The sequence below is a fragment of the Nitrosopumilus sp. genome, from assembly GCA_029862745.1.
Taxonomy (GTDB): domain Archaea; phylum Thermoproteota; class Nitrososphaeria; order Nitrososphaerales; family Nitrosopumilaceae; genus Nitrosopumilus.
In genome coordinates this window covers 1-57,671 of record JAOTWS010000006.1, presented here as the reverse complement: position 1 = coordinate 57,671, position 57,671 = coordinate 1, and the positions used below count along the sequence as shown (strand labels likewise).

66 protein-coding genes, 1 tRNA gene and 1 pseudogene are annotated in these 57,671 nt (G+C 32.8%); 41 read left to right on the top strand and 27 right to left on the bottom strand.

What is annotated here, in order from left to right:
• Positions 1 to 52 precede the first annotated feature (52 nt).
• Entirely contained in the window at positions 53 to 301 is a 249-nt protein-coding gene (locus OEM44_07675) for a DUF5654 family protein (GenBank protein MDH3516678.1), read from the bottom strand.
• A gap of 243 nt (positions 302 to 544) precedes the next feature.
• Here OEM44_07675 and OEM44_07670 point away from each other — a divergent pair, with 243 nt between their 5' ends.
• Complete coding sequence (locus OEM44_07670; GenBank protein ID MDH3516677.1) at positions 545 to 709, top strand: hypothetical protein; 165 nt, start codon at positions 545 to 547, stop codon at positions 707 to 709.
• A 662-nt stretch (positions 710 to 1,371) separates the two neighbouring features.
• On the opposite strand, the gene OEM44_07665 is transcribed toward OEM44_07670, so the two are convergent.
• Positions 1,372 to 1,563: a hypothetical protein gene (locus OEM44_07665; GenBank protein ID MDH3516676.1), complete on the bottom strand. Its 192-nt coding sequence runs from the start codon at positions 1,561 to 1,563 to the stop codon at positions 1,372 to 1,374.
• An 84-nt stretch (positions 1,564 to 1,647) separates the two neighbouring features.
• Between OEM44_07665 and OEM44_07660 the strand changes: the two genes are divergently transcribed.
• From OEM44_07660 to OEM44_07645, 4 genes are all read left to right on the top strand, one after another.
• Positions 1,648 to 1,809 carry a hypothetical protein gene (locus OEM44_07660; GenBank protein MDH3516675.1) on the top strand — a complete coding sequence of 54 codons (162 nt, stop codon included), beginning with the start codon at positions 1,648 to 1,650 and terminating at the stop codon, positions 1,807 to 1,809.
• Between the two features lie 33 nt (positions 1,810 to 1,842).
• Complete coding sequence (locus OEM44_07655; GenBank protein ID MDH3516674.1) at positions 1,843 to 2,265, top strand: hypothetical protein; 423 nt, start codon at positions 1,843 to 1,845, stop codon at positions 2,263 to 2,265.
• 537 nt (positions 2,266 to 2,802) lie between these two features.
• Positions 2,803 to 3,099: a hypothetical protein gene (locus OEM44_07650; protein MDH3516673.1), complete on the top strand. Its 297-nt coding sequence runs from the start codon at positions 2,803 to 2,805 to the stop codon at positions 3,097 to 3,099.
• Between the two features lie 443 nt (positions 3,100 to 3,542).
• Entirely contained in the window at positions 3,543 to 3,737 is a 195-nt protein-coding gene (locus OEM44_07645; protein ID MDH3516672.1) for a C2H2-type zinc finger protein, read from the top strand.
• Between the two features lie 387 nt (positions 3,738 to 4,124).
• Here OEM44_07645 and OEM44_07640 read toward each other — a convergent pair whose 3' ends face one another.
• From OEM44_07640 to OEM44_07625, 4 genes are all read right to left on the bottom strand, one after another.
• On the bottom strand, positions 4,125 to 5,654 hold the full coding sequence (locus OEM44_07640) for a hypothetical protein (GenBank protein ID MDH3516671.1): 1,530 nt from the start codon (positions 5,652 to 5,654) through the stop codon (positions 4,125 to 4,127).
• A gap of 174 nt (positions 5,655 to 5,828) precedes the next feature.
• Positions 5,829 to 6,167 (bottom strand): hypothetical protein, encoded by a 339-nt coding sequence (locus OEM44_07635; GenBank protein ID MDH3516670.1) that lies wholly within the window; start codon positions 6,165 to 6,167, stop codon positions 5,829 to 5,831.
• Positions 6,168 to 6,461: 294 nt separating this feature from the next.
• Positions 6,462 to 6,605: a hypothetical protein gene (locus tag OEM44_07630; protein MDH3516669.1), complete on the bottom strand. Its 144-nt coding sequence runs from the start codon at positions 6,603 to 6,605 to the stop codon at positions 6,462 to 6,464.
• Between the two features lie 150 nt (positions 6,606 to 6,755).
• The gene (locus OEM44_07625; GenBank protein MDH3516668.1) at positions 6,756 to 8,024 is read right to left on the bottom strand and encodes a hypothetical protein; all 1,269 of its coding nucleotides are present in this window, start codon (positions 8,022 to 8,024) and stop codon (positions 6,756 to 6,758) included.
• 835 nt (positions 8,025 to 8,859) lie between these two features.
• On the opposite strand from OEM44_07625, the gene OEM44_07620 reads away from it, so the two are divergent.
• The 4 genes from OEM44_07620 (at position 8,860) to OEM44_07605 (ending at position 11,122) form a co-directional block, all read left to right on the top strand.
• Positions 8,860 to 9,066, top strand: coding sequence for a hypothetical protein (locus OEM44_07620; GenBank protein ID MDH3516667.1), 207 nt, complete (start codon positions 8,860 to 8,862; stop codon positions 9,064 to 9,066).
• A gap of 146 nt (positions 9,067 to 9,212) precedes the next feature.
• Entirely contained in the window at positions 9,213 to 9,641 is a 429-nt protein-coding gene (locus OEM44_07615; protein MDH3516666.1) for a universal stress protein, read from the top strand.
• 72 nt (positions 9,642 to 9,713) lie between these two features.
• Positions 9,714 to 10,661, top strand: coding sequence for a flippase-like domain-containing protein (locus OEM44_07610; protein ID MDH3516665.1), 948 nt, complete (start codon positions 9,714 to 9,716; stop codon positions 10,659 to 10,661).
• A 197-nt stretch (positions 10,662 to 10,858) separates the two neighbouring features.
• Positions 10,859 to 11,122, top strand: coding sequence for a hypothetical protein (locus tag OEM44_07605; protein ID MDH3516664.1), 264 nt, complete (start codon positions 10,859 to 10,861; stop codon positions 11,120 to 11,122).
• Here the strand turns inward: OEM44_07605 and OEM44_07600 are convergent.
• Complete coding sequence (locus OEM44_07600) at positions 11,114 to 11,623, bottom strand: 50S ribosomal protein L16 (GenBank protein ID MDH3516663.1); 510 nt, start codon at positions 11,621 to 11,623, stop codon at positions 11,114 to 11,116. The two genes, OEM44_07605 and OEM44_07600, sit on opposite strands and share 9 nt — an antisense overlap.
• A 99-nt stretch (positions 11,624 to 11,722) precedes the next feature.
• Between OEM44_07600 and endA the strand changes: the two genes are divergently transcribed.
• The gene (endA, locus tag OEM44_07595; protein MDH3516662.1) at positions 11,723 to 12,286 is read left to right on the top strand and encodes a tRNA-intron lyase; all 564 of its coding nucleotides are present in this window, start codon (positions 11,723 to 11,725) and stop codon (positions 12,284 to 12,286) included.
• On the opposite strand, the gene OEM44_07590 is transcribed toward endA, so the two are convergent.
• Complete coding sequence (locus tag OEM44_07590; protein MDH3516661.1) at positions 12,283 to 12,939, bottom strand: DNA repair helicase; 657 nt, start codon at positions 12,937 to 12,939, stop codon at positions 12,283 to 12,285. The two genes, endA and OEM44_07590, sit on opposite strands and share 4 nt — an antisense overlap.
• A 401-nt stretch (positions 12,940 to 13,340) precedes the next feature.
• Here OEM44_07590 and OEM44_07585 point away from each other — a divergent pair, with 401 nt between their 5' ends.
• Both OEM44_07585 and OEM44_07580 read left to right on the top strand, forming a co-directional pair.
• Positions 13,341 to 14,180, top strand: coding sequence for an arginase family protein (locus OEM44_07585; GenBank protein MDH3516660.1), 840 nt, complete (start codon positions 13,341 to 13,343; stop codon positions 14,178 to 14,180).
• Between the two features lie 38 nt (positions 14,181 to 14,218).
• Positions 14,219 to 15,784, top strand: coding sequence for an aldehyde dehydrogenase family protein (locus tag OEM44_07580; GenBank protein MDH3516659.1), 1,566 nt, complete (start codon positions 14,219 to 14,221; stop codon positions 15,782 to 15,784).
• Here the strand turns inward: OEM44_07580 and OEM44_07575 are convergent.
• The 5 genes from OEM44_07575 to OEM44_07555 form a co-directional block, all read right to left on the bottom strand.
• Positions 15,766 to 16,638, bottom strand: coding sequence for a proline dehydrogenase family protein (locus OEM44_07575; GenBank protein MDH3516658.1), 873 nt, complete (start codon positions 16,636 to 16,638; stop codon positions 15,766 to 15,768). The two genes, OEM44_07580 and OEM44_07575, sit on opposite strands and share 19 nt — an antisense overlap.
• Positions 16,639 to 16,866: 228 nt before the next feature.
• Positions 16,867 to 17,193: a YnfA family protein gene (locus tag OEM44_07570; protein ID MDH3516657.1), complete on the bottom strand. Its 327-nt coding sequence runs from the start codon at positions 17,191 to 17,193 to the stop codon at positions 16,867 to 16,869.
• Positions 17,181 to 17,546, bottom strand: coding sequence for a YnfA family protein (locus OEM44_07565; protein MDH3516656.1), 366 nt, complete (start codon positions 17,544 to 17,546; stop codon positions 17,181 to 17,183). The genes OEM44_07570 and OEM44_07565 overlap by 13 nt, the downstream gene beginning before the upstream one ends.
• Positions 17,547 to 17,748: 202 nt before the next feature.
• Positions 17,749 to 18,690 (bottom strand): deoxyhypusine synthase, encoded by a 942-nt coding sequence (locus tag OEM44_07560; protein MDH3516655.1) that lies wholly within the window; start codon positions 18,688 to 18,690, stop codon positions 17,749 to 17,751.
• A 1,201-nt stretch (positions 18,691 to 19,891) separates the two neighbouring features.
• Positions 19,892 to 21,238, bottom strand: coding sequence for an SMP-30/gluconolactonase/LRE family protein (locus OEM44_07555; GenBank protein ID MDH3516654.1), 1,347 nt, complete (start codon positions 21,236 to 21,238; stop codon positions 19,892 to 19,894).
• Positions 21,239 to 21,391: 153 nt separating this feature from the next.
• Here OEM44_07555 and OEM44_07550 point away from each other — a divergent pair, with 153 nt between their 5' ends.
• Positions 21,392 to 21,568, top strand: coding sequence for a (4Fe-4S)-binding protein (locus tag OEM44_07550; protein ID MDH3516653.1), 177 nt, complete (start codon positions 21,392 to 21,394; stop codon positions 21,566 to 21,568).
• 428 nt (positions 21,569 to 21,996) lie between these two features.
• Here OEM44_07550 and OEM44_07545 read toward each other — a convergent pair whose 3' ends face one another.
• The 4 genes from OEM44_07545 to OEM44_07530 all read right to left on the bottom strand — a co-directional run bounded on the left by OEM44_07545 (position 21,997) and on the right by OEM44_07530 (position 25,927).
• Complete coding sequence (locus OEM44_07545; protein ID MDH3516652.1) at positions 21,997 to 23,328, bottom strand: hypothetical protein; 1,332 nt, start codon at positions 23,326 to 23,328, stop codon at positions 21,997 to 21,999.
• Positions 23,325 to 24,989, bottom strand: a complete 1,665-nt coding sequence (locus tag OEM44_07540; protein ID MDH3516651.1) for a fibronectin type III domain-containing protein — start codon at positions 24,987 to 24,989, stop codon at positions 23,325 to 23,327. The genes OEM44_07545 and OEM44_07540 overlap by 4 nt, the downstream gene beginning before the upstream one ends.
• Before the next feature lie 182 nt (positions 24,990 to 25,171).
• Positions 25,172 to 25,342, bottom strand: coding sequence for a hypothetical protein (locus tag OEM44_07535; protein MDH3516650.1), 171 nt, complete (start codon positions 25,340 to 25,342; stop codon positions 25,172 to 25,174).
• Positions 25,343 to 25,852: 510 nt separating this feature from the next.
• Positions 25,853 to 25,927, bottom strand: a tRNA-Glu gene (locus OEM44_07530).
• A 110-nt stretch (positions 25,928 to 26,037) separates the two neighbouring features.
• Between OEM44_07530 and OEM44_07525 the strand changes: the two genes are divergently transcribed.
• Both OEM44_07525 and OEM44_07520 read left to right on the top strand, forming a co-directional pair.
• Positions 26,038 to 26,922: a hypothetical protein gene (locus OEM44_07525; protein ID MDH3516649.1), complete on the top strand. Its 885-nt coding sequence runs from the start codon at positions 26,038 to 26,040 to the stop codon at positions 26,920 to 26,922.
• 53 nt (positions 26,923 to 26,975) lie between these two features.
• The gene (locus OEM44_07520) at positions 26,976 to 27,119 is read left to right on the top strand and encodes a hypothetical protein (protein ID MDH3516648.1); all 144 of its coding nucleotides are present in this window, start codon (positions 26,976 to 26,978) and stop codon (positions 27,117 to 27,119) included.
• A 42-nt stretch (positions 27,120 to 27,161) separates the two neighbouring features.
• On the opposite strand, the gene OEM44_07515 is transcribed toward OEM44_07520, so the two are convergent.
• On the bottom strand, positions 27,162 to 27,296 hold the full coding sequence (locus OEM44_07515) for a hypothetical protein (GenBank protein ID MDH3516647.1): 135 nt from the start codon (positions 27,294 to 27,296) through the stop codon (positions 27,162 to 27,164).
• Between the two features lie 209 nt (positions 27,297 to 27,505).
• On the opposite strand from OEM44_07515, the gene OEM44_07510 reads away from it, so the two are divergent.
• Positions 27,506 to 28,912 (top strand): peptidase, encoded by a 1,407-nt coding sequence (locus tag OEM44_07510; GenBank protein MDH3516646.1) that lies wholly within the window; start codon positions 27,506 to 27,508, stop codon positions 28,910 to 28,912.
• Positions 28,913 to 29,012: 100 nt separating this feature from the next.
• Positions 29,013 to 29,372: a tetratricopeptide repeat protein gene (locus tag OEM44_07505; GenBank protein MDH3516645.1), complete on the top strand. Its 360-nt coding sequence runs from the start codon at positions 29,013 to 29,015 to the stop codon at positions 29,370 to 29,372.
• A gap of 9 nt (positions 29,373 to 29,381) precedes the next feature.
• On the opposite strand, the gene OEM44_07500 is transcribed toward OEM44_07505, so the two are convergent.
• Entirely contained in the window at positions 29,382 to 29,861 is a 480-nt protein-coding gene (locus OEM44_07500) for a hypothetical protein (GenBank protein ID MDH3516644.1), read from the bottom strand.
• Between the two features lie 82 nt (positions 29,862 to 29,943).
• Here OEM44_07500 and OEM44_07495 point away from each other — a divergent pair, with 82 nt between their 5' ends.
• Positions 29,944 to 30,588: a hypothetical protein gene (locus tag OEM44_07495; protein MDH3516643.1), complete on the top strand. Its 645-nt coding sequence runs from the start codon at positions 29,944 to 29,946 to the stop codon at positions 30,586 to 30,588.
• Between the two features lies 1 nt (position 30,589).
• Here OEM44_07495 and OEM44_07490 read toward each other — a convergent pair whose 3' ends face one another.
• Together OEM44_07490 and OEM44_07485 are read right to left on the bottom strand one after the other, a co-directional pair.
• Positions 30,590 to 32,812: a beta-propeller domain-containing protein gene (locus OEM44_07490; GenBank protein MDH3516642.1), complete on the bottom strand. Its 2,223-nt coding sequence runs from the start codon at positions 32,810 to 32,812 to the stop codon at positions 30,590 to 30,592.
• A gap of 183 nt (positions 32,813 to 32,995) precedes the next feature.
• Complete coding sequence (locus OEM44_07485) at positions 32,996 to 33,319, bottom strand: nitroreductase/quinone reductase family protein (protein MDH3516641.1); 324 nt, start codon at positions 33,317 to 33,319, stop codon at positions 32,996 to 32,998.
• 88 nt (positions 33,320 to 33,407) lie between these two features.
• Here OEM44_07485 and OEM44_07480 point away from each other — a divergent pair, with 88 nt between their 5' ends.
• The 8 genes from OEM44_07480 (at position 33,408) to OEM44_07445 (ending at position 41,054) form a co-directional block, all read left to right on the top strand.
• Complete coding sequence (locus tag OEM44_07480) at positions 33,408 to 33,860, top strand: hypothetical protein (GenBank protein ID MDH3516640.1); 453 nt, start codon at positions 33,408 to 33,410, stop codon at positions 33,858 to 33,860.
• Positions 33,861 to 34,063: 203 nt separating this feature from the next.
• Positions 34,064 to 35,059 carry an ATP-binding cassette domain-containing protein gene (locus tag OEM44_07475; GenBank protein ID MDH3516639.1) on the top strand — a complete coding sequence of 332 codons (996 nt, stop codon included), beginning with the start codon at positions 34,064 to 34,066 and terminating at the stop codon, positions 35,057 to 35,059.
• Positions 35,056 to 35,841, top strand: a complete 786-nt coding sequence (locus tag OEM44_07470) for an ABC transporter permease (GenBank protein MDH3516638.1) — start codon at positions 35,056 to 35,058, stop codon at positions 35,839 to 35,841. The genes OEM44_07475 and OEM44_07470 overlap by 4 nt, the downstream gene beginning before the upstream one ends.
• A gap of 418 nt (positions 35,842 to 36,259) precedes the next feature.
• Positions 36,260 to 37,864 (top strand): hypothetical protein, encoded by a 1,605-nt coding sequence (locus OEM44_07465; GenBank protein MDH3516637.1) that lies wholly within the window; start codon positions 36,260 to 36,262, stop codon positions 37,862 to 37,864.
• Between the two features lie 126 nt (positions 37,865 to 37,990).
• Positions 37,991 to 38,620, top strand: coding sequence for a DUF47 family protein (locus OEM44_07460; protein MDH3516636.1), 630 nt, complete (start codon positions 37,991 to 37,993; stop codon positions 38,618 to 38,620).
• 9 nt (positions 38,621 to 38,629) lie between these two features.
• On the top strand, positions 38,630 to 39,616 hold the full coding sequence (locus OEM44_07455; GenBank protein MDH3516635.1) for an inorganic phosphate transporter: 987 nt from the start codon (positions 38,630 to 38,632) through the stop codon (positions 39,614 to 39,616).
• A 53-nt stretch (positions 39,617 to 39,669) separates the two neighbouring features.
• Positions 39,670 to 40,755 carry a sodium-dependent bicarbonate transport family permease gene (locus OEM44_07450; GenBank protein ID MDH3516634.1) on the top strand — a complete coding sequence of 362 codons (1,086 nt, stop codon included), beginning with the start codon at positions 39,670 to 39,672 and terminating at the stop codon, positions 40,753 to 40,755.
• A complete protein-coding gene (locus tag OEM44_07445) occupies positions 40,752 to 41,054 on the top strand; it encodes a hypothetical protein (GenBank protein MDH3516633.1) in 303 nt (100 codons plus the stop codon). The genes OEM44_07450 and OEM44_07445 overlap by 4 nt, the downstream gene beginning before the upstream one ends.
• Here the strand turns inward: OEM44_07445 and OEM44_07440 are convergent.
• Entirely contained in the window at positions 41,051 to 41,350 is a 300-nt protein-coding gene (locus tag OEM44_07440; protein ID MDH3516632.1) for a metalloregulator ArsR/SmtB family transcription factor, read from the bottom strand. The two genes, OEM44_07445 and OEM44_07440, sit on opposite strands and share 4 nt — an antisense overlap.
• Positions 41,351 to 41,447: 97 nt before the next feature.
• Between OEM44_07440 and OEM44_07435 the strand changes: the two genes are divergently transcribed.
• The 7 genes from OEM44_07435 to OEM44_07405 are packed head-to-tail and all read left to right on the top strand — an operon-like array spanning position 41,448 to position 46,266.
• Positions 41,448 to 41,645: a hypothetical protein gene (locus OEM44_07435; GenBank protein MDH3516631.1), complete on the top strand. Its 198-nt coding sequence runs from the start codon at positions 41,448 to 41,450 to the stop codon at positions 41,643 to 41,645.
• On the top strand, positions 41,645 to 41,797 hold the full coding sequence (locus tag OEM44_07430; protein MDH3516630.1) for a hypothetical protein: 153 nt from the start codon (positions 41,645 to 41,647) through the stop codon (positions 41,795 to 41,797). Before OEM44_07435 ends, OEM44_07430 begins: the two co-directional genes overlap by 1 nt.
• 4 nt (positions 41,798 to 41,801) lie before the next feature.
• Complete coding sequence (locus OEM44_07425; protein ID MDH3516629.1) at positions 41,802 to 42,485, top strand: aquaporin; 684 nt, start codon at positions 41,802 to 41,804, stop codon at positions 42,483 to 42,485.
• Between the two features lie 22 nt (positions 42,486 to 42,507).
• Positions 42,508 to 43,788: a glutamate-1-semialdehyde 2,1-aminomutase gene (gene hemL / locus OEM44_07420; GenBank protein ID MDH3516628.1), complete on the top strand. Its 1,281-nt coding sequence runs from the start codon at positions 42,508 to 42,510 to the stop codon at positions 43,786 to 43,788.
• Entirely contained in the window at positions 43,785 to 44,720 is a 936-nt protein-coding gene (gene hemC / locus OEM44_07415) for a hydroxymethylbilane synthase (GenBank protein ID MDH3516627.1), read from the top strand. Before hemL ends, hemC begins: the two co-directional genes overlap by 4 nt.
• Positions 44,717 to 45,457, top strand: a complete 741-nt coding sequence (gene cobA, locus OEM44_07410) for a uroporphyrinogen-III C-methyltransferase (protein MDH3516626.1) — start codon at positions 44,717 to 44,719, stop codon at positions 45,455 to 45,457. The genes hemC and cobA overlap by 4 nt, the downstream gene beginning before the upstream one ends.
• The gene (locus tag OEM44_07405) at positions 45,457 to 46,266 is read left to right on the top strand and encodes a uroporphyrinogen-III synthase (GenBank protein ID MDH3516625.1); all 810 of its coding nucleotides are present in this window, start codon (positions 45,457 to 45,459) and stop codon (positions 46,264 to 46,266) included. Before cobA ends, OEM44_07405 begins: the two co-directional genes overlap by 1 nt.
• Before the next feature lie 239 nt (positions 46,267 to 46,505).
• Here the strand turns inward: OEM44_07405 and OEM44_07400 are convergent, their stop codons facing one another.
• The 3 genes and pseudogenes from OEM44_07400 to OEM44_07390 form a co-directional block, all read right to left on the bottom strand.
• Positions 46,506 to 46,946 (bottom strand): universal stress protein, encoded by a 441-nt coding sequence (locus OEM44_07400; protein ID MDH3516624.1) that lies wholly within the window; start codon positions 46,944 to 46,946, stop codon positions 46,506 to 46,508.
• Positions 46,947 to 47,250: 304 nt separating this feature from the next.
• A pseudogene (locus tag OEM44_07395) lies at positions 47,251 to 47,355 on the bottom strand (universal stress protein).
• Positions 47,356 to 47,358: 3 nt separating this feature from the next.
• Positions 47,359 to 48,306 (bottom strand): zinc metalloprotease HtpX, encoded by a 948-nt coding sequence (locus OEM44_07390; protein MDH3516623.1) that lies wholly within the window; start codon positions 48,304 to 48,306, stop codon positions 47,359 to 47,361.
• 960 nt (positions 48,307 to 49,266) lie between these two features.
• Between OEM44_07390 and sufB the strand changes: the two genes are divergently transcribed.
• From sufB to OEM44_07360, 6 genes are read left to right on the top strand one after another with little or no spacing between them, the layout of a single operon-like run.
• Entirely contained in the window at positions 49,267 to 50,646 is a 1,380-nt protein-coding gene (gene sufB, locus OEM44_07385) for a Fe-S cluster assembly protein SufB (protein MDH3516622.1), read from the top strand.
• A gap of 26 nt (positions 50,647 to 50,672) precedes the next feature.
• Positions 50,673 to 52,073: a Fe-S cluster assembly protein SufD gene (gene sufD, locus OEM44_07380; GenBank protein MDH3516621.1), complete on the top strand. Its 1,401-nt coding sequence runs from the start codon at positions 50,673 to 50,675 to the stop codon at positions 52,071 to 52,073.
• Positions 52,070 to 52,387 (top strand): non-heme iron oxygenase ferredoxin subunit, encoded by a 318-nt coding sequence (locus OEM44_07375; GenBank protein MDH3516620.1) that lies wholly within the window; start codon positions 52,070 to 52,072, stop codon positions 52,385 to 52,387. The genes sufD and OEM44_07375 overlap by 4 nt, the downstream gene beginning before the upstream one ends.
• A 3-nt stretch (positions 52,388 to 52,390) precedes the next feature.
• Entirely contained in the window at positions 52,391 to 53,635 is a 1,245-nt protein-coding gene (locus OEM44_07370; protein MDH3516619.1) for a cysteine desulfurase, read from the top strand.
• Positions 53,632 to 54,075: an iron-sulfur cluster assembly scaffold protein gene (locus OEM44_07365; GenBank protein ID MDH3516618.1), complete on the top strand. Its 444-nt coding sequence runs from the start codon at positions 53,632 to 53,634 to the stop codon at positions 54,073 to 54,075. Before OEM44_07370 ends, OEM44_07365 begins: the two co-directional genes overlap by 4 nt.
• 1 nt (position 54,076) lies before the next feature.
• On the top strand, positions 54,077 to 54,424 hold the full coding sequence (locus OEM44_07360; protein MDH3516617.1) for a hypothetical protein: 348 nt from the start codon (positions 54,077 to 54,079) through the stop codon (positions 54,422 to 54,424).
• Here OEM44_07360 and pgk read toward each other — a convergent pair.
• Complete coding sequence (pgk, locus tag OEM44_07355; protein MDH3516616.1) at positions 54,417 to 55,625, bottom strand: phosphoglycerate kinase; 1,209 nt, start codon at positions 55,623 to 55,625, stop codon at positions 54,417 to 54,419. The two genes, OEM44_07360 and pgk, sit on opposite strands and share 8 nt — an antisense overlap.
• Positions 55,626 to 55,805: 180 nt before the next feature.
• On the opposite strand from pgk, the gene OEM44_07350 reads away from it, so the two are divergent.
• Positions 55,806 to 56,429 (top strand): phosphatase PAP2 family protein, encoded by a 624-nt coding sequence (locus tag OEM44_07350; GenBank protein MDH3516615.1) that lies wholly within the window; start codon positions 55,806 to 55,808, stop codon positions 56,427 to 56,429.
• Here OEM44_07350 and OEM44_07345 read toward each other — a convergent pair.
• Positions 56,418 to 56,729 carry a hypothetical protein gene (locus tag OEM44_07345; protein MDH3516614.1) on the bottom strand — a complete coding sequence of 104 codons (312 nt, stop codon included), beginning with the start codon at positions 56,727 to 56,729 and terminating at the stop codon, positions 56,418 to 56,420. The two genes, OEM44_07350 and OEM44_07345, sit on opposite strands and share 12 nt — an antisense overlap.
• A 137-nt stretch (positions 56,730 to 56,866) precedes the next feature.
• Here OEM44_07345 and OEM44_07340 point away from each other — a divergent pair.
• Positions 56,867 to 57,671, top strand: an 805-nt coding sequence (locus tag OEM44_07340) for an ATPase V (protein MDH3516613.1), incomplete at its 3' end; no start/stop codon positions are given.

Genomic DNA, 57,671 nt, shown 5'->3' with positions numbered 1-57,671 from the left:
ACATACAGAATTATTAATATTTCAAAGTATCTTTTTTTAGAAAAAAAAAGAGTTAAGATCCCTTTGCATTAGATACTGCACGAGCGACAATTATTGTAAGAATTACAGCTATAATCGTAACCACAATTGCATATAATAACATTGGACCAATAGTTGATTGTTCTCCAAAAACTTCTTTGAAGATTGTCTTTATTGCATCATTCCATGCCAAAGCTGCTACCAGACCAAAGGCTGCAGTAACAAGTGCTGCAATCTTGTCTAGGATTTCAGTCTTCATAGTTGGTTTTGCGTCGTCAGCCATTTTGTTATATAAGGTCCTTTTTTATGAATATAATAACGTTATTTGAAAACTAGGGTTCATCTGATTTTTGGATTATAATCAAAATAACTTTAGATGAAACTGCAAAAATAAACAGAGAGAATTGGATTCAAGAATAAAATACGTTACAAGTAAAAACTATAAAACAATCATCATCTAACAAGGCAATTTGCCCTACTCTGTAATTATCTGGTTGTATTTTGAACATCATTTGGGATGTAAATTTTGACTAGATTTCTTAACTGTATTTTGTGGACTAGAAAATCAGTGTCATTCAAATGTCCTGTATGTCCTACAGATGAGCCAATGAACTATGTTACAAAACAACATCTGGAATTACACATCAATCACAATCATCCAGATGTGGCAAAAATGGTTAACAAAGGATAAGATACAAAGAGAATCAGCTTGTAATTCTTGTGTCTAGTTTAATCTCTGCACTTTCCTTCTCTATGTGGTTTTCACTTTACTAAAAAAATTTCAACCCGTCTCATCTATTGTACATACCCATTGTAACTCCATGAAATGATATTGTATCAGAATTCATTAAATCATTTGTATATGTTTTATGTTGATGTATTGTGGATATGTAATTTACATATTATGTCCATATGAGAGAACTTAGGGGGTTTGTATAGTGATTATTTTTACCATATTACTTCAAGTCGTTATGTTTCAAGACAATATTTTCTGAGATCGTTTTATAATCTTCTGTTTTTCCACCTGTTGCTTTAACAAACAAGTTTCCTTTTGTTGCACCTTTTGATGAATGTTATTGGTTCCAATTCATAGATTGTCTAGACTTTAACAATACCTATATCTAGTCCTGTTGCGTCTATTTCAGAATTAACCTCAACGATTGTACCTCTTCCAATAAGATGGCAATAAAACCACTACGATTGATAGTGATGGTTTGAATGCTAATTTGACTTCATTGGAAAGAATCTAAATGGCCGAGATGTTGAAGAGATGATTGAGATCCTATGATGCCTAAAATTAGAACTTGGGTTATGGCTGCAAGAACAATTAAAGAAATGTATTTCTCTTCATTCCTAATTCCACGGTGCTGTAGAGCCAGAATCCAAAATATCTGTAAAACAGAATGTGTATTCATCCCATTCAATATGCGTAACAACCAAAATGTCACTAGAAAAAGCTTGAAAAGCCTCCCATCTAGATCCTATCTTCTGAAGAATCATCACCTTGAATATGTATGTCAGTAGGATTTGATGTTGTTTGGCCAATGTAAAAATTTAAGATTTATGTCAAAATAAGGCATACCACAAATCAACTGCTATGATTATATCATTCTGGAACTATTTTATCTCATGTCAATTGTAATCCAACACAGATATGACCAAAAACCAAGTCAAGAAACCCTGGTTGAATGTGAGACCAAAAACTTACTCTCTACTATTACTGCCATAGACATGATTGGCTTAACATGGATCTTCAAGAAAAATGAAGATCTGCTTGAGGAATTCAAGTAATAATACTTAATCCAATAGGAGGAGGTGTGACAAATGAGTAAAATAGAAAATATAAACAATCACAAAGATATCTATTCTGTTTGGAATGATGGTGTCAAGACTTTCTATTCAAATATGGAAAAGTCAATTCCACAGTTCCATCAAGCAGCAACTAATCTGCTCCAAGAATATGTCCAAGCATGGAATGATGCTTCATCATCAATCATTGATATTCAAAGGGAATTTGCAACCAAAGTAGGAATAAACGCGAATATGCAAGAATCTTCAATGAATATGATGCATGATTCTGCAGAAAAGATTAGAGGATCATTTAATATTCATACTATGATGTCAATTGCATCAATTGATGCAACAAAACAAAATATTCATACATGGAATGAAAATTCAAAATCTTTTGCCAATATCAACAAAGACATAATGGATTCTTTGGTATTACCATTTAATTCAAAAATATAATACAGATATATGCTGGTCTTGTCCGCCATATGATTTTTTTTCAAATATTTTTAATTCCTTAATGTCTTCATTTCTTATTTGATATGGCAGATCCTATTTAGAAAGGATCAGTTGATGTTCCAGTTTGACCATCAGTTTATCCAAGTCAGAATTTACCTGAATGATATGTATGAAGAAGAATACGATACAACCGTTGACAGATTATGGCATTTAAAGATTTAAAATACCCATATATTGATTATTTAAGTAATAATTACGTTGAGTCAAAATAATAAAATAAAAAGGAACAACATGTATTGAGGAAAGTTTTATCATTAACCAATTGATTAAAAATTTGAAATGAGCAGAAAAATAGGATCTCCAAAACAACAATCCGTATTTAAATGTACATACTGTAATTTTATATCTAAAAAGAATTCAAATTTTATTTTACATGTCAAAGAAAAACATGGTATAGAACTTTAATGAAAACTAATCTAGATGACTTTAAGAAATAATTGTAAAAAGCTTATTTGAAAAAAGATCTTTGGTTAGCAAATGAATATTCACAAGCTGCATCAAATACCCGTCAAGAAGGCAATAGTCAAGTCTGCAAAGAAGGCAAGTCTATATTGTATCAAAAAGAGCATTTTTCATAATAGCAGAACCGTATGTGTTACCCATGAAACCACAATCAAACTTGTTGAGTGTGTATGGGTTTGGGTTTGGCTGCCATACATCAGAATTGACTTATTTTGGCAAGTACCAGGTTGGAAATCAGACAACATTTTTGGAAAATATTCCTCAAAAATTGATTTTGACCCAACATATGTGCTACCATTTGTTGACATCTGATCTATAATGATCCACTCTATTTTTTCATCATAGTATTGCAAACATAATAATTTGTTTTGTTTCTTAAACGCATCATAAAACTCCTTAATTATTTCTGCATTTTTCGTGAAAACATTTCTTGAATTGTGCATGTGTGTGATTTTCTAAATTTATCTCAAATCTTTGATACAAATAAGAAAATGGAGAATTTTCCATTTATGATGTTTCTAGATGTATTATGGTTTATCATTGTAAACATCTACACATATTGGTTATGATTGAGAATATGTACTTTTGAGTCTGATTTATTGGTTAAGCATTAGTTGTTTCTAGTCTATGATTCATCCTTGAGAAAATAAACAAAAAAAAAACAGCAACCCATACCTAGATAAAAACGGTACCAAATAAAGAAACAGCATGTAATGAGGAACTTAGTTTTAGTACTAGATACTACTAAACTAAGCATGGTGTCAGTAGATAGTATAAGAAAACTAAAATGTAAAGAATGTGGATCGAGGTTCAAGTATCCTGAAAGACTAGAAAAACATAAAGAAATTGCACACAATAAGAAAAAGGAAAAATGTAGAGCATGTGGTACTGAGTTTCATTCTTCTGAAAATCTAAGAAAACATAAAAAAATTTGCACGGAAAGAGTTTGATTTCGTGATAAATCCAACCTAAACTTTTTGGTAGACGTTTAATTGGATTATCTAAACTGAGTTTAAAATACTCACAAAATTTTCAAATCTGCACCATATCTTCAAACTTGGACTAAAGAGAATGTTAAACAGGATAATTGTAAAAGAGTCGTATGGATAAAATGTGACATGAATTAATCGTAAATCTTGACTTTATCATGAAATTATGTTAATATCTAACAAAACTTTGAGATGTAATTCTTAATCCAAGTTGATGATAAATAAATATTTTTTTGGAATTAATCTTTGATAGTAAAAATTATTTATGCATTGCATGTTAATGTAGATATCAAAATAAAAAACCAATTAAAGAATTAGATCATAAAAAAATATGTTTTAACTGATATGTCAAGTAACCATCTTCTCTGATTTAAAATCTATCCCACCATTACTATCAACAGTAAAAACATAAGCTTCTTTCATGTCTTCTTTACCACTATGGGTATAAACTAGAACTCTATTTCCATCTGTTCTGATATGTACTGTTCCAAACGCAGTTCTCTTAAATGCATAAAATGGTCCTTTTTGTTTAGTACTATTTTGTTTTTTCAATTTACTTGTTTTATAGATTTTATCATCAACAAAACCCATATTCTTAAAAAAAGCTGCTAATTCGGTTACAAAAATAAGTGGTTCGGCAACTCTAGAGTTTTTTCCTAATGAACCAACCAAAGATGCACGTGGATGAATGTATTCTTTTGCTGCATTTTCGTCTCCAGACGAAATAATAGAAACTACTGGTTTTACTTTTTCCAAAAATTCACTTGAAAATTCATGTGATCCATGGTGCGGTGTTTTAAAAATCTCTGCACTCAAATCGATTCTGTTTTGTTCTGCCAAATCTTTACCTGATTCATCGTTGAGGTCCCCTGTAAACAGGATATTTACATTTTTGAATTTTATTTTTAGGATTATAGAGTGACCATTAATGGTGTGCGAATGAGAATACGATCCTTTTTCTTTATCCTCATTATCTTTGATTACTGATCTTGGAATTGGTTTATCTCTTTGTTTTAAGAAAGGTAATGTGCTTAGACCTTCTTTTATTTGTGTTCTTGGGCCTAAAACTTGGATATCTATACCCTCTTTTTTTACAAAATCAAACGGCTTATCTGTGGGATCATACTCTAAACGTCGTAATTCAATAGGACCACGTTTTTTATATGCTTTAATTGCTTTAACCCATTTTTGAAATGTTGAATTCAGTTTCTTTTTTGGTACGCTAGTTATGTCATCAAAAAGATCCACAAGGTACAATCTCCCATCAAATTCTTTTGTTCTACCTAATCTTTTCTTTGTAGAAACATTTTTGCCATTGATCTTATTAGAAGATTTCACAATTCCATTATGAAAAATTCTTTTTGGATAAATGAATAATTGTTTATTTTTAACATCATTTTTTTCTGAATTGTATATTTCAATTAATCCTTGAAAATGATCAGCGTCACCATGGGTAGCTACTATTGCATCAATTACATATGGTTCATTAATGGTTGAACCAGGAAATTTTTGAGCTAAATATCTGGCAAATAATTGATTATCTCCACCATCTACTAGTATTCGCTTGTCATTAGGAGTTTCAATATACGCCGCATCTCCTTGTTGTACATCTACAAAATCAACTCTCAGAATCCCATTATTATTGATATCAATTAATTCTGTTTTTTTGTTAATGACTCCCGATTTTTCTTCAAGAATAAAACTGCCATCATCTAGTTCTTTGGAGAAATTAAATTTAATAAAGTAGTATTTTTTGTTTTCACCCATTATTGTAATCTCTTCCCCCCATGGCAATATTGTGATGAATTCTTTTTTTCCTGAATCATTTGGTATTGTATATGCTACTACCAAATCATTGCCTATCATTTTGTTATGCAATGCACTTTTGAATGTGCTTAAAACAATAAAAGATTATTCTAAAATACATGCCTGTGATCAAGAAGATATAGAACAATGGTAAGTAAAACCAAATTAGTTGGGATTTAAAAAATACAAGTGATGCAAATACAACGACAATTTCATGATTATTAAAAAATCTACTCTTCAGTTTCTTTATTTGGTAAGTTCCCAGTATGTTTCTGGAATGTCAAATAGTATAGGATAATTTAACATCAAAATTGCGATGATGAAAATTACAACATAAGATATAACAGTTATTATACTAAAGCCTAAGATTTTTGATTTGCTAGTTTTGAAGAATGATACAACAATTCCTGCTATCGATGGAGGTAAACCAAACAAAAACAATCCTGCATAAGGCAAAAATGGATGATCAAAATTAGGCTTTTCTGTATCTTCTTCTAGGTGTGCCTCAAATATTTCTGCAGAAGCAAAAAAGGTTGTAATGATAATTATAGTTAAAACAATACTGCCAATTCTTAAAAAATTCATAATTTGAGTAAACCAAACAAAAGAACTTCATAAAATGTTCGATTGTTGAATTCAACAGATTCTACATCTAACTATATCTATGTATTATAATTACAAAATTTATTTAGAATTAGGCTACTCTTATGTGGAATTGCTGCCAAAATGACCATGAAATTAAGAAAGTAGGTTTACTTTCTTTTTTCTATATTTTTATTTTACATTATTACAAGAATACAAAATAGAAAAAGATCGATATGTTTTGATTTGAACATAAGAAGAAAACCACACAAGTGATTCTCTTATTTTTTACATATATTACAAGCCATCTGTATCTATACTATTGAGATCATTCATCTTTTTGGTACATGCTCTAATCTCTTCAGATGTATGTTTACTTTTTGATCTTTTGCATATTGGACATGTATCATCGCCTGTTTTAGTATCAGTTGAGGACATCATTATGTTGTGTTTGGCAATAGTCTGATTTAATTTTTGAGGTGCTGTTTTGTATTTTACTGTAAAATTATGATTAACATATTTTTTGGTCTACAGATCAACAGGATTTACATCAGACAATATAAAAAAAATAGAAAAAAAGAGTAGAGTTCCTTATTGGAACGGATCGATGAATGGACAATTCACAATGTGATCGCTATCCATTGGTTTGGCAATGCTAATGTCGATTAGATCTGCTTCTTTGTATGCATTGATATCATCAATGGTTTCTAGCAGTTGTGCACTAGAAGGATCAGTCCATCCTATCATGAAGATTCTCCACATTGGTGAATAGTTTGCATCACCTGGTGCACCTGCAGCTATTCCTGGTTGGAATCCCATAGGTCCAGTACCTGTAAGACCATCCTTAAACTGGAATAGATCTACTGCTGCTGAATTTGCAATCAAACTAGCCGATGTTGGTGCACTTGTAACTCCCATCATACTTGCAGGACCACTTGGTGTTGCATCAGTTACAATGTAATAGATGGTTCTACCATCAGGACCCCAGCCTCTATGTGCGATGAAAGTTACTGTCTTTTCTTCAGTATTGATATCTAGAACTTGTCCTCCTCCATATGGAGTCTCGTCAGTTAATGTCTTGTTCTCTTTTACCATCATCTGACCACCAGGCCAAACAATTTGTGGCATGTTTAACACTACTTTTAGTTCAGTAAGTGTAACCTCACGTTTATCTGCAGCAGCCATGATCATCTCTTGCGAATCAAGAACTCGTGGTTGTATCCCTTCATTCCATGTAACATGTACATGAGAAGTCAGTGCACTATACACTTCTGGTTGTGCAGGAGTACTGGTAAATACTTCACCTTGAAATCCATGAACTCCATCACCTTTAATACCATTTGTAAACATGTATGTCTTTGATAGTGCCTCTGCTGGAGCATTTGCTAGCAGTGGAGCAAGTTCTACTTTCCAATCCTGATTTGCTGTAATTATATCTGCATGTGTTGGATCACTAGAGTCGGTGATGATAAAATAAACATCCTCACCATTGTAGTATCCTTGATGCAAAGGGATTGTTGCTGGAACATTTGCTCTTGATAACTTGAGCTGTGAGTCCATGCTAGATTCGGTATTTTTTTGAGATGTCGTCTTGGGCTCTACATTCTTTTGAACTTCTTTTTGTGTAGATACTTCTTTAGAAACCTGTGGAGCAGGTTGTGGTGTTACAGTTGAAGATCCGGATTTTTTATCTTCTTCCCAACCGTTTCTGCCTCCTGGATAATTCTTACACAAGACATCACCACAAACTACCTTGTTACTTGTTGCTGCATTTGCATCAGTAAGATAATTTGAAGTCATGCCTGCTGTAAACAGGGGAACTAAAGCAAGTATTGCCATATACTTTAGCGTTTTATTCATTGATAGTCAACACATGTATCGATTTAAAAGATTTTGCCCATATTGGAAAAGGAATTGAATTTTTTTTATAGAGAAATAGTTTGATCTGGCATTAGCAATGTATAATCAAAACCCAAATCTATGGTCTAATATTTTTAAGGAAAAACTTAACCCTCGTAAAAAATCCGGGAAAACCCTTGGAATTCTTATCACTTTGATTTGTTTTGATTATCTTGATTGCTCATAATGATTAGTATCTGCTAGATTTTGGATAAAAGCAAAACAAATGATTTATTCATATCACTCATCAGCGAATTTGTATTATCTTATAATTGATAAAAGATAACTTGAAAAGGATGGGCAAAAGTTGGCCCACCCCTTGGACGGTATGGTCGGTTAACGGTTAGATGGTTTCTTCCCGCAAATCTTAAACTAGTTAGTACAACATTTACTTAAAAGCGAAACGTATGATTTCTCAGCATGATCTAAATACTATTCTTGGTTGATTCTGTATGATTGGAACTCTCACCAAGCAACTAATCGTTGTTGGTCTTAAGATCCGATCATCAAAAGTTTTGTTTTCTTTTTAATCAACTAATGTATACAAGAATTTGCACCTTATAAGAAAAATCTATCAAACATATTTAGACTATCAATTGTTACTAGATCAACCAGAATCATTTTTTGTACTTGTTGATAATATCTGATACATTACTGAAAATGTGAATAAAACTAGAGGACCATGAATACTAAATAAAACATATTTTTAAAAATTTGATATTTGATATGAACATAATTAGGATATATTGCACCCTAACATCAAAAGTTATTTGCAAGAATTGCTATACCATACTTATTGGATGAATCTAGAGAAAAACAGATAGATAGTATTGTATATGAAACCAACGATAAACTTTCTGCAATTGCACAAGAGATGAAAAATGTCAACTTTTCTACATTAGATGATAAAACAAAGAAAGAAAAACTCGAGGTACTAAGAGTGGAATTTCAAAAGATGTTAGATGAACAACAAAGACGAGTACTAGAAATTACAAAAAAATAAAAAAGAGATTTATTTTTTCTGAATTTTCTTTAGCATTGTTTTTCTCACTAGGACTGGGATAGTTCTAAAATTTATCCTATATCTGGTAAAAATCAAAACTAACAATCATCTTTTGCAATAAATAGGGACTATTTCTTTTGGTTTGTATGAGTAAGAAAATTATGGTTTGCTTGGATGGGTCAAAGCATTCTTTACGTGGATTAGATACTGCAATCTTGTTTGCAAAACAGTCTGATGCCACAATCGTTGGAGTTCATAGTGACACAAGTTTTAGTGCATTTTCTGCTGTTCGTGCACCTATACTTCCAGAGGAAAAATGGACAAATGGAGTACAAAAAATAATGCATTTTGCAAAGAAAAAAGTAGAAAAAAATAAAATTAAATTTGAAGGAATTGTAATAGGAGGGCATACTTCAGGTATTGACTTGACCACATTTGCTAATAATCCTAAAAACAAGATTGATCAAATTGTCATAGGATCAAGAGGAATGGGGTTTCCAAAGGAATTGTTTTTTGGAAGCACGTCAAACTTTATCCTACATAAGGCAAAGGCTCCAGTAACTGTAGTGAAATAACTGTGATTTCAAATTTAGTCTTTTTGTAGGTGTGTCTTTTATTCTCTAAACTATTTACTTTTGGTGTTAGACATGAAAGGTTTGGATCTGTTAAAGGGAAATATTATCTGGGTTGTGCTAGGAAGTGCCATTTTTTATATTATTTTTATCTTGTATTCTGATATCAATAAAATTTCAGAACAATTTTTGCATATTAAAATTGAATTAGTTTTTTTGGTATTTCTTTTTGGGATAATCTCACACACAATAAAGAGTATACGTCAAAAAGAATTTCTTCAAATGCTTGATGAAAAAATATCCTTTAAACAAAATTTGATTATTTATCTAGCTGGAATGTCATTAATTTTTACTCCTGGTGGAGTAGGAGTGTTTATAAAATCTCATTTTTTAAAAAACCAATTAAAAATAACCAACAACAAATCATTTGCAGTAATTTTTCTAGAACGTTATCATGACCTACTTGCTGCTACCAGTATTGTCCTTTTTAGTTTTGTAATATCATTTAGTTGGATATCTTTTCTAATGGTCATAATTTCCTGCTTTTTACTAGTTGTAATTTATCTTGTTATTGTCAATCTGAATATTTTTTCTTTTGTTCATAAAAAACTATCAATAATAAAATTTCTAAAAACTAGACTGCCTGAAATAAATCTTAATGAATCATTTTTTATTTTGACCAGACCTAAAACCATGACTAAGGGATGGTTGATAAGTGTAGCCGGATGGATTTTGGATTCATTGGCAGTATATGTTGGATTCTTGGCATTAGGTATTGATCTAGGATATGTTCTGACATCTCAAATCTATCTCACTTCATTAGGATATGGAGTTTTGTCTTTAATACCTGGAGGAATTGGTGTTACTGAAGGGATTGCAGATTATTTGTTAGTTCAGCAAGGATTGACTATTTCGGTTGCATCATCACTAGTTATATTTACAAGACTTGCAACAATATGGTTTTCTACAAGCATCGGAGTAATTTTCACTCGTTTTGCATTAAAACAAAAAACCACTATCTGATGAATTAGTTTGATCAACATATTGAAAATAAGACCATCAAGAGTATTTCTGATTTCTCTCTTCAAACATGTCTCAAACAATGATTTTCTGATTTTTACTATTTACTTACATGTTAATGTGTTATTTATCCAGATTGTGTTAATTCCTAACAAATCTTGAGCTATAACAGATTTTAATTGATTCCTCTAACATTACTTATGGATGAAAATCTTTTGAGGAAAATAGAGCAAAAAATTCAAGACACCATTTCTAACAAGGATGAAATCAAACAATTAATTCAATCGCTTTCACCTATAGATAGCTCAAAATCATTTGCTTTGGGAATTGCTGTAGGAAGGATTTACAACGCCTTTTTTTACCAATCAAAAAGAATTCTTAATCGAGAACCCACAAAACAAGAATTTGATGAATTTTTAGAGTTTATCAAAAATAAGAAATCTAAATTAGATAATTTATGGTGATATTTTCTTCCACTCGATCACTTTGATCAATGGGGTTCCTGGTAATTTTACACAAGCACCTTGAAGTGCTTTTCTTGCAGCTTGTACGTGAGCATCTCCATTAACAAACATCTCCATAATACATTGTCCTTGTTTTACTCTGGCTCCCAAACTAGTAGCTTTGCCCCATGATCTTCTCATTCCTTCTGAAACTCTGTCTGCACCTGCTGTTGCAATTTGTTTATTTTCTCTAAGAAGATTATGTGGATAAATTCTAAGTCGCGAATAATAGCCTAATTCACCAGTTGTTTTTTCTAATGTTTTGTTGGCTGCTAATCTGGCTGATTCAATTGCCATATGTCGAATCTGTAATTTCTCTTTTAGTAATAATTGAACACAATGCTCGTATATTGCTCTTTTTCCGCCTTGAAATTTTGCAATTTTAATTTGTGGTTTACCTTTGATGTACTCCTTTCTAGTAAACACTTGTCCACGTCCTTCTCTATAATTAGCACCATGCATTATAACCTCAAACCAGAAAACCCATATTTTAACGGTTAGTCAGTGATTCATTCATGCATTCCAATGCTTATATGGAAATCACTTGATTTTCTCTTTACCGTGGAAGAACCTCTACTAGTAACTGGCAATTTAATTTCCGATCAAGCATGTATCTCAGATAAGACCATGATACACGAGCTAGATCTTAAGGGGTTTGGAGAAATTGAAAATGAAAAATTATTTTTACAATCATTTGAAACTCTTTATCTGTTATACACTAAAAGACTGATTTTAAAGAAAGGAAAAAAGCAGATTGATTTTGATTCTTTTATGGGTCTTTGTCATAAAATTGACTCTGAAATCCTTACTAAATTCCTGATTTATCGTGATCTCCGTAACCGAGGATATGTTGTAAAAGACGGTTTTGGCTTTGGTTTTGATTTTAGAGTTTATGAACGAGGACAGTTTGGAGAAAAAGGTGCAAAGTTTCTAGTCTTTGGTCTTAATGAAGGACAGCAAGAAAAAATGGGAATCCTTCAGAAAAAGATTGAAGAGATAACTCAAATGGGAAAAGAACCAATTATTGCAGTAATTGAGAGACGTGGTGAAGTAATCTATTATAAAATTAATAGAATTAATTTTAATGAAAACAAGTCTGGCTTAGATGAACCACTCAATATTTAATCATGCATAATCCATTCGGATGAATATTTTAGAAGATTATTTTTTTCTGCATACTTAAAATCATACACTTCAACATATTTTGTTTTGTTCTGCCAAAGATCTTCAAAATCTTTCATCTTTCTTTCAACACGTGATTGGTCATTCCATGATGTGAAAACATCTACTGATTCAAAATCTCTAGTTTGAGTAGGTACTGTTCCTCTTGAAGTTCCAGTAAATGCAACTACATCACCATGCGCGTCTTTAAAAATTCCTATTCTTTCTGAGAATGAATCTGATATCTGTTCTGAATTTGGAATTGCAATTTTTATTTCTACTTGTTCATTATCTATGATGTTTTTTACTTTTTTTATTTTAGAATCTTTAATTAATTTATTGTTGAATGTTTTTATTTCTTTTTCAGAAAAGAGTTTTGTGAGCAAAGTTAATTCTGATGCTCTGAATCTATGACCTGTTATCATCCTTAATTTTGCTTTACCTTGGGCGAAATTATCAAATGCCATAGATATTCTAACTAGTGTATGAATTGATAAAACATCAACACATCTATCATATTCTACGCAATTGCTTAGACAAGGAAGGAAAAACTCTGCAACAATATCATCTCTATCTGATCTATATTCCTCTTTAAGATCTAGTTCTCTTAGCCCCAACAAAACATCCCATTGATTTAGATATTTAAAGAAATAATTCTGTAATTTCAAATATCATGATTAGATTTTTATCAGATTAGTTAAACACTTCAATTTTTTGTATTGTGCGCTTGATTGATATATTATGGCGTAACCCTATATTCGCAGAACTTTGAGAGATTTCCTCTCTTTGTCAGTGTCCTGAACGCCATTTTTGTTCTGCAGGGCTACGCAGTCTATTCTTTGTCTTGGATGTCTGACGACATCAATTACCTTAATGTTTTCGATGTATTTAAAATGTAATATGAAATTTCTAAACATTTGTTCATTCATTTTTCTAAAACTTCTTTTGAAAGAAAACTGTATTGCCAACGTGATTGCAAACAAATCAAATTATTATCTATGTGTGCTACATTAAACTGATGGAAAAAATATGTTGGAACAATTCACAATATCTTGATAGTGATATTGTAATAATTGGAATTCCTGATGAATCCAAATCTCATTCACTACGAGAAGGAACTTCAAGGGCTCCTGATCAAATAAGAAAAACCTCCAATCTTGTAGATTCCTACATGAGAGATGAAAAAAAATCCATTGGACTTCCAACGAATGGGATTTCCAAAAATGTCTTTGATTATGGTAATATTGCTAGAGATAAAATTCCACAAACATTTGAAAAAATATTTTTTGATTCTAAAATTCCCGTATCTATAGGCGGTGACCATTCCATGAGCTCACAGATTATCAAACAACTTGCACAAAAATCAAATAAAATATCTTTGGTATATTTTGATGCTCATCCTGATTTTATTACATCAACTAAGAATTACCATGGCTCTGTTTTTGGGGATGTTTTAGATTGTATTGAACAAGAAACTAGTGTTCAAATTGGAATTAGAACTCCTGAACAAGAGGAATTGGATAACCTAAAAAAACATCAAATACATCTCATAACACCTTTTGATATTGCAGAAAAATCCATTTCTAAAATATCTCAAAAGATACTTGACATTATTGGAGATTCGGTATATGTCTCATTTGACATGGATTGTATAGACCCTTCTCATGCACCTGGCGTCTCTGTTCCTGTACCTATGGGTATATCTAGTGTAGATGCAATCTATCTTCTCAAAAAAATTGTAGGCAAAGGCATTCTGGGAATGGATCTAGTAGAGGTGTGCCCTACATATGATATCAACAATCGAACATCTCATCTTGCATCTAGGATGATTGGTGAGGTAATATCCTCAGTCAAATAATATTGTGACTTTAAATTCAACAAATTCTAATCATAGATATGTTTGAAAATGAATATACTTGGGGCAATGCAGTATCCCAAGGAAAACAAGATGAATTTGATAAAAAATTTGATGATGCTGTAACGTGTATTAAAAAAAAATTTGGGAAACAATATCCGTGCATAATTAATGGCAAAAAAGTCTTCTCAGAAAACACTTTTGATGTAAGGTCTCCGTCTGATACTAGACTTGTTCTTGGCACTTTTCCAAAAATTGATGAATCACAAACAAAAGAAGCCATAACTTCTGCAAAAAATGCTTTTGAGAAATGGAGTAATGTATCGTATCAAAAGAGATCTAATATTTTTAAACAAACTGCTAATGAATTTTCTAAATTAAAGTTTGAATTGGCAGCCTGGATGTCTTTTGAAAATGGAAAAACCAGAATTGAGGCAATAAATGATGTGGATGAGGCAATTGACTTTATGAGATTTTACTCATTCCAACTTGAGAAAAATGAGGGGTTTTGTAAACAAACTCCTCACCCAAACCCTCATGAAAAAACTAGGACTGTTCTCAAGCCTTATGGAGTGTGGGGAATAATCTCTCCTTTTAATTTTCCATCTGCAATTGCAATAGGAATGACAACTGGCGCGTTGCTTACTGGTAATACCGCTGTACTAAAACCAGCAAGTGCAACTCCGTTATCTTCATACTTTTTTATTGAATCTATTGTTGAAAAACTGCCGCAAGGTGTGATTAATTTTGTTACTGGTGATGGAACTGTTGTTGGAAAAATGCTCATTGAAAGTAACGATATTGATGGTATTGCATTTACTGGTTCTCAAGCTGTAGGGATGATGGGTTTCAAAAAATTCACAAAAAAAACGTCAAAACCATTCATTGCTGAAATGGGCGGAAAAAACCCTGTAATTGTTACAAACAATGCAGATTTGGACAAAGCATCTGAAGGTGTGATGCGTGCCGCATTTGGATTTGGGGGACAAAAATGCAGTGCATGTTCTCGCGTTTATGTGCAAAAGAATGTTTCTCAACAGTTTCTCAAAAAAATTATTGAAAAGAGTGCTTCATTAAAGATTGGCATGCCCTGGAATCGTGAAACATTTTTGGGTCCAGTAATTAACAATGATTCTATATCAAAATTTGAAAATGCCGTAAATCTTGCAAAAAAAGATGGCAAAATAATTTTTGGTGGAAACAAAATTACCAATTCGGAGTGTGAAAATGGTTATTTTGTTCAGCCAACTATTGTCACTGATCTTCCAAAAGATCATAAACTTGTGACTGAAGAATTGTTTTTGCCTTTTTTGTGCATTGATACTTATGATGATTTTGATGAAGCAATTACCTTAGCAAATAAATCTGAATATGGCCTAACTGCAGGAATTTTTTCAGAGGATAAAAATCAAATAAACAAATTCTTCGAAAAAATTCAAGCAGGAACTGTATATGCAAACAGAGAATCAAGTGCAACTACTGCTGCTCTTGTACAAAGTCAACCATTTGTTGGTTGGAAAAGCTCTGGAATTACTGGAAAAGGAGCTGGTGGGGAACATTACTTGCAACAATTTATGCGCTCACAAACTCAAACCTTGTGTGATTGAATAAACGAATTTCCTAACAATAGTATGTTTCTCTTTCTTTCACGTAGTCTCCTAATTGAATATGGAAGCCAGTTTGTTCCGTACGGAATGTAATCTGATACCATGAATCCTTGTTTTACTAGTTTTGGTTTTAGTTCATCTCTGACTCCTTTTAGTAACTGAAACTCGAATTTTTTCAGATATTTTTTTGATAATGAAATAGCATCATCAATTAATTTTAAATCATGAGTTGCAACTGCAAACTCATTTGCATCTCTGAACAACAATTTCATGATTTTTAGAAAATTTTGGTCTACTTTTTTTCTTGTTTTGTATGCAATTCTATTTTTTTCTTTATATGCCCCCTTTACAATTCTAATCTTTGCTCCGTGCCTAATGAGATCTTTTACATCATCAACACTACGCTTCAGATTGGCCTGAATTGCTATCCCTAATCTCTCGTATCTGGAAAACAGATCATAGTAAAGCTGAATTGTATCATCTGTATGTTCTGATGATTCCATATCAATCCATACAAATACATGTGAACTTGAGGCTGAATCAATTAACCTCTCAAAATTTTTAAGACATGTTTTGCAATTTATTGACATTCCAACCTGTGTAGGCTTTATTGATATAGCTCCCCTTACATTCCACTTTCTAAATGATGAAATTATCTTCTCGTACTCTATGGTTGTTTTTTCTATAGGATCATTAGTTTTATGATATTCTCCAAGTTTATTGATTATTGCATGTCTGCCATTCTTGTATGCTTCTTTTGCAGATGTCAGTGCATCATCAATATCATCTCCTGCAATCCACTGCTTTGCAAACTTGAAAAGAAGTTTCTCCATCATCCTTAGTGCATTTACCATAGTTGTATTCTTACTAAAGTATGATATTAGCTTGACACCATGTAACACATCCCTTTACAGTAATTCTGAAGTTACATAAGTAACTAAGCATATCATTTATGATGTTCTGTTTTATTCTATATCAAAACCAACATTTGCATAAAAAATATGATTCCTCAATAAACTAAAATATTATACATAATATGACGTGTCAAAAGAAATTCATGCTTGTGATTAATATCAAAACAATTATCTTGGAAAATAAAATATCACAGAAACTCCAATCAAGACAATTACTGAACCAATAATTTCAAATCTGTCCGGTTTTTTCTTGTCAATCCAGTATCCCCAGATTATTGATGATACAACAAAAATTCCACCATATGTTGCATACACTTTACCAAAGTTTTCAGGCTGTAAAGTCATGACAACTCCATAAGAAAATAGAATTAATGCTCCAACCAATCCAAAAATTTTTGTTTTATGATCTTTTAGCCATTTCCATACTAAGTACCCTCCACCGATTTCTAATAATGCTGCAAAAAAGAATATGCCAAGAGTTGTTATTTCGACCAAATTTTTTCTCCTTTTCTTGGATAGTAGAAAATTATCAAAACTCCAATCATTGCAATTATTGCTCCAATAATGTCATAATTATCAGGTATCACTCCATCAACTAACCATCCCCAGAACACAGACATTGCAATAAAAACACCGCCATATGCTGCATAGACTCTGTGAAAGCGAGCTTTCTGAAATGTTGGAACTATACCATACAAGAATAACACAAATCCTCCAACTGCACCTAAAATCCAACTAAAGTCTTCGCGTAACCAAAGCCATACTAGGTATCCTCCACCAATCTCACAAAGACCAGCTAGAACAAACAACATGATGGAATATAAAATCTGATCAAGTTTTTCTGTCAACCAATATTTTCAATCCTGCAATGGTATAATAATAAACTTAGATCCTAGATTCATGTTTTAGATAAATTATAACCGTTGCAAAAAATCCAGAAGAATGTAATATGTGTATTTTTCCAGAATGTTATTGAGACAATAATTGGAAACAACATTTTGATATAAAGAATTTGATAGATGAAAACACTAAAAATTTGTTTGATTCACACTATTTTTGTAATCTTGAAATTAATGCTGCATAAATGAATGGTAAAATTGTTGTTACTTCTGCATGTAGAGTTGCATGTTTTGCATTTTGTGTCACTTTACCCCATGATATTGCCTCTTTAACTAATGCACCACTTAGGCTTCCGTCAAATTCTTGTGCAGTTGTAATGTAAAATGCATAATCTAGTCCGTCTCTGTATTGATTCCACCATAATGTATGATGTTTAGATATTCCTCCGCCAATCATAAATGCCCCTGATTTCTCAGCTTTGAAAATCAGTCCTGAAATAAGATTCGCATCTCCGATCATATTTAGTTTGAAATCATTATGTTTTTGCGTGAACATCCAAATTTGGCTTCCTACTGCACCATCCATTATGCCTGGAACTATTACTTTGACATCATTTTTGTATGCCCAATAGAGATAAGAGTCCTCTCCTAGATGTTTTCCAATCATCTTGGTTATGTCAGCTGTGGTCATTTCCTTTGTTCCCTTTTGATATTCTTCTTCCAAAAATGATTGGATCTTTTCTTCAATGAGAGGTCCATAACTCTCCATTGGAACAAGCACATTGCCTAATCTGTGTATACCTTGGTTTGATAATTCTGCATCATCCATTGTAAATGACCCTTCTTTGTAATGTGAAAAATGTTTTGCAATGTCATGATCCAATGATCCACATGTGACCATAGCTACATCAAACCATTTGTTTTTGATCATATCCTTGATGATTCCTCTGGTACCTGTAGAAACTATGGCTGCAACAAATGAGACAAATTTCAAACATTGTTTATCTGAAATCATATCAGTCAGTATATCTAACCCGTCTGTTAAATTCACTGATTCAAATCCTCCTGATTTGGACATCTCCTTAAAAATTTCCTCTATTGAGGTGTTTGAGTCAATCTGGATATCTTTTACTGGATTCCCTGGTTCTATCATTACTTGCTATGTTAATACTGAGTATAAAATTATGCCTAGTCTAAATTCAAAAACTTAAACTTATATTTTGTCTTTAAATTAAATCCTGAATTCTAATTGTTAAAGTTTTTCAATTTCAATAATGATACCATAATACTCTGTAAATGAAATATTTACAATTCTAAGACTAAACCTTTGTAAAATTTTTTCTACAATTGCGAATTGAACTTCATTTTGATTTATTTTGATTGCTCATGATTAGTATATACAAGATTTTGAATAAAAACAAAACATATGATTCCTCAGAATGATCTAAATACTATTTCTGGATGATTATGTATGTTTGGAACTCTCACCAAACAACTAATCATTGTTGGTTTTAAGATCCAAATTTTTGATTTGTTTGTAACATTCAAACTATTCCCATTACTAATATTTGATAATTTTTGACAAAACAATAGCTACTTTTCAATAAAACCCATTATGTATTGTTAGCATGGTTTGTTAATTATTGACCGAATCAATTGTATCATGTACCCACTGTATGTAGACTATGCATTTGGAGTCAGCTACTCTTATTCGTGTCATTATTATGATTAACAATAATTTAATTGGATTTTGTAACAGATATCTATACGTTTGAGGTTATCTTGTGGTCATTTGATGATACATATGCGTATGAGAAATTGTGTAACAACTGTATTAACTAACTATAGTGCGAATAACTGATTTGGTCTATTTTGTTGTAGGCTCAATTGTCTTCCATATTTCATAGGATTCAAACAGTCCTTTGATTGCGTGCACATATTGTGGAGACTTGTAGTTCTTCATTTTCAATATCTTGCTTAACTCCCTCTTGCGCAAGGTTGTTTCAACCTCTCTTCTGTGTTTGTTACAGTATAGTCCTGATTCTCGACAATCCGGACAATGCAGATATTTGGAATAGTCCATGAATCAGCTGGAAGTTTACATGGTTATAGACATTTCTCATAAATCATTTATCTTGTGTTTTATTAGGCAGTGTTTTGTGGCTTAAGAAGTTTGGTGGCTCTACCAAGTCAATTTGTATCATAGATCAAATTTTCTGACGGAAATTTCTCTTGTGGCTGTTATTTTGATTCTCTTATAAAGAATCCATCTGATCTTCCAAAAAGAATCTCATTGATTACATATGAGATTATGGTTTGATATCAAAATTAGTAATTTAAGATGCTTGAAACATTTATTGCTTGATTGAAAAAACCTGAACCCTGTGATTAAATCCATCGGTAACAAAGATTTTTCCATCCTTATTGATAGCCATGTCATGTGGTTCATTAAACTGCATATCTCCTATACGTAATCCTCCATTTTCTCCATCTAAATCTCTGCATTCAGAATTCTCATCCATCTTACAAAAAGAACCAAATTCAAAAAGCCTAACGCCATTTTTTATATCAAAAGCAATTATGTTGTCATGTGTGCCACCATTAGTGACATACATGATATTTTCATGTATGTTCAAACCCCGTGGTTCATCAAAAATAATTTTACCCTCTAAATCATTATTGATAAATGAGTTAAGCCAATTGCCATCTGAATCAAAAACCTGAATCCGATTATTTCCATGATCAGACACATAGACAATATCATTATCATCTATTGCAATTCCGTGTGAGCTTATGAATTGGTCATTAGATATTCCTAGCCCGCCCCATTTTTTTAGAAATGTTCCATTTGAATCAAATTTTTGAACAAAAGAACTAGTCACGTCCGTAACATAGATGTTGTTTTGACTATCTAGTGCAATATCATAAGGTGCATGGAACTGACCATCACCTTTTTCCAGTGGCCCCTCTTCATCAGGATCATAGCAATATTCCCCTGATAAAGCATTACACAATGAACCAAATTCAAATTTTAGATTTCCATTATAATCTAAAACAATTATCTTTTGGTGTCCTAGATCTGCAATGTAAATATTATCATTATCATCTATTGCTATTCCGTGTGGACTTTCAAATTTTATTTGTGGATTTTTTTGGCCACCGATTTGATCAAGAAAATTCCCATCTGAATCAAATATCTGAACTCTATTGTTTACTTGATCAACAACATAGAGATTACCTTTGCTGTTTATTGCAATTCCATTTGAGATGTGAAATTCTTTGTCACCCGATCCATAATGTCCAAACTGTGAAATATAGTGAATTGGATTAATCTCCAAATCAATTTTATCGATATCAATCACTTTATCATTTTCTTTGACTACTAGTTGCACTTGTTTGTGAACTCCATTTGTATATGTGTGATAGATCTCTTGATTACCAACAATATTTTGTTTATTTCCATCACCAAAATCCCATTGATATTCATATTTATCAAAATTATATCCATTAGTATTGTTGAAACTAGAGGTAAAGATTATTGGAATGTCAACATAGTATGGACCTGCAGTTATTGGAGTAATCATTACTTTGGGTTGTATAGGTTCACTAGTAACCAGATAAGCTGAAATCCCGATAATGATTGTTGCAATTACAATGCCAATAATAACCAATTTTTTAGTATTGGATTTACCACTATTCAACAATACTTAGAAAAATATGTATGATTAAAGTATTATGAAATTAGAGATACAAAAAACTAAGACATTACCTGTCTACTCTGAGTGTTTCTCTCTAGCATAACCTCTCGTTTAGAGATTAGAATCTCTTATTACCAATCATGATCATTTCAAATCATGAAAGTAACATATGACAAAACCATTTGCACTCATTCTGCCAATTGTGTAAAGACATTGCCATCGGTATTTCAGGTAAAAGATGGAAATTTCGTCATAACACAAGATGGAGCCACCGAAGAGCAAATAAGAAAGACAGTAAGTCAGTGTCCCTCAAAGGCTTTGAAGATAGAGTAATTATCTAGTGCAAGTTATCAATAGAGTTTGATTCGTAGATGGAGTGAATCCACTTTATTTTAGATTCTCAACATCTGTACTGTATTACAAAGGAATATGGTTTGTTACGAAACTATATTGATGTCCTTTAATAGTAATAACGATACACAACAAGTGATGACAAAAATAATAAAAAAAGAACATGTAGACGGTTTTAGTAGAGATACAATTCTGTTGGGAACCAAAGAGACACGACTCAACTAGGGTCTTTTCTATATTTTATATTCAATTAGATTCAATTTTAGGATTATTTATTCACCAAATCGATATTGTAAGAATCCAATTAGTTAGAATTAGAGTGACAAGATATCATAGTAGAAAAGATTATCCAATAACATGATTAAACAGTATAATTGTGAATTTTTTAAAAATCATCCAAATGGACTTAACTATCTATATGCTTGGTATAAAACACCATTATACTCTGCCTTTATCAAATTAATCTGGTTTCTTAATTGAATGATGTTTGAGCTATGCATTTCTACTTGTTCATTAAAGTTCGAAGGTCTTTTAGAGTCATGTAGTAATGAACGTAGTAATTCCTTTGCGTTGTTTAGTTCCTTTTGTAGTTTTGATATTTGGGTTTCCAGATCAGATACTTTTTTGCTGGATTCAGAGTTGGCAGCTGGGTTTACTTTAATACTTGCAGGATCAGTTGCTGTTATCTTAACGAATGTCATTTGACAAGAATTTGGTGCAATTCTGTCACCTAGATTAATGTTGGTAGTTTCAATATCTGAAGAAATAGTTATTACTGGTAATCTGACCTGAACCTTTCCAGCACAAACCTCAAAGATTGTATCATATGTGTTGTCTCCCACAATTGCTTTTTTTACTGCTATTATGTTGGCTAACTCACCCTCAATTGGAGTACCAGTGAAGGATAGCTTTTGAATATTGTACTTTTCTTTTGGTACTGCATGGACGGTAAAGTACAATCTGTATAGGTCTTCTTTAGCATCGTTTAGCTGTTTTCTTAGTTCAGAAATCTTTGAGCCTTGGACCACATCAGGTGAGTCCTTGGTTCCAAGTAATTTTTTTGCCATGGCAAGTTCTTTTTCAAGTGAGGCTATTTTGGTCTCTATCTCTGAGAGATTCTTTGAGATATCGCCCTTGTTTAACAGTGTGACCTTAATTGAATTTGGATCTGCGGCCTTGATAAAGGTGACACTAAGAACACATTTGTTTGGTTCAATGTTTTCTGGTATCTCATAGTGTTGTGTCTCACTGTCTGATTTTATTAGAACATCTGGAACGTAGATCTTTTGAGTGGCACATACCTCAAATGCAAAATTATATCCTGCTGTAGGTGACTTTGGAGTTAACTTACCAAACTGTGTCTTTACTGGCTCTGCATATAGTTTGTTTATTGTTCCCAGAGAAATACTTTCTTTGTTTAGCTGAAGGCCTAGAGCGTTTTGATCTACTGCTTTTGACCATCCATAAGAGACAAGCTTTGATACACTATTTGGTTTGACACATGCAACAGAGTTGGTTACTTCTCTGAACACCTTGAACATTCCACTTTCACATACTATGTCCTCTGGAGATATTCCTAAACTGGTTTGTTTTTTTGGAGGTATGATATCTGCAAAAGAATCTTGCATACTGATCCCTGCTATCATAAAAGATACTACAAATAATACAAAAATAATTGGGACTTGTTTTCTCAAGGTATCAAACTCCTTTTTAATTGGATAAAAAGATTTCCCAACTATCATCTTATTTTGATTATTCCTTGATTTATCATGTATTCTATTGCTTGAACATACTCAGAGTCAGAAATCAAACCTTGAGACCACCATTCGGCATTTATCTTTATCCATTGTGGGATTACATACTTTGGTGCAGTTGGCGATTTTGGAATGGCAGAAACTGCTATTGATTCTTTGCCTGTACCTTCTGAATTTATAGCTGAGACCTTAAAGTTGTAGGATGCATCATTTGTCAATCCAGTAATTATTACCTCAGGAATAGTATCTGATTTTGGTATGGTAGTAAATGAGCTAGAACCAGTAATTGATTGAATGATTTTGTATCCTGTAATTGGAAAGCCATTATCAAATGGTTTACTCCACGATAATTTCACTTGATTCTCACCAACAGTTGCTCTAAGATCACCTATCTGTGTAGGTACCATTGATGTTGTTTTGGATTGAGGCATTGGTGTAACGTATACAATGTTGGATTCAGTACCTATACCACCTGGATTAACTCCTAATACTCTGAATCCATAAGGTATGCCATTTGTAAGGCCATTAATTGTTGCAGTTGTGGACTTGCCAATAATGGAATGAGACACAAATGAATCCGCACCAGTCCTAAATTCCCTTACTATATACCCTGTAATGTCATCTAGTGCATTAGATGATACTGACCATGATAAAGTTACCTTGCTATCTCCAGATACCGCCTTGAGACCCGTTATTATAATTGGAACCTTGTTGTTTGGGGTGACTGATATTAAATTCGATTCCTTTCCAATACCTACAGAGTTCACTGCAGATATTTTAAAATCATAAGTTACATTGTTTTTTAGACCACTGATTGTGGCTTTTTCTGAATCTCCGATGTTAGTGTATGTTGTAGTTATGGCAGATCCTTTCTCATTTACAATAATTCTATAGCTTGTAATTGGTGCCCCATTATCTGATGGTTCAATCCATGAGAGAAACACCTGACCGTTACTTGGAATACCAACCACCCCTCTTACCTGGTTTGGAACTGTTGCAATAACTGACTTTGAAGGGGTTGCAGAATCAACATTAGAGTCAGGACTTTGGCCTATTGTATTTACTGCATTTATTTTAAAGGCATATGATACATTGTTTGTCAATCCAGTAATTTGTGCAGTGATTGCTTTTCCGTCAACTGTCTTTTTCTGGAAGTTGTCAGTTCCAATTTGCCAATATGTTATTTTGTAGCTTGTAATTGGTGAGCCATTGTCATTTGGTTTACTCCATGATAGGTTCACCTTACTGTCTCCTCTTGTTGCAATAAGGTTAGTGATTTGGTTTGGAACATCAGTTGAGGGTGCAGTGGGCAGGGGTTTGGCAGATGCAATATTGGAATCTACACTTTGACCTACAGAGTTCACTGCAATCACCTTGAAACTATAAGAAATGTTATTTTTGAGTCCAGTTGCAGTTGCCTGGGTTGTCGTACTTAGGTTAGGAAAAGTGGTAAACACATCAGAGCCAGTCTCCCATTGTATTATTTTATAAGATATGATTGGAGATCCGTTATTGTAAGGGGCAGTCCAGGATAGACTAACTTCGCCATTTCCAGGAATTGCAATCAGATCAGTTATCGGTTCAGGTACTGAAGAAGTTTGAGCAAAAATTTCATTATCCTGTGAAATTATTAATGAAATAGAAGACAAGAAAACTAGAGTTAATAGAAAATTAATTTTATTTAGCATGTTACTCACAGTTAGGTATATGTATTAAGTATGATATGATGATTTGACCCATAATCATTTGAAAGCCTCTAATACCTCAGGATTAAATTCTAGATGGCTATTTTTTCGCAGACTTTTGGATATTGAAGACAACATTCTTTGAATCAAGAGTAGTCATCCTCAACAAATATCCATGACAAGCCCATCATATCCATTGCAGACGTGTTTTGTCTTGATACTGTGTTAATGTGAATTTTTTCTCTTTCTTTTACTGGTGTTTCTACCAGAGTGTTCATAGGCTCAGATTGCCTTGGTTTTAAAGTTAAACTTTGCATGATGAATCATCGATGACTGATTATTACAGTATGACTAAGGGTTTGTGGTATGCCTTTTTTTAATGAAATGACATTCAAAGTGAGAGCAAGAAAACTAAAATATTAAAGTAAATTTCTTTAATCAAAAATAATTAATTATGTATTCTCAAAACGTGAATGTCAATTAACACATATCATTTATTTTCTGATAATTCTACCCAAGTACTTGCTCTAGGATTATAATGAATATATTCTCAGGATTTTTTGCATTTATCTTAGTAGCACAATTCCTACATGTATTTTCTGGAACATCTTTGCTGGTACCATCCTTGTAGATTATAATGCAGTCATTCAGATAGTTGATGTTCTTGTAAAGCACAAAATTTGAAGATTTCAAAAAGTCAATGGAGTTGATTAATAATATCATGCAAAATAGAAATTAGTTAAATCTGGAAAAATATAATCCTGTATTTTAACTAGATTTAATTCATGTCTATCATTGATCTGTGTATATTTTAGTCACAAATGATATGCTCCCATCGGGATTTGAACCCGAGTCTTTGGCTTGAGAAGCCAAAATGCTTAACCGGACTACACTATAGGAGCTTGCTAAAAATGAATCCAATCTTAATTTAAAGGAAATGTTTTGACTTTGCATGAATTTGTGAAATTTTGTAAGTTTCTTCCTTTATAGAAAATTAATCATATTCAATTACATGGATCTTCAAAAATTTGTCAAAGAACAAGGTTTATCTGAATTCCCAATTGGATTAGCAGGTTGCCAAGTTTCTGATTTTAATTTTGATTCTTGTGATTATGATATTGTTGTATTTGATGAAAAGTCAGAATCTGAAAAAATCATTAAATTTGAAAATAATTTTGTCATGATTCATCATGCATCTTTATCTGAAATCCAATCAAAAAAACTACTTCAATACGACAACCTTCAAATCATTAATGATGAGTCGTGGGATTTACGAATGCTACTTTCTAAAATTAAAGAAAAACGTTCTTTATTATTCATGGATTTTGCAAAAAATTGTTTAATTGAATCTCTATTCTGTTGTCAAAAAACTAAAGAATCTATTCAAACATCAGATGTATTTGCGCCTTGTTGGCAAAAATGTGCTACTTATTATTTAGCTGATGCCATATCTGCAATTAACCATCAAAGATCAAGTCCTTCTCATATGCTTGATTTACTTAGAAAGTTAAAGAAAACTCTTATCAATAAAAATATCTCTATAGTAACCCAAACAGTTGGAATTGAGAGATCGATTCCTACATTACTTGAACGTATGCTAAAATCAACAATTGGTTTTTCAGATTTAATTGAAAAAAATAACCATTCTCAAATTATTCAGCAAAAACACGATTTTTTTGTAAGAAATTCGATGCTTTCTGATTGCTATTTTTATCTAGGTTATATCAATAAAGAAAACTTTCTAAAAATCAAGGATAATTTAAGTCAAAGACAAGATCTTATCTATCTTCTGAAGGTTGCTTTTGACATCGAGGTTGATGAAAATCTCTTAGAACAGCAATCAGAAACTGTACAAAAATCAGCAAATTCCATTCTTGAGATCATTTCAAGTGCCTGACATTCTATGTCCATGTACTAACCTTTTAAAAGAAGTAAGATTACTGATTTAGCATGGTAGATCAAGCATGTGGATGCGAAGCAGCCAGCGGAGATCCAGATTATTCATGCGATTGCGCAATGCAAGGTCATTGTATATGCAGTGCTGATTGCAAATGTTCAACAAGTGTTTGTAAAGAAGCTGTCGGACAACTATAATTCGATAGCAGCTTTAAAACTTATTTTTTATTTTTTATTTATTCATTCTTCATCTTGTTCAAAACCCCATGATTTTACTAACTCTTTTTGGAACTTGTCTGCCTGTTTTTCATCTAGTGCAAATCCACAGTTTTTGTGTGTAGGAACTACTGTCATCCCATCTAGTTTGAATTCCACTTCAAATAAATGGACTTTTGAACATTCACACATTTCTGGAATTTCTGTACATTTTCCTCTATATTTGCTTATTTGCGTAGTAATGATTACCTCTTTTTACCACTTTTCATAGTTGAACAACGTTTAACTATCTGTTTTACCATTTTTTTTATAGATTGAAAGTACTTTTACTATTTTCCATAATCACCGTATTTCTTTTTGGATCTTTAGTGTCTTCTTCAGCATTTGCGCAATTCTCATCTGCTGGCGGTGTTGATAAAGCAGGATCATGGTATGCAGGTGAAGGGCTCAAACAAGGCGATTTCTTTTCTTATAGCATGTGTCATGTAGATTACAAAGAATGCGCAAATTTTGAAATGGATATATGGATTAAAGGTGACAAACAGGTTGGAAGTGAAACTAAATGGTTATCTGAAGTTGTGGTTTATGATGGCTCTAAAGTAATTGTTGGTGAAATGGAGTTAGGAAAAATTGCACCTGAACCAACAGGTGGTAGTTCAGAATTAGGCGTTTACCGTGGCGCATTCAAATCTTCTGTAGTCTGGCTCTCAGCATTTGCAACATCTGACGATAGTTCTGGTGGAAAAGGTCCAAAAGAATTCAAATCTGCATCATGGGGTAAGATTGGAAACATTGGAGGTGAGCAAGTTATTCCAAGAGCAATTGAAACTATTACTGTTCCTGCAGGTACTTGGGAGGCTGTTCAAATGTATTGGAAAACTGGTGGAATTGGAAGCAAAGTTTGGATAGTTGATGGTTTCCCATTTCCAATAAAAGCTAAAACTTACACACATGTATCAGAAGGAATACCTCCCACTGAATATGAATTTCGATTATTAGAGTATAAAGAAAATGTACAAGAGAGCCCATTTAAGGGAATAGTTTCAACTACAGATGAATTTAGAGCGGCAGGATGTGAAACTAATTTTGAAAAAACAGTCAGCATAAAAAAACCCACACATAACTTTGATTACCAAGTCCACATCTTTTATGGTCCTGAAGATCCAGTTACAGGCTGTGAAATGGAGTGGCTTATTAGTTTCATTAGTAAGTATGATGATACTGAATTTTTGAATCAAGTTCAGTTTGATTTTCTAACTGTTGATGAAAATCTAACTCCTTTAAGATCAATTGCACAAGAACAAGGTAAAAAATTCCTATACTCTCCATCTGGGCAACAAATTGTTGATATACTTGTAAAAGAAAAACCAGGAACTGCCAACTATGTGATTTGGATTTATGGATTGGCACCTGAAGGAATTGCACCTTCTGGATCTTCTGATTATTTGAAAGTACAAGTTCCAATTTATGATTCTAATGGTGTGTCTCCGGCTCAAGAAATTCCCTCCTGGATCAAAAACAACGCAGGCTGGTGGGCTAATGGTGCAATTGATGATAATTCATTTGTCCAAGGAATTCAGTTCTTGATTAAAGAAAAAATAATGAAGATCCCACCAACAACTCAAGGCTCTGGTGGAACTACAAATGACATACCATCTTGGGTTAAGAACAACGCAGGCTGGTGGGCTAATGGTTCTATTGGAGATTCAGATTTCATCTTAGGAATTCAGTTCTTGATTAAAGAAGGAATAATGAAAGTTCCTCGAAACACTTAAACTAAAACTCCAAGTGGCTATCGACCACAATCTTTGTTTGATTGAAAACTATAATGTCTTACATTCAAATTACTAATCTCTGTTAAAATAACGAATCGATATGGTGGGTTTTTTCAAACAACCAAAACGTCATCTCAAAAAATTACTAAAAGATGGCGAATATGACAAGGCAGTTGCGTTTGGAAAGAGTTTGGAATCTAAATATTCTGATGATCCTGATTTCATGTTTATCATGGGTAGTGTTTTCTTTATAGTGGATGATGCCAAAAAAGCATTACCTTATTTTGAAAAAGCTTTTCAATTAGATAATAATGATGTTGAGATACTTACTCTGAAAACTAATGTTCATTTGGCTTTAGAGCAAAAAGATGAAGCCATTGAATGCTGTAGACATATCTTAAAACTTCAGCCCAAAAATTCTGAGGCTCAAAAACTTTTAGATGATCTTGAACATATCTAATTCATTAGACTATTCTTTTTTCTTCATCTCATAGGCGTTTTCCATCAACCAATCACAAAACGCTGTAACTTTATCATTGAATTCTGTCCAAATGTGTACTGAGTGAGGTAGAATATCTATTTTCCAATTCTTAGTGTAAACCCTTACTCCTTCTTTATTTTCATACATGTATGCATCTTCTGTCTGGATATCTCCTAGAATTTCTTTTGCTTTTTGTTTAATTATTTCCCTGTCGATTGGAAATCTCTTTCGATCATAATCTACAATTAAACTCAAATCTCTTTTTCCATACATATCAAATTCTTCAATTCTTCCTTCTTTTGGAAAGTTTACAATTAATTTGATGTTGTATTTTTTTCCAACCTCCTTTCCAATCTCTACAATTCTTGCATATCCAGTAGCTGGATTTTTCTTTAGAAGAAATATAATTTGTGCCAAATCTTTTTTTAGTTGATTTTGTAAATCGGTCACAATTTCTGAAAATATCATAGTATTCCTTTGAATAATTCCTATTATAATCATTAAATTTGACTCAAGATTGGTTTTTTTAGAACTTGGATTAACTCAGAATATGGCAATGCCGATGGATTATGACGGAATGAGAACAGGCGATGAATCAGAGAGAACTGATAATGTCGATGAATATAGACGAACATGTATAGATTTTATTGAAGACATCTCACATGATTATGAGGCTTGGGTTGACTATTACAAATTACCTGAAGATGAAGATAAAAGAAGACGTGCAGGTATTAGATCTACCATTAAAAGAACAAATGAATGGATAGCAAAAGTTGCACAATCCATTAAAGCAGTAGATGTTGTTATGAATGATGGAATTCAAAAAATGGCAGAATCGACTGCTGGTAAACCTCTTGAGATTGGAGTTTTTGTAAATCATAGATCTGGCTACACTGAAACCCATCCTGGAATTATTGATGTAAATGTTAAAGGGGTTGGAAGAAATGGAAGAAAAATGAAACTTGGATTTCATTTTAAAGATGATCGATTTAGAATAGAATCAACTTGTGGTGCATATTTGGATGAGACTGATCTACCTACCCAGGAATTTGATATGATGGATATTCATCTTAAACTTCATGCAGAAAATGGTAAACCTCGTGATGTCATTTCATTTACTGTAACTATTAGTGAGGTTGAAAATGATGTTGAGTTTGATAGACGAGGAATATCAACTATAGTGCATCTGGTATGATCTACCGTAAAATTGCTTCATCAATATATCCGATAAACTTTCCAGTATTTTCAAACTTTAATGAATTAATTTCTTTCAAATCCTTTATGGAATTCATCTTTAGATATCCTTCTGATGCAGTGTATAATACATTGTCAATATAGAATGTTCTTGCGTTGTGCATACCATAATAACGTGAATCATTATCTGAATGAACAACTTTACCTTTAAGATCAAATCCCTCTAGACTATCTAAATAATATACATAGAATCCACTCCAACGATTATAATCTGGAGCGATTCTTTTGGAATTTGAATCATCGTTAAGATTTTTAATATCTCCTGTAATTGGAATTGAGAGAAGACTTTTTGTTTTATCAAAAAAGAATGCTTTGTGATCTTGCAATGATTCTGAGTATGTAGAACTGTCTCCAATTATTACATCTTCTATTACTCTTGGATTGCTCACATCTGAAACATTAAACAACGCAATTTTGATTCCTAGTTGCTGAACTCTGCCACCTTCAATCTCTTTTGTGTCTCTACCTATACCAATAATATGTTCATTGTCGTATGGATGCAGATAGTTCGAAAATCCTGGAATTTTTAACTCGCCTAATATCTTTGGAGTATCTCTAGATAAATCGATTACAAAAAATGGGTCGATTTGTTGGAATGTTACTAAATATAGTCTGTCTCCCATGAATCTGGCTGAATACACGCTCTCATCAGGAGCAATCTGGTCTAATTTACCTACAATGTTAAGCTGCTCATCTAAGACATAAACTGCATTTGCACGAATGATTCCTTGGTATTGAGTATAATGTTCAGTAGTTGTAACGACTCTAAATCTATCTCCGCTTTGATCCATGGAGAATTGGTTCAGTAATCTTCCAGGAACTGAACCTTTTGCAATATAGTCTATTTTATCCTCATTAATTGATATTTTGTGAATAATCGTTTTGTTTGTATCTTCTTGGATTCTTGTATCATATTTATTTAAGGCCTCTTTGATTCTCTCAAAAAGATCTTCTTTTTCTTTTTTATCCATTTCGTTGTAAGATTTTTGCATTAATTCGGAAATTTTTATCCATTGTGTGGATGAACTAATTGATGCATCATTTTGTATTGCTTTGATCTTTTCTTGGATATCGCTTGACAGCAGTGGAACTATGACATCAAAGAATCTATCTCTAGCTGAACTCTCATAAAACCCCAAGGGCATATTTTGCTGATACGTCAGATAAAAGTTATCCTCTGATACATAGATAGATCCAGTATATCCCATTAGGAATGTCTCTGAATTAATTGTGTCTCCGAATATATCTATTGCAGTTAGCGTGTTAAAGTTTGAAAATTGTTCTACATTGTCAAAGTAGAATGCTTCTGGTGTCATGATTCTGACTGAATCCTCCATTATCACTGGAAGTTTTGGATATTGATAATCGATGTTGCTGTTTGTTACAAAATATACATAATTTCCAATCATTCTGGCATCGCTGAAATGACCATCAATTGAATAATCTTTGAGAATTTTTGGACTCTCTTTATCTGAGACATCTACTATTAATGCATGTGTGACTGAACTATATGATCTTCTTGGAACAAAGTCATATTGTGGAATAATTTCATCATCACTTTGACCATTGTAAAATATTACCAATCTGTCTTTATTTAAAAACATGTTCTGAATATATTGAGATTCTATGTCTAATGCAATTTTGAGAACAAGTTTTGCTGATTCTGCAGGATATGCATCAATAATTGAAAGTGTGTTTTGTGAAACAATGTATACATATTTTGAATCGTTTTTGAGATAGTCTGGCTCATCCACATTTTCAACTTGAACATTTGTAGTTGAATACTCTGAACCTCTAGACTCTGTTTTACCTGCTACTGCTCCTTGAGGAACTGTAGCAGGTATTGGTGCACCTACAAATCCATCTGATTCCATAACTGCATTATCTATCATCATTCTAGTTGAAAATACCCTATCATCAAAAAATTGCCCTTCAAAAAATGTTGATGCTTTAAGAATATTTTTTAATTCTTCTTGCGAATCTATTTTTTTGATATCGTGAGTTCCTTCAAAATATTTTGAATTTTCTTTTTCTACATAGATAATTTCAGGTGCAGTTTTTTGTAAAATTTGAGGTTCCTGCTCAACACTAATGGAGTATGTTATTGCTGCTGTGACTATTACCGAAATGGCTATTATTATTGGAATCGTTATTTTTGAATTCATCTTCTCTTCATATTACTCTGTTTTTTAACACTAGAATTTAGTGATTGTTATTCTTTGATAATTCTGGATAAAAGGTTTAGTTAAATTGTAATTTTACCAAACACTTTACATACGTATCATTTATGCAACCTGTTTGATGTCTTCTGATGACTCTTCTGATAGGTGACTTAAAATCAAAATAGTTTAACTATGATTTAGCGTGACTTGAATCGTCACTCTTTTTTCTTTGGCTCTTTCTTCTCCAGGGTATTTCAACTCTGAAATCTTTTCACTTAATTTTTCATCTGTGACTAATTTTGCAATTCCTACAAATGTTGTATCCTTGTATTTGATTTGTACTTCTGGATTTGCCATTGCATTTTTGAACCAATCTCCATCTGGTTTATGTCTTGAAAAGTAAATCTTTCCGTCATACTTTACTGCGCGTAACATTACTGTGTGGCTCTTGCCTGTTATTCTTCCTTTTGTAATGAGAGTTGGCCTGAATAATTCCTCCTTTATCTCCATATGTGACTTTCTTCTGTCAAGTAATTTAACCTCATTGATAGAAATTTCTGATATTTGGTATGATAAGCAAATCTTTTGATGGTGTATTATGTCTATAAAACTTGAGGGAATGCCTGCAAATACTACCACTGCCGATACATTCACTGGAAAGAAAGTGATTGATAGGGAAGGAATTGAGTATGGTAAAGTTAAACACATTCACATTAACTCTGATACACTTACAGTTTCTGGCGTTACAATCCATCAGGGTTTCAACAAAGACTATTTTCTTTCAGAGGATTATATTGATAAATTTTCTGAAGAAACACTGCTTCTTAGTAGGCCCCCTATCAGAACTGGGATTCCTGTAGTAGATCTTGATCGTCATAAAATTGGTAAAATAAAACGATTACATCGAAATCCTGATACCCATGAATTAGAATCCATTGAAGTAAGTGACGGTCTATTACATTCAAAGATTTTATCCAAATCAGAAATTTGGGGGATTGGAGAAAAAGTCATTTTAGGAATGACACGAGATGCATTCAAAAATCTTGACTAGTATTTTTTGATTTTTTTTAATTAATCTGCTTTTTAGTACAAACTGCACAAACAGGAATTCCATCCTGGATAATCACATCTACATTAGATGTGTGACATTTCTGACACAATCCTTTCATATTACTCTTCTTTAGTTGGTCTTTAAATTTTTTCTGAGAACTAATTGAACTAAGCAATTTATAATTGACAATTGCGATCAAGATATTGTATTCCATTAAAACAGAATCTCTAACAAAATCATTTGGCAATGTAATTGCAGTAAATGATGTTTCTTTCTCAGTTGAAGAAGGTGAGATTTTTGGGTTTTTGGGACCTAATGGTGCAGGCAAAAGTACCACAATGATGATTCTAACTACTTTACTAAAACCAACATCAGGACAAGCTCTAATTTCTGGATTTGATGTCATAACAAATGCAAAACAAGTTAGAGAAAATATTGGATATGTTCAACAAGAATCAACAGTAGATGAATATTTGACTGGGAGAGAAAACCTTTTACTGCAAGCAAAACTAAACCATATCCCAAAAAAAGAAATTAACAAAAGAATTGACGATGTATTGGAATTAATTGAATTGACTGACAAACAAGATCAGGCAGTTGTTACTTATTCTGGTGGGATGAGAAAGAGGTTGGATATTGCAGGTGGTCTTTTACATCGGCCTAAAGTATTATTTCTAGACGAGCCTACAGTTGGACTTGACATACAAACTCGTAGAAAGATTTGGGAATATATTAAAAAAATCCATACTGAATTTGACATGACTATTTTTCTTAGCACTCACTATATGGAAGAAGCAGATAACCTGTGTGATAGAGTTGGAATAATAGATGGTGGAAAGATACAGATTATTGATTCTCCGACAAATATGAAAAATGCTATGGGGAATGAGGTAATCTCAATTGTTGTAAATGAGGGTGAGCATACTTTTTTCTTATCTGAGATTGAAAAAATTGAATTTGTTAAAAAAATAAAAAAAGATGGATCTAAACTGACTCTTTTTGCATCTCATGGAACAGAAATAATCCCAAAAATTTTTCAAATTTCATCAAAATTTAATATCAAAATAATCTCTATCTCACTAACTCAACCCACACTTGATGATGTATTCATTTCTTATACCGGACATGAAATTCGAGATGATGAATCTGGATTTAATAGGAAACGTGAACACGCAAAGATGAAGAGGTTACGTGCATGAATACTTTGATGTATGACACATACACAATTTTTTGGAGAGAGTTAAAGAGATACAAAAAATCACGCAGTGGTGTTTTGATTAGATTGATCCAACCTGCAATATGGATAATTGTAATTGGAAATACTTTTTCAGGCACTCAACCTTTAATTCAGTCAGTTGGATTTGAGGGTGAATACATTGAGTTTATGGCACCCGGTGTTATAATACTTACTGCGATTTTTACTAGTATTTTTGGTGGCGTCAACACATTGTGGGATAGAAGATATGGTTTCATGAACAAGGCATTAACGTCTCCAATTTCCCGTTCTTCTATCGCACTTGGAAAAATGTCTGCAATATCTTTAATTGCAGCTATGCAAGCTAGTTTGATTCTGGGAATTGCACTGGCAATTGGTGTATCTTTCCCAAATCCTATAATGATTATTCCTATTATGATGATTGTTATTTTATTCTCACTGGGATTTTCTGGAATCTCTGTAATGGTTGCGGCAACTGCCAAATCTCAGGAAACATTTTGGGGTGTGATCAATTTTCTTGGAATGCCTCTGTTTATGTTGAGTCCTGCATTATTCCCATTGGAGTTACTTCCTGATTGGCTTGCAATTATTGCAAAACTAAACCCTGTAACATACACTGTTTTACTAGTTCGAGAAATGATGACAGGCATTTCTGAGGGTGGAATACCTATACTTCTTAGTCTTGGCATACTAGTTGCATTTGTACTTGTAATGATTACACTTGCAAGCTATGTCTTCACACGTGAAGTAAACAAGCCTTTTTAAGAAAAATGATAAAAAAATTATATAATTACTAACTTTGAAGATATTTGTAAAATTTTTACAATTATCTTTGTTGACATGTATTAACTATATTGTATTGATATTTTCAATAATTTTGCTATCTGGCGCATTAATTCCATATTCTTTTGCTCTGGACAACTATTATTCACTCTCCGAATGGGATCGATTTGGAATTGCAAATTAGGTCCTTTTTCATACCATGAATTTATTGCAGTGGATGATTAAGAAAATATTGTTCCTTGATTGATTGTAAATAACTATAATCATGATTTTTAGTTGGAAATAATCTAGTTTTTTTAAGCTCTTTTTCTATATAGATTTAGCTATCAATTCCTAACTATATTCTATCATTAGAAAACCATGACACAGCTTATAGGTAAATTTTTTCTATCCTAAGTTAATGACTTTGAATAATATGCACAACATTGTAATTTTTAGTATTATTGTATCGTTGGTAGCAACTTCTTTCGGATTATCAAATGTATACGCTGAAGAAAGTGAAATGTACAATATGGTTGGTCATGTTACTCCAGTTCTAACATTTACATTCAGAGATGGGATTGAAACATATGAATTTCCTGTATTTAAAATGGGTGAAAATTTTATAGATAACTCTGGGGTATCATTTTCTGTAGAAGGAACTGTTACTAATTCTCCATTATTGCACCAAGCAATGGATCAAGCATATCAATATAGACTTTCTAGTGCGGTATATGATTATCATCTAAAATACTTTGACGTTGATGTAGATTTTATAAAAGAGAATAAGTCTGTAATTACTTTACATTACCGTGATTGTACAATAGATAATTATCAAGTTGAGACCCTAGATTCAAATGATTATGAAAGCTATTTTGCAAAAACTGGTTTTGCAATTGTAGATAAAATTGACTTTGAATGTAGCGGAATAAATAAAAAAAATACCATATCTTCATCAGTAATTCCATCATTTACTGATTTTGGTAAATCTGGATTCAAATTTGCAAATAATGTAACAACCTCAGTAACTTTTACGTTTGAAAACGGAGTAGAGAAAATTGAATTTCCTGTTTTTAATCTAGTTTCAGGTTACGAAGAATCTGCTGAAAATGTAACTGCAGAATTTGAAGTAGAAGGAATTTTGGATTATTATCCATTGTTGTACAATGCAATTGATAAATCCAGACAAGTATCTGGACTTACTACTGCATCAAACATTGACTTTGACGCATTAGTAGAATTTACTAATGGCGAATCTGTATTGAGAGGTCTTGATTTTAAAGATTGTAGGGTATCTAATGCTGAAATCACCACTAGAACAGATAAAGAAGAAGGATTCACTGGAAAGAGTGGATTTGCAATTGTTAATAAATTAACATTTGCCTGTGCAGGAATTAAAGGAGTTAATACCAATTATGATGATCTTAGAGGAGATGCTACTACTTGGAAAACCACACATCTCACAAATGAATATGTGGAACTAATTCAAAATACTGACCAAGATCTGAGTGTAATTACAACATTTACTTTTACAGATGGTATTGAAATAATTGAGTTCTCTATGTTTAAGCAAAGCAAAGTTCTTGGAGAAAGTACCCCTGATTCTACCTTCATAGGAAAAGCAATCTATCCAACATTAGAATTACGAGGAGTAGTAGGAGATTATCCAATGCTTTACAACAATCTTGATGAGAATCGTAAAGTTCAAGGTGTAGGTGGAATTCAAAATAAAGATCTAGTTGACATAGATGTTGATTTAGTATCTGTTGAAGGTGTAGTTCGTGGTTTCAACTTTGAGGATTGTAGAGCAATTGCCTATAACGTTTCTACAAACACAAACAGTGAAGAAAGCTATGTCAAAAACATGTTTGCACTAGAAAATATCTTTGAGTTTGAATGCCAAGGATATCATCCAAACAACCCTGCATATGATGCGATGTTTGATGTAATAAAGGCAAATACTGAAAGTACAACCGATCTAAAAAGCACTGATCAATGGGCTGCTGATTTCACAGTTCGAAAATAATTTTTTTCCTTAAAAATACAATTTCATATTGCGATCATATGATAATTTTCAATTTGACTTCTTTCTATATAGTACAATAGACTTTATGTTCCGTAGCTTTATGTCTAGACCTATCATTGATAGTTTATGGGACAATGGTTATCGTGGGTAAAATCTAATGAGAAAGAACTCTTAATCCTTCTTGATAATTTAGCAAAGAAAGCAGTTGAAACCTCTGAAGCCTTGGTGGTTTTATTTTCAGATCTAAGTAATGTAGAACAATCTAAACAAATTCATAAGCTTGAAACTGAGGCTGATGAATTAACACGTGATATCTTTTTTGAACTAAACAAGACATTCATCACTCCGTTGGATCGTGAAGATATGCAAAGGATTGCATCTAAAATTGATGATGTAATAGATTTCATGGATGGAATTTCTGCAAGGGTGTATAGCTACAAAATCTCTACACCTCCTCCATACTCTCAGGATATGGCAAAAGAACTTGTTAAAGCCACAAAAGAAGTAGAATACATGATTTCAAAACTTCAGCATATGAAGAATTCTAAAGATATGATTGAACATTGTAGAAATACAAGTAAAATCGAACATGTTGTAGATGATATGTATATAGAAGCTATCAAAGAGTTGTTTGAAAGCAATGATGCAATCAAAATCATAAAACTAAAAGATATCTATGAAACAATGGAAACTGCATCTGATAGATGTGTTGATGTTGCAGATGTCATTGAAGATATCGTTCTAAAATACACTTGAGATGATTAAATGATAGAGATAGCAATAGGTGCAATTATTGTTGCATTAATCTTTGATTTTGTTAATGGCTTCAATGATTCAGCAAATTCTGTTGCTACTGTAATTGGAACACGTGTTTTAAAACCAATACACGCAGTTGCCCTGTCTGCAGCTGCAAATTTTATAGGTCCATTTATTTTTGGTGTGGCCGTTGCAACCACAATTTCTAAAGGAATTTTGAATCCTGACGATGTAACCGTTTACATGGTTGTTGGTGCTTTATCTGGTGCAATTGCTTGGAGTAGTTTATGTACATATTTTGGTTTACCAATTTCTAACAGTCATTCTTTAGTTGGTGGAATTATGGGAGCAGGCATTGCTGTATTAGGTTTTGATCAATTACTATTTGATGGTCTTCAAAAAGTAATCACAGGAATTATAGTTGCTCCCACAGGTGGCATAATTTTTGGATTCTTGTTAACTGGATTAATCATAACCGTCTTTGCTAATCGTAAACCTGCAATTGTAAACAGAACTTTTGGACGATTACAAATTATATCTTCAGCTTGGTTTGCTTTAACACATGGTGCAAATGATGGGCAAAAAACAATGGGTATTATTGTTCTAATTTTATTTTCGACAGGTTTGATCCCAGAACTTGATATGCCACTATGGGTAATTTTTGCTGCTGCTTCTGCTATGGCACTAGGTACATTCTTTGGAGGATACAAAGTTATCAAAACATTAGGTATGAAAATTGCAAAACTTAAACCATATCAAGGATTTGCCGCAGAGACTGGCGGTGGTATTATGTTGGCAATCTTTTCAACCTTGGGTGTTCCTGCTAGTACTACTCATGCTATTACCGGTACCATTATGGGTGCAGGAGCTGCACGGAGAAAACGTGCTGTACGCTGGAAAGTTGGAAAACAAATTGTATTTGCATGGATAATCACGATACCTGGGAGTGCTGGAATGGCCATAGCATTTACTTATTTGATTTATTTGTTTATTTGATTTCAAGTAATACCTTGATTTTTATTTCAGCAAAATTTTTCTAACGTGTTCTCATGGATATTCTACAACTAATACAATCAAATTTACTAACTCCTGTAATTCTATTTTTTCTATTTGGAATAATTACTGCCCGGATAAAATCTGACTTGAAAATACCTGAAGCAATCTCAGAATTTTTACCAATTTATCTTCTTGCAGCAATTGGACTTCATGGTGGAATCGAGATGAGAAATACTGGATTTGAAAATATGTTGATCCCAATGCTTGTTGCAATTGCTCTCTCTTTGTTGTTTACTTTAAATCACTATCAAATTTTGAGACGCTTAGGAAAGTTCAATATTTTTGATTCTTATGCCTTGGCATCTACATATGGTGCTGTAGGGGCTGTAACCTTTTCAGTTGGATTGTCATTTCTTAAAAATCAGGGAGTTACATCAGAAGGATATCTTGCAGCAATTCTTGCAGTGCTGGAACCTGTTGCATTCATCATGGCGATATTTTTGACAAATATGGCAGTCTCAAAGCAAATTCGAACAAAAAAACAGTCTTTTACAAAAGAAAATGGATCTGATATTGATGTAGGAGTTTCTGAAACTAAGACAAAACTTTCTCAGGTATTGCATGAATCAATTACTGGTAAAGCAATAGTGATTCTTCTTGGCAGTATTGTAATTGGCTATGTTATTGGAGAATCTGGATTTGCTTCAATCAAAATAGTTTTTGATGAAATGTTTACCGGCGCTATTGTTATCTTTATGATCGAAATGGGAATTATTGCAGGACAAAGACTAGATGACATCAAAAAAGTTGGAATCTTTCTTACTGCATTTGCTGTGATCATGCCTACATTTAATGGAATTATTGGAGTATTGGTTGCTGCTGCAATGGGGTTGAGTCTAGGTGGTGCAGTCATGTTTGGATTACTATTGGCTAGTGCATCATTTATTGCAGCACCTGCAGTACTACGCCATGCAATACCTCAGGCAAACCCTAGTCTTTACATTACATCAGCATTAGGAATTACATTCCCATACAACATCATTGTCTTATTGCCCATTATGTTTACTGTCTCTACTTTTGTACACAATACAGAAGGATCGATAGACTTATTCCATTTTATTATAAAGGATTGGATATGAAACTATACAATGTAAAATTACTTACCATAACTTGTGAAATTCTTGCACAAAAAAATGTTATTGAGATTTTAAAAAAACACGAGATAACTGGATATACAACTTATGAAGTTGATGGAAATGGCGCACGTGGAATTCGTGGTCAAGGATTCAAAAATGAAAAGAATGTCAAAGTTGAAGTGATTATGAGAGAAGAAAAACTATCTGATGTAGTTGAAGAAGTATCAAGAACTTTATTTGCAAATTTTGCTATAGTGCTTTATGCAAGTGATGTCAGTGTTGTTAGAACTGAAAAATTTTAACAATACTTACCATCTGCGCATAAAACAGGAATTTTTTTACTTGTTTTTGTAATGTTTGAGATTAGTTCTGACAATTGCTTACTTGAAATCATATATATCGCCTTTTTTCCCACATCTCTTGATTTTACAATTCCACATTTTTTTAATGTCTTTAGATGATGTGATATTAGTGGTTGACCTTTCTCTAGTTTTTTAACAAAATCATTGACACACAATTCTTTATTTTCTTGGAGTAACTCTAAAATCTCAAATCTTGTTTCATCACAAATACATTTTAAAAGATTGACTCCATTCATATCAATTAAAATTTATATAAACTAATATTTATATGATTATGTGAATAATATTAAGAATGTACTGCTTGTGTGCGTAGAAACTGTTGGTAAAAGCCAGATGGCTGAGGCATTTTCTAAAAAATATGCTCCTGATAAATCTTATGCTGTAAGTGCTAGAACAATTACTTCAACCCAACTAAATCATATGGTCAGTCAAGTGATGAATGAAATTGGGATTGATATGAATGATCACAAACCAAAACCACTGTCTAACAATATGATTAAGAGTTCCTCCAAGAGGATCAATATAGATTGATGAATAAAAATTTCTGGCCAGCGTTATTTGTCAAAGATGTTTTTGATTGGAATATTTTAGATCCAAAAGAAAAACCCTTGAATTATGTGCGAAAAATCAGTGATCAAATAAAATGTGAAGTAATCAATCTAATCCAATCACTTAAGGGATGATATATTGACCTATTCTAATTTACAAATTTTTATTGTTGAATTAATTGGAACATTCATTCTTGTAGTTTTTGCTACCGGTTCAATTGTATATGATGCTGAATCGTTTGATGGTAGTCTGGGAATTCCATTTGCAGCATTAGCTCCATTTATTGCATTATTGATTGGTGTGTATTCTTTTGGAAAGATATCTTTAGCACATTTCAATCCTGCAGTTACAGTTGGATATTTTATTACTGGACATATAACAAAAATTCAAATCTTATATTATTTTACAGCTGAAATCATCGGTGCGATATTGGGTTCTCTTTTTGTAATGACAGTTATAGGACGAAAAGCAAATCTTGGAGTAAATGCACCAAACTATGATTTCTCAATATTCTTGATCTTCCCAATTGAGGTATTTGCATCTGCAATGTTGATGGGGGTGATTTTTTATGTTGTGTATACAAAAGGCTTGAAAGGATTTAGTGGAATTGCAATTGGTGGAATAGTTGGATTAGATATATTATTTCTGGCTTTTATCTCTGGGGCCTCAATGAATCCTGCTAGGGCACTTGCACCTGCCTTATTGTCTGGGACTTTTGAGAATCTTTGGATCTATTGGAGTGCACCCTATATTGGAACTATAATTGTAGCATTTCTATTTCGTAAGAAGTTTCAAGCACAAAGGGCCTTAAATTACGAATAATAATGACCTAAATCATCCTTAAATGTTGTCTAACTCCAAAAAATTATTCAATATTGCTAAAAAAATAATCCCTTCAGGAGTTAATAGTCCTGTAAGATATTTTGAACCATATCCGTTTTTTACAAAAAAAGCAAACGGTGCACACATTTGGGATGTAGACAACAATCGTTACATTGATTTCTGTAATGGGTATGGTGCGTTGCTTTTAGGACATAGACGAAAGGAGATCATAAATGCCGTATCTAATCAGCTCTCAAAGGGAACTCTTTATTGTACCCCCACAGAAGCTGAAATTGAATTATCGGAACTAATCATAAAAAATTTTCCGTCAATTGATAAAGTGAGGTTGATGAATACTGGAGGCGAGGCTACAATGACTGCAATTAGATTAGCTCGTGGTTTTACTAAAAAGAAAAAAATAATTAAATTTGAAGGATGTTATCATGGTGCACATGATTCTGTTTTAGTAAAAGCAGGATCTGGTTCTGTTCATAATGGAATTTCAATATCTGATGGAGGATTAGATGAAGTTTCAAAAAATACTTTGGTTGTTCAATATAACAACATTGAGGATCTTGAGAAGACTATTCAAAAAAATAAAGATATTGCAGGAGTAATAGTAGAGCCAATTTTAGCTAATATGGGGTTGATCTTACCTGAAAAGAATTTTCTATATGATCTGAGAAAAATTACTGAACAAAACAATATCCCATTGATCTTCGATGAGGTAGTTACAGGATTTAGAGTGGCTCCTGGTGGGGCACAAGAACATTTTGGAATTAAACCTGACATTACCACAATAGCCAAAGCTCTGAGTAATGGATTTACTATATCTGCTGTGGGTGGACGAAAAGAGATCATGGACTTGCTTTCTCCTAATGGAAAGGTCTATCAGGCAAGTACATTTGCAGGTAATCCAATATCAGTTAGTGCTGCAATTAGTTCCATCAAAACAATAAACAAACTCAAAAACAAACTATATTCCAAACTTGAAAAATTTAATTTTTTATTTTCTAATGCATTAGATGATATGGCAACTGATATGAATATTCCTCACCAAATCAACTTTACATCATCAATGCTTCAGATTTTTTTTACCGCCAAACCTGTAGTTGACTATACTACATCCAAAAATGCTGATTCAAAGAAATTCAAAAAAATGTTTTACACTCTATTAAAAAATGGAATATTCATAGCCCCATCTCAGTTTGAAGTAGTCTTTTTATCTGATGCTCACACTAAAAATGATCTAAACAAAACACTTGACGCATATTATGTTGCATTAAAATCGGTGAAGCATTGAAGTATGTTGTAGGAGCTAGAAACAGTGGTTTATCATTGGCCCAAACAAACTGGGTAATAACAGAACTAAAAAAAGTAAATCCTAATTCTGAATATGAAATTAAGCCGATAATTACAAAAGGTGATACTGATTCTAGACCTCTGTTTACAATTGATCAAAAAGGAATCTTTGAGAAAGAAATTGATAGAGCAGTTGCACTCAAGGAAATAGATTTTGCAGTGCATAGTCTCAAAGATGTACCTTCTGAATTAGATGATAATTTGATCATCGCATCAATCCCAAAGCGTGAAGTAGTAAATGATGTTTTCATATCTTTTGATGGCTCAACTCTGGAAAACATCAAATCTGGTGCAGTAATTGGAACAAGTTCGTTACGTCGTGCAGTTCAAGTTTCAAGGAAAAGACCTGATGTTGTAGTTAAACCGATTCGAGGAAACATTGAGACAAGAATCAAAAAAGCTTTTGGTGAAAAATATGATGCGATAGTACTTGCTCAAGCCGGGATATCTAGATTAGGTGTTGATGTTAAATTTACTGCTTTACCTGTTGATGATTTTTCGCCTTCTCCTGGTCAGGGAGCAATTGCGATTGTTGCAAGATCTGATGATACTGAAACAATTTCAATGCTTAGAAAAATCGAAGATGCTGACTCTAGATTTGAAATTGAAGCAGAACGAGCACTATCAGACTATGTTGATTCTGGATGCCGATTCCCACTAGGTGCATATGCAAAATCAAATGGTTCTGAAATGATGTTGACTGTGACTGCTTTTTCTGTTGATGGTAAGCAATCAATACAAGTAACCAAAATCGGAGCAAAAGAGGATCCTGCATCTCTTGGTAAGCGTGTTGGTACAGAGCTCCGTGAGAAGGGTGTAAATGATCTTGCATTAAATTGGAGGGAAAAAGTGGAGGAATGGAATAAGACTTGACTGGAAAAGTGTATCTTGTAGGGGCTGGACCTGGAGATGGTAAATTAATTACATTACGTGCAGTTGAATTACTCGAAAAAGCAGATGTTGTGTTATTTGATCGATTGGTTAGTAAAAAAATAATATCAATGATTCCTAAATCTGCAGAAAAAATCTATGTGGGAAGGGCAGTAGGAGATGACACAACTCATCAAAACACAACTAATGATTTAATGGTAGAGTATGCTAAATCCAAAAAAAAGGTGGTTCGACTAAAGGGAGGCGATCCAATGATATTTGGACGCGGTGGAGAAGAGGCAGAATTTCTAAAGGCAAATAAAATCAAATATGAAATTGTTCCTGGAATTACTTCGGGTATTGGATCTGCCACATACGCTGGAATCCCTCTAACTCATAGAAAATATGCATCTTCTGTAGTTTTTGTTACAGGACATGAAGATCCAGAAAAGAAAAAAGAGATTGTTAAATGGAAAAATCTTGCGAAGTCAGTTGACACCATTGTAGTCATGATGGGATTATCTAGAATTGATATTATTTGTAAACAACTGATTGCTGGAGGTATGGACAAAACAACACCAGTGGCTGTTATTCAAAATGGTACTACTCCTAAACAAAAAATGATTAAAGGAACTGTTACCAACATTGCAAAAAAAATTAAGGAAAATAAAATCACTCCTCCAACTAACATAATTATTGGCAAGGTCGTTGATTTATCAGAAACTATTGGGTGGAAATGATGCTTGAAGGAAAAACTATAGCAATTACTCGCTCAAAAGATGATGCTACTGAATTTATCTCTCTTGTAGAGCAAAATAATGCAATTCCTATACCTTTACCGACAATTGAGCTTGTTAGCAAGGGTGAGAAAATTGTTGATGAGTTTTTAGAATCTGTTTCCAAATACTCTCCTGATTATTCTGTTTTTATGAGTTCAAAGGCAGTAAAATTATTGTTTGACACTGCAAAACAGGTTGGGAAACTGGGGGAATTGCAACTTGCTGTTGCAAATACAATGGTGATGTCTGTTGGACCAAAAACTACAATTGCACTTGAAAATGAAGGAATTAAAGTAAACTATCAACCTACTATATATTCATCAGTTGGAGTTGGTGAAGAATTTACGCAAATTCATGCTGTTGGAAAAAAGGTAATTGTTCCGCGTAGTGGTGCATCAACTCCTTTTCTAAAAGAACTACTTAACAAGATTGGAATTGATGTATTGGAGATTCATTTGTATGATGTATGTGCATTTAGAGATACCACTCAATGGAATGAATTCCGTCAATTATTTTCTCAAAATAAAGTGGATGGTATTGTTTTTACCAGTGCATCATCTGTTAGAGGATTTTTTGATATAATGTCAAAAGATTATAATGAACAGACACTGCTAGATGATCTTGGAAAATTATCTGTAGTGTCTATTGGACCTTTTACCTCAGATGAATTAAAAAAATTCAAAGTTAAAAACACTGTTGCTGAAGTTCATACTGTTGCAGGTGCTTTTGATGCAATGAAGAGTACTTTATCTGGTGATTCTAGAGTTTAATTATATTGTGAAAAATTTTTCAAGGATCTAAATATGTTAAATTGGGTTTAGACATGTTTCATAAACCTCTTTTCCAAAAACTCTTTTTCATCTACTCCTCTAAAACAGTACAGGAATAATCTATGTTGTCTTATACCCGTCTGATACTGATAATCTAATTATTTCCAAAAATAATTAAAACCTATAATATCTCATATTCTTTGAGGTGTTTTTTTAATTGAATTGGAGATGATTTGTTATTACTTTGTGGTAAAAAGATGACAATGAGATTCATGGTGAATTGTGTTTATTATGTCGTCATAAAGTGTCATTTCTACCATAGATAGTTTAGGATAATCTACAATTAACAGATCAATTTTGTTATCCTTTACATAACCAATTACCCAATGTGCAATAGAGTCAGTTAAAGCAAATTTTGTTTTGGCATGAATCCCTTCTGCTAAAGCAATTTTTTTCCAATTTTCTAATTCTACTTTTAGTTTAGAAATCTGTTGTTGAGCTCTTTTTTTATCTGATTTTGTCTCAAAAAAATAAAGTTTTGGTTGAATCTTGTACATGCATTCAATGACGGTAAAATTAGAATCAAACTTTTTAGCTAATTCTAGTCCAATATTAAATGATTTTTTGGTATGTGTTGGAGTAATAATTGCAACTGCTATATTTTTGAATATTTTGGACATGATTTTTAATATGTATTATATCCTATATTTGGATTATATAATTCTGTGATTTATGTTATACTTAGGATTTTAAGTCTATTTTTATTTAATGATGTTGCATGATAAACACTATGAAATACTAGCTACTAATGGTTTGGTATTTGGAAGTATTACTGTAAATTATACAGAATATCAATTATTAATCTCTGACCAGAATGATCTACTGAAAGAATTATCCGAATGTCATTAATACAACTCTGGATATTGATTATGCCTATCTAATTTAAAATCATAATTTTTCAACATACATCTGAAATATAGAATATTATGTATTTTCAACTATTTTCCTTGAAACACTATCTATAGTTAGTAATTTTTTCACTCCTTTTAGTTTTATTCTCTTTGATATTACTACAAGATCCACTTTTTGATTTTAAGATAATTCTTTTTCCATTTGATATAATTTGTTAATTCGCTTGTAAGTTAATGGATGTGTTCTAAAAATCTCCCCAAACTTACTGAAACTACTATTTCGTTCCCAATCCATGGCCTTTTTTACCTCATCTTCTGAAACATGCTGATCCTTGTAATACGAGGCAAATTTTGTAACCTCATAACTTGATGAAATAGGGTCAACTGCATAAAATGAACGAAGTGTAGAATTTCTTGCTTCTTGTTTTTGCAAGCTTAGACCATAGGTAATCTTTGCTAGTGCATTGGCAAGTATGGTTGGTTTTACTTGTTGTCCTGCAAAATTATCTGCATAAAATTCTCTGAGGCGTGAAAAGTAGAGTATCAAAAGATTTGTAATAAAATATACTACAAATGCACCAATCCCTATTATGACTGTGGACCCTCCTTGGTTTCTACCTCTCCCTCCAAACATAGTGGATAATGCAATAAAATATGCAATAGTTGGAATCACTGAAATTATCGTCATTACAACCATGTCATTGTGTTTTATGTGACCAATTTCATGTGCGATTACTCCTTTTACTTCGTCTTTTGTTAATGTGTCAAGTAATCCACGAGTTAGAGTTAGCGTTGCAGATTTACTTGTCCTGCCAAACACAAATGCATTGGGCATGCTAGTGTTTGCTATTGTAATTTTTGGAATCTTAACATTATTCTTATTGCATATTCCATGAGTTGTTTCTTCAATCCATGGAAATTCTTCCTTATTTAATGGACTCATGTTTGTACTCCATCTTACTATTGATGGTCCTATGGCCCATTGGATCAGACCCAAACCTACTGCCATTCCTACAGTAGCAATTATTCCAAGATTAAAATAATAACTCAAACCAGCAAGTAATGCAAAGAGTAACCCAAAAACTAAGATCAATGTAAGACTCATTGATGCTACAAGTCCCTTAATCATACATGCATCTCGATTGATGTTGAGATATAATTGTTTGAAAAGAACTATGGGATGAGTATATTTGCATGTTTAACACTTCACTGATGCTCTAAATGTTGCCTTTGACCATTTCTATATTTAACCAATCACTTTTCATTACTATACACTTCTTCTAGTTTGATGATAATATTTGAAATCACTTCATAGTTGTTGAATACTTTTTACACGGATTTGTACTAGACAAGAGTTTACAGTGTGTGTATATGAGAATTGTTTAATCATATATTATCGCTTGTGATGTACCATTGATAATAATCTACTTTTTAAAATTATTTTTTTGAATTATCAGAGTAACATAATAACATGATTTTAATTTTTTTTCTTATTTTCCAAAATAGTGAAGATGATGAGTTTAACCCAATTTTATTTTTTATTTCTTAAAGTTAAGAATTTCTATTTGCTAACTCCTCTCATTTGGGGAAATTGGTTTTTTAAGAATAAAACTATTCAATTTTAACCTGATCCGAACATAAAGATTAGACATTCCACAATTACAATATTCAAATAAAATAACTAAACCTTCTGGAATAATTCTGTATAATATTAAAAAGAACTATACTTCAATATGGATATCTCTTTTATACCATGGTGACATCTTTTAAAAATTGTTTAATGTGTAATTCTTTATTTCTTCTTGTAATTACCTCCCTTTGTTGAAATAAATTATCAAATATTATAAACTCTAGTTCCTGCTTGAATCTGGCCTATAATCTTGATACCCTGTTTATGAGTATCTTTTGAAATTCGTATTGTTGTAATCTCCTTTAATACATGTTTGATATATTTGGAGATTATATTCTCATGGCGATCTCTTTATCTTAATTTTAAATCTTAGCTAAACCTATTTAGCTATGCCTATTTTTCCTCATGTATTTATAATATAACGGGGTTATGATATGCATGACAACTGAAAATTTGGATATGGATTATTCAAAATATGATTTTAAAGACTCAACTGAACTATATGTTCATCTTAGCAAGAAAGGCCTGTCTAAGGAAACTGTAATTAGCATCAGCAAGATGAAAAATGAGCCACAATGGATGCTTGACTTTAGATTACGTTCTTATGAAATTTTTATGCAAAAACCAATGCCTACATGGGGCGGTGATCTTAGTGTTATTGATTTTCAAAACATCTACTACTATGCAAAAGCATCTGATAAAGTAGAAAAAAATTGGGATGATGTTCCAGAAAATGTCAAAAACACTTTTGATAAATTAGGAATTCCTGAGGCCGAAAAAAAATTTTTGGCAGGAGTTGGTGCACAATACGAGTCTGAAGTTGTATATCATAGTCTTAGAGAAGACTTGGCAAAACAAGGTGTTCTCTTTTTAGACACTGATGCAGCACTAAACGAACATCCAGAACTATTCAAAAAATACTTTGGTAAAATCATTCCTCCAGAGGATAACAAATTTGCAGCACTTAACAGTGCAGTTTGGAGTGGTGGCTCATTCATCTATGTTCCACCTGGCGTCAAAGTTGACATGCCCCTTCAAGCATACTTTAGAATTAATGCTGAAAATATAGGTCAATTTGAAAGAACCTTGATCATCGTAGATGAAGGTGCAGAAGTTCATTACATTGAAGGATGTACTGCTCCTGTCTATTCTTCAGAATCTCTCCACTCTGCAGTTGTAGAACTTGTTGCACTTAAAGATGCAAAATTAAGATACACTACAATTCAGAACTGGAGTAATGATGTCTACAATCTTGTAACAAAACGTGCTTATGCATATGAAGGTGCAACAGTAGAATGGATTGATGGAAACATTGGAAGTAAACTAACTATGAAATATCCTGGGGTTTATCTTATGGGTGAGCGAGCCTATGGTGAAACGCTTTCTATTGCTTTTGCTGGTAAAGGACAACATCAGGATACAGGAGCAAAGATGGTTCATCTTGCACCAAACACAACTTCTAAAGTCACATCAAAGTCGGTAAGTAGATTGGATGGGCGTTCCACTTATAGAGGAATGCTACACGTGGCAAAAGGTGCTACAAACGTAAAATCTACTGTGAGATGTGATGCTTTACTCTTAGATGATACATCAAAAACTGATACTTACCCATACATGGAAATTAATCAGGAAGATGCAACAATTACTCACGAGGCAACAGTTGGAAAAATTGGCGATGAACAAATTTTCTATCTGATGACTAGGGGATTCAATGAAGAAGAAGCACTATCCCTAATTGTTAATGGGTTCATGGAGCCATTTACAAAAGAATTACCAATGGAGTATGCTGTTGAGCTTAATCGACTCATCAAATTAGAGATGGATGACTCTGTGGGATAAACTCCACAACTTTATTTTGATTAATCATGTCTCAAGAAATTCTCTCAAAACTTAGTACAACTCACATTGATAAGATTTCTTCGTCAAGAAATGAACCTGACTGGCTCAAAGTTCACAGAAAGAACTCTTTATCTGTTTATGGTAGTTTACCAATTGAAATGTCTCCACTTTACAACAAATACACTGATGCAAAAAAAATGGATCCAGAAAAAGTATCACTTTCATTATCAACAACAGAAACAATTCCAGATTTTCTTAAAAAAAGACTAGGTGAATTACGAAATGAAATATGTATTATTCAAATTGGAACAAACATTCACAGAATACATGTGCCTGAGGATTTAAAATCCAAGGGGCTTGTAATTTCTTCAATATCTGATGCAATTAAAAATAATTCTGAACTTGTAAAAAAATCACTAGATGCATCAAATTCAAAAGATGATAAATTCACAGCGTTAAACAATGCTGCCTTTAATTCAGGTATTTTTATCCATATTCCACGTAATTTGATATTAGATAAACCCATCTACTTTTTGACTTGTCTATCTGATGACGGCCATTCTGTAATTTCAAGAAACATAATATTTGCAGACGAAAGTAGCAAAGCTGCAATTGTCCAAGAACTATACTCACCACATATTGAAGCACAACAAGCATATCTTGAATTATTAAATACTAATCTTGCAGCAAATGCTCAATTGGATATCACTACTCTGCAAATGATGGATCAACATGCTATAACTTTCTCTACAAGACGAACAGACTTGGCACAAGATGCCAAAGTCAATTGGTATTCTGGACTTTTTGGTTCCATGCTATCTAGATATAAAATTGAATACTACCTTAATGGTACTGGTGCATCGTCTAATGATTCTGAGGTAATCTTTGGAAATAATGAACAATCTTTTGACATTCAAACTAATGTAAATCATGAGAGTCCTTCTACTGAAGCAAGAGTTGTTGAAAAATCAATTCTTAGAAATAAATCCAAATCTCTCTTCAAAGGAATGATCCGAATTAAAGAAAATGCCTCAAAATCAAATTCCTTTTTGTCTGGTCGTTCAATCCTACTTGATAAAGATGCAAAATCTGATGCTATTCCTGGTTTAGAAATTTTTACTAATGATGTAAAGGCAACTCACTCTGCATCTGTTGCACAAATTGATGAAGAACAAATTTTTTATCTTAAAACTAGATGTCTCAGTCATGAAGAAGCTGAACGAACAATTATTGAAGGATTTTTGGAACCTCTCTCAAGAAAAATGTCATTTCAAGTAAGAGCCTGGATTGCATATCTTATTGAATCAAAATGGGAAAACAGAGAACTCACAATTAATACTGATGCAGAATTAGCAAAGTTTGTTGAAATTGAAGAAACACGTTACAACGAAGATTCTGAAATTGAGCAACACTACAAGTATCGGTGATAATTTTGTCTGAATGGATTAAAGCTTGTACGATGGACCAAGTAAAAGAGGGCCAACTTTTTGGATTTGTCCATGGTACAAAGAAAATTCTTCTAGCAAATCTTAAAGGAAAGATTCATGCTACTGATTTAATTTGCACTCATGCTGATGCTGATCTTTCTACTGGATTCCTAAGTGAAGAGGGTGTACGATGCCCATTACATCTATCTGTTTTTAATTTGGAGGATGGTAAACCACAAAATCTTCCTGCAGAAATTCCTCTTATTGTATACAATACTAAAATAGACGACAACGAAATTTACGTGGAGGTTTAAAAATTGCAAAGCACAGAATCATTATTTGAGAATTTGAGAAAAGATTTTCCAATTCTGAAAAGAGTTGTTAGAGACAATAAACCTCTTGTTTATCTTGATAATGCTTCTACTACTCAAAAACCAAATCAAGTAATTGAAGCAATTACTGATTACTATCAAAATCATAATGCAAACATTCACCGTGCAGTTTATGCCCTTGCTGAAGAATCAACTGAAGCATATGAGTTAACTCGGGATAAAATTGCAAATTTCATTAATGTAAAAGATCGTCAAGAAATTATTTTTGTTAGGGGCACTACTGAAGCAATTAACTTGGTTGCGTATGCATGGGGCAGACCTAATGTCCATACAGATGACATTATTGTTACTACTGAATATGAACATCATAGTAACATTGTGCCTTGGCAGCTTCTTACTCAAGAGAAACATGCTAAAATAGAATACATTAGAATGGATGATAATGGTGAGTTAATTTTAGATGATCTTGATAAATTTCTGGCAACTGGAAAGGTTAAACTCGTAACATTTAGTTTAATGTCCAATGTTCTTGGTACTATAACTGACGCACAAAAGATTATTGAGCGTTGCAAGACAGCAGGTGTTCTCACTCTCATTGATGGGGCTCAGGCAGTACCTCACATGAAAGTTGATATTGAAAAATTAGGATGTGATTTTTTTGCATTTTCTGGACATAAAATGCTAGGACCAACTGGAATTGGTGTTTTGTGGGCTAAAAAATCTGTATTAGAAACTATGGTGCCTTTCCATGGTGGCGGTGACATGATTCGAGAAGTTCACAAATATGAGACGACATGGAATGATTTACCATACAAATTTGAAGCAGGCACTCCAAACATTGCAGATGTGATAGGATTTGGTGCTGCAATTGACTATCTTACAAAGATTGGGATGGATAATGTACGAGAACATGAAGTTGAATTAACAAAATATGCTATTGAAAAGTTGTCTCAAGTTAAGGGCCTGCATATCTATGGAACAAAAGATATCTCAAAACGTGGTGGTGTAATCTCGTTTAATTTTGCAGATGTTCACCCACATGATGTAGCTCAGATTATTGATGAAGAAGGAATTGCTGTTAGATCTGGTCATCATTGTGCTCAGGTACTGATGGAAAGACTAAATGTTGCTGCAACATCCAGAGCTAGTTTTTACATTTATAATACTAAAGAAGACATTGATATTCTAGTAAATTCATTAAATATTGTGGCAAAGGTGTTTAAATTATGAGCAGTAATGCGGACATTTATCATGAAATGATTGTTGATTATTCTAGAAATCCTGTGAATTATGGAAAGATAGAGGATCACGATGTAACTTTCCACGACTCAAATCCATTATGTGGTGATAGTATTGATATTGATATGAAAATTGATGATAACAAAGTCACAGATATTAAATTTCATGGAAGAGGATGTGCAATTTGCATGGCATGTTCTTCTGTTTTAACAGAAATTACGAAAGGTAAGACTCTTGATGAGGTAAGAGCCATTGAAAAGAATGATGTGTTAGGTGAGCTAGGTCTTGAGCATCTTCAGGCAGTTCGAATAAAATGTGCTTTGCTTTCTCTCAAAGTACTCAAATCTGCTCTTTACACCTACATTGGAGAGCATCTTGAAAATACTCAAGATTTGAACACACTAAAAGAAGAGGCAGCAAATCTGTACTAGTATGAGTGATTTTACTCCTACGACTCCAATTGCACTTCAGATACGCAAAATAATCTTTGAAAAATTCAATGATGTTGATATTAACTTTACAAATGATGATGTTTTTGAAATCCTTAAAAAAAATGGTGATATTAATCCATCTTGGGTTATTGATGATGTTGAATTATTTTTTACCGAAATTTGTAATTCAGGCCTTGTCAGAAACATAGGACAGAATTTCACTACGATGTATTTGAAACTATTTGATCCACTTGAAAAAATCCATTGTAATGCATGTGATCAAGATATCTATCTTGGTTCATCTGAGGATAGAATTTGTATTAATTCTTCTTGTAATTCTTCTATTTAGTTCTGTATTTCATTGCTGCATCTTCAAGGGCTTTTATCATTGGTAGTTTCTCCCCTGTGAGATAAAGCACCAAAGCACCACCTGCAGTACTGATATGTTCAATTTTATCTGCCAATCCTAGTTGCTTTAATGCTGTTGTTAAATGTCCTCCGCTGACAATTGTCGTCGCTAAAGAATCTGCAACTGCTTTAAGCAATGCATTTGTCCCGTAACTGAATTGTTTTTTTTCAAAAAATCCAGCGGGTCCGCTGATAAATACAGTTCCTGCACTTGCAATTAATTTTGAATAATAATCTACAGTCTTTGGACCTAGATCAAAAATTTTGTCTCCCTTGCCAATCTCTCTGACATCTAATTCTACCCGTTGTCCATCTTTGTCAATTGCAACATCTACTGGTGTTGCGAATACATCTGGGTATTCTCCTATGAGTGCATGTGCTTTTGCTACTACTTCATCTTCTCGTTTGATTCCAAGAGGTGATTTTATTCTAGCTTGTGCACGCATAAACACATTGCCAATAAGACCCGTTAGTAGTATATGATCTGCACGACCATTTTGAATCAATAATTTTATTGCCTCTAGTCTATCTGGAACCTTGGAACCACCTAGAACGATCACATGTGGGGCCTTAGCTATTGTCATTATCTTATCTAAATTCCTAACTTCTCTTTCGGCAATTTTTCCTGCACATGCAGGTATAACCTGTGGAAATCCAACTATTGATGGGTGCGATCTGTGAGCACTTGGAAATGAATCTAGTACACAAAGATCAAATAATTTGGATAATCTAGAAACCATTATTGTTTTTGCTGCATTCTCTGGTGTGAATTCATAATTTTCTTCAGCACATAATCTTAGATTATCTAAAAGTAAAATATCGCCATTTTCCAGATTTTTAATTGCATTTTGTGCAGCTTCCCCAATTACATCTTCGACATATTTTATTTCCCTATTCATTAATTTCTCAAGAACTTTGGCATGTTTGTCCATTCCAGTATAGTCATTATTTCCAACTCTTCCTTGATGTGATGCGAGGACAACTTTGGCATCTTTTAATGCTGTGAGTGTCTCAATTGCTTCTTCGATTCTCTTGGTACCCATAATCTCCATTGTAACTGGATCTATTGGACAATTCATGTCCACTCTCAAGAAAACTGTCTTGCCTTTAAGGTCAAAATCATCTAATGTGAGTACCTTCACAATTTTTCTATTATTTACTTGGTTAAATTCTTTGAGGAGATCTGAATTATTTTCATTGATCTTTGTCTTGATCTCCCCTCTACAAAACTTATGTACTGACAAAAATTAAAAGACACGTGCCTGAGGCTTAATTTATTGCAAAACTGGATTTTTGATATTAGGTCACGCTCTTTTGTTCTGATGACAATTCTGTTTCTAATTCTAACTGCGCTTGTTTATTTTAGAATAACTGAAAGTTTCGATCAAAGTGTTATTTTGTATTTCTCTCAAATTGTTGGAGATCCAACAATTGACCTCATTATGCAATACATCACAGAAAGTGGTGAAGTTTTGTGGATGTTGGGATTTGGTATTTTGATGCTAATAATCCCAAAAACTAGAAGGGTTGGAATTACTATGATGATATTAATTGTGATCTCTACATTACTTACAGGATACATCAAATGTGGTGTTGATAGGGATAGACCTGATTTTGATTATGAGGGTGCCCCATTCCCAGTACCGATAAGTAAAGACACCTTTGCCTTGTTTTGTGAAGGTGGTTTTGACGCATCATATCCGTCTGGCCATGCAGCAAGATCTGTAATATTTGCAATTATTATCGGCTACTCTCTCTCCGAACTATTCCCGCGAGGTGCTTATCTCTTGTTCATTTATCCTGTAATGATTTCAATTAGTAGAATCTATGTCTTACAACACTATCCAATGGACGTCATTGGAGGAACTGTGATTGGTATAATGCTTGCAGGAGTTATGGCAAAAAGAACAAAACTTTACAAAATTTTTAACAAATCAAAAACCTAAATCACTTAATGCATTACTACTTATCAAAACTATCGCATAGTGATCATTGTCATGATGATATGTCCAATATCTTATGTCTGGAATTTCTTTTTTTTGTTTGAGCCCGTGTGTCACTCCTGTTGTTATTGTATATCCAATTCTTTTTGCAATTTTTGATTCTTTTGGAAATAATACTTTGAATCCATCTTTTTTATCTTTAAAACCTATTTTTACCATTTCTGCTACTACATCAATCGCTTCTTTTTCATCTTTTAGATCATATGTCTTTGATATTGGTAAATCTTTAGGATGAAAATCCATTGAATATGATAAAACTTCTTATCTAATATTTTTTAAAAAACTGGTTTTGCGATCAAAGTTAGTTAATTTTCTTTACCGCTAAGTCAAATCCTGAACATATTAACAACTTAATCCTGTCATTTATCATAATTGTAACATTGGCATCCGTAGAAAAGTTACTAATTCAATTACGTAAAAAGAAACAAGAAGCAACAAAGCTAAGATCACAAGCAGAAGCAGAACTAAAAAAATACCGATCTGCTGAAAAACGTTCAGCTTCTGGTATTATGTCAATTGAGAAAAAAATAGACTCTGAAAAAGAGAATGCATCTGATGTTTCTACAGTGCTTAACCAAAAAGTATCTCAATTGGAAAGTATTGAAAGACTGGTGGCGTCAGCAGAAGAACGTCTTGCTAGAGAAAAAGAATCTGTTGAAAATATTCAACAAGAGATTGAATTTGCTGAAAATCCTGAAGAAAAACAAAATGCTGAGGCTAGGTTACGTTCATTAAATGATCATATTGAAGAACTTGTCTCTGAAATTAAAAATAGAAAAAAAACTACTAAAAAAATTGCAAATGAAATTGCAAACTTTTCAAATATAAAATCAAAAATCAATTCAACCATTCAAAAACAATCTAGATCAAAACCTACTCTCCGTGAAACAATGGTAACTAGTCGCAAATCTGCAGAAAAACTTGTGAAAGAATTGGAAAGAAGAATCAAAGCAGAAGAATCTGCTAAAAATGCTTTAAATAAAGCATCTTTAAAATTCCGAGAATTTTTAGCAAGGAAACGTAAATCTAAAAGAAAACCAGCTAAAAAGACTGCAGCCAAAAGAAAACCAGCTAAAAAGACTGCAGCCAAAAGAAAACCAGCTAAAAAGACTGCAGCCAAAAGAAAACCAGCTAAAAAGACTGCAGCCAAAAGAAAACCAGCTAAAAAGACTGCAGCCAAAAGAA

Excerpts from the sequence above, each read along its gene's own strand:
- OEM44_07675 (MDH3516678.1), bottom strand. The coding sequence starts at position 301 with ATGGCTGACGACGCAAAACCAACTATGAAGACTGAAATCCTAGACAAG.
- OEM44_07660 (MDH3516675.1), top strand. The coding sequence starts at position 1,648 with ATGTCAATTGTAATCCAACACAGATATGACCAAAAACCAAGTCAAGAA.
- OEM44_07655 (MDH3516674.1), top strand. The coding sequence starts at position 1,843 with ATGAGTAAAATAGAAAATATAAACAATCACAAAGATATCTATTCTGTT.
- OEM44_07650 (MDH3516673.1), top strand. The coding sequence starts at position 2,803 with ATGAATATTCACAAGCTGCATCAAATACCCGTCAAGAAGGCAATAGTC.
- OEM44_07645 (MDH3516672.1), top strand. The coding sequence starts at position 3,543 with ATGGTGTCAGTAGATAGTATAAGAAAACTAAAATGTAAAGAATGTGGA.
- OEM44_07635 (MDH3516670.1), bottom strand. The coding sequence starts at position 6,167 with ATGAATTTTTTAAGAATTGGCAGTATTGTTTTAACTATAATTATCATT.
- OEM44_07630 (MDH3516669.1), bottom strand. The coding sequence starts at position 6,605 with ATGATGTCCTCAACTGATACTAAAACAGGCGATGATACATGTCCAATA.
- OEM44_07625 (MDH3516668.1), bottom strand. The coding sequence starts at position 8,024 with ATGAATAAAACGCTAAAGTATATGGCAATACTTGCTTTAGTTCCCCTG.
- OEM44_07615 (MDH3516666.1), top strand. The coding sequence starts at position 9,213 with ATGAGTAAGAAAATTATGGTTTGCTTGGATGGGTCAAAGCATTCTTTA.
- OEM44_07610 (MDH3516665.1), top strand. The coding sequence starts at position 9,714 with ATGAAAGGTTTGGATCTGTTAAAGGGAAATATTATCTGGGTTGTGCTA.
- OEM44_07605 (MDH3516664.1), top strand. The coding sequence starts at position 10,859 with ATGGATGAAAATCTTTTGAGGAAAATAGAGCAAAAAATTCAAGACACC.
- OEM44_07600 (MDH3516663.1), bottom strand. The coding sequence starts at position 11,623 with ATGCATGGTGCTAATTATAGAGAAGGACGTGGACAAGTGTTTACTAGA.
- OEM44_07585 (MDH3516660.1), top strand. The coding sequence starts at position 13,341 with ATGGAAAAAATATGTTGGAACAATTCACAATATCTTGATAGTGATATT.
- OEM44_07580 (MDH3516659.1), top strand. The coding sequence starts at position 14,219 with ATGTTTGAAAATGAATATACTTGGGGCAATGCAGTATCCCAAGGAAAA.
- OEM44_07575 (MDH3516658.1), bottom strand. The coding sequence starts at position 16,638 with ATGGTAAATGCACTAAGGATGATGGAGAAACTTCTTTTCAAGTTTGCA.
- OEM44_07560 (MDH3516655.1), bottom strand. The coding sequence starts at position 18,690 with ATGATAGAACCAGGGAATCCAGTAAAAGATATCCAGATTGACTCAAAC.
- OEM44_07550 (MDH3516653.1), top strand. The coding sequence starts at position 21,392 with ATGAAAGTAACATATGACAAAACCATTTGCACTCATTCTGCCAATTGT.
- OEM44_07545 (MDH3516652.1), bottom strand. The coding sequence starts at position 23,328 with ATGATAGTTGGGAAATCTTTTTATCCAATTAAAAAGGAGTTTGATACC.
- OEM44_07535 (MDH3516650.1), bottom strand. The coding sequence starts at position 25,342 with ATGCAAAGTTTAACTTTAAAACCAAGGCAATCTGAGCCTATGAACACT.
- OEM44_07525 (MDH3516649.1), top strand. The coding sequence starts at position 26,038 with ATGGATCTTCAAAAATTTGTCAAAGAACAAGGTTTATCTGAATTCCCA.
- OEM44_07520 (MDH3516648.1), top strand. The coding sequence starts at position 26,976 with ATGGTAGATCAAGCATGTGGATGCGAAGCAGCCAGCGGAGATCCAGAT.
- OEM44_07505 (MDH3516645.1), top strand. The coding sequence starts at position 29,013 with ATGGTGGGTTTTTTCAAACAACCAAAACGTCATCTCAAAAAATTACTA.
- OEM44_07500 (MDH3516644.1), bottom strand. The coding sequence starts at position 29,861 with ATGATATTTTCAGAAATTGTGACCGATTTACAAAATCAACTAAAAAAA.
- OEM44_07495 (MDH3516643.1), top strand. The coding sequence starts at position 29,944 with ATGGCAATGCCGATGGATTATGACGGAATGAGAACAGGCGATGAATCA.
- OEM44_07490 (MDH3516642.1), bottom strand. The coding sequence starts at position 32,812 with ATGAATTCAAAAATAACGATTCCAATAATAATAGCCATTTCGGTAATA.
- OEM44_07485 (MDH3516641.1), bottom strand. The coding sequence starts at position 33,319 with ATGGAGATAAAGGAGGAATTATTCAGGCCAACTCTCATTACAAAAGGA.
- OEM44_07480 (MDH3516640.1), top strand. The coding sequence starts at position 33,408 with ATGTCTATAAAACTTGAGGGAATGCCTGCAAATACTACCACTGCCGAT.
- OEM44_07470 (MDH3516638.1), top strand. The coding sequence starts at position 35,056 with ATGAATACTTTGATGTATGACACATACACAATTTTTTGGAGAGAGTTA.
- OEM44_07465 (MDH3516637.1), top strand. The coding sequence starts at position 36,260 with ATGACTTTGAATAATATGCACAACATTGTAATTTTTAGTATTATTGTA.
- OEM44_07460 (MDH3516636.1), top strand. The coding sequence starts at position 37,991 with ATGGGACAATGGTTATCGTGGGTAAAATCTAATGAGAAAGAACTCTTA.
- OEM44_07455 (MDH3516635.1), top strand. The coding sequence starts at position 38,630 with ATGATAGAGATAGCAATAGGTGCAATTATTGTTGCATTAATCTTTGAT.
- OEM44_07450 (MDH3516634.1), top strand. The coding sequence starts at position 39,670 with ATGGATATTCTACAACTAATACAATCAAATTTACTAACTCCTGTAATT.
- OEM44_07445 (MDH3516633.1), top strand. The coding sequence starts at position 40,752 with ATGAAACTATACAATGTAAAATTACTTACCATAACTTGTGAAATTCTT.
- OEM44_07440 (MDH3516632.1), bottom strand. The coding sequence starts at position 41,350 with ATGAATGGAGTCAATCTTTTAAAATGTATTTGTGATGAAACAAGATTT.
- OEM44_07435 (MDH3516631.1), top strand. The coding sequence starts at position 41,448 with ATGGCTGAGGCATTTTCTAAAAAATATGCTCCTGATAAATCTTATGCT.
- OEM44_07430 (MDH3516630.1), top strand. The coding sequence starts at position 41,645 with ATGAATAAAAATTTCTGGCCAGCGTTATTTGTCAAAGATGTTTTTGAT.
- hemL (MDH3516628.1), top strand. The coding sequence starts at position 42,508 with ATGTTGTCTAACTCCAAAAAATTATTCAATATTGCTAAAAAAATAATC.
- OEM44_07405 (MDH3516625.1), top strand. The coding sequence starts at position 45,457 with ATGCTTGAAGGAAAAACTATAGCAATTACTCGCTCAAAAGATGATGCT.
- OEM44_07400 (MDH3516624.1), bottom strand. The coding sequence starts at position 46,946 with ATGTCCAAAATATTCAAAAATATAGCAGTTGCAATTATTACTCCAACA.
- OEM44_07390 (MDH3516623.1), bottom strand. The coding sequence starts at position 48,306 with ATGATTAAGGGACTTGTAGCATCAATGAGTCTTACATTGATCTTAGTT.
- sufB (MDH3516622.1), top strand. The coding sequence starts at position 49,267 with ATGGATTATTCAAAATATGATTTTAAAGACTCAACTGAACTATATGTT.
- sufD (MDH3516621.1), top strand. The coding sequence starts at position 50,673 with ATGTCTCAAGAAATTCTCTCAAAACTTAGTACAACTCACATTGATAAG.
- OEM44_07365 (MDH3516618.1), top strand. The coding sequence starts at position 53,632 with ATGAGCAGTAATGCGGACATTTATCATGAAATGATTGTTGATTATTCT.
- OEM44_07360 (MDH3516617.1), top strand. The coding sequence starts at position 54,077 with ATGAGTGATTTTACTCCTACGACTCCAATTGCACTTCAGATACGCAAA.
- OEM44_07350 (MDH3516615.1), top strand. The coding sequence starts at position 55,806 with ATGACAATTCTGTTTCTAATTCTAACTGCGCTTGTTTATTTTAGAATA.
- OEM44_07345 (MDH3516614.1), bottom strand. The coding sequence starts at position 56,729 with ATGGATTTTCATCCTAAAGATTTACCAATATCAAAGACATATGATCTA.